At 66.8% G+C, this 57,671-nt stretch carries 51 protein-coding genes (2 of these 51 running past the window's edge); 29 read left to right on the top strand and 22 right to left on the bottom strand.

Annotated features, from left to right (window positions below; genetic code table 11):
• From MF607_RS11580 to MF607_RS11605, 6 genes are all read left to right on the top strand, one after another.
• Positions 1–1,934, top strand: partial view of a helicase-related protein gene (locus MF607_RS11580; protein ID WP_242118835.1) — the 3' portion only. Its footprint begins 574 nt before the window's first position; the window shows 1,934 of its 2,508 coding nt (coding positions 575–2,508); its start codon lies off the left edge, out of view; its stop codon occupies positions 1,932–1,934.
• On the top strand, positions 1,934–2,257 hold the full coding sequence (locus MF607_RS11585; RefSeq protein ID WP_242118837.1) for an RNA-binding S4 domain-containing protein: 324 nt from the start codon (positions 1,934–1,936) through the stop codon (positions 2,255–2,257). Before MF607_RS11580 ends, MF607_RS11585 begins: the two co-directional genes overlap by 1 nt.
• A 39-nt stretch (positions 2,258–2,296) precedes the next feature.
• The gene (gene fdxA / locus MF607_RS11590; protein ID WP_242118839.1) at positions 2,297–2,635 is read left to right on the top strand and encodes a ferredoxin FdxA; all 339 of its coding nucleotides are present in this window, start codon (positions 2,297–2,299) and stop codon (positions 2,633–2,635) included.
• Positions 2,636–2,896: 261 nt separating this feature from the next.
• The gene (locus tag MF607_RS11595) at positions 2,897–3,430 is read left to right on the top strand and encodes a CarD family transcriptional regulator (protein WP_055757298.1); all 534 of its coding nucleotides are present in this window, start codon (positions 2,897–2,899) and stop codon (positions 3,428–3,430) included.
• A 114-nt stretch (positions 3,431–3,544) separates the two neighbouring features.
• Positions 3,545–4,243 (top strand): head GIN domain-containing protein, encoded by a 699-nt coding sequence (locus MF607_RS11600; RefSeq protein ID WP_242118842.1) that lies wholly within the window; start codon positions 3,545–3,547, stop codon positions 4,241–4,243.
• 40 nt (positions 4,244–4,283) lie between these two features.
• Positions 4,284–4,961, top strand: coding sequence for a GIN domain-containing protein (locus MF607_RS11605; RefSeq protein ID WP_242118844.1), 678 nt, complete (start codon positions 4,284–4,286; stop codon positions 4,959–4,961).
• Between the two features lies 1 nt (position 4,962).
• Here the strand turns inward: MF607_RS11605 and MF607_RS11610 are convergent, their stop codons facing one another.
• Complete coding sequence (locus MF607_RS11610; RefSeq protein WP_242118846.1) at positions 4,963–6,051, bottom strand: alkene reductase; 1,089 nt, start codon at positions 6,049–6,051, stop codon at positions 4,963–4,965.
• Positions 6,052–6,145: 94 nt separating this feature from the next.
• Between MF607_RS11610 and MF607_RS11615 the strand changes: the two genes are divergently transcribed.
• A complete protein-coding gene (locus MF607_RS11615; RefSeq protein WP_242118847.1) occupies positions 6,146–7,018 on the top strand; it encodes a DMT family transporter in 873 nt (290 codons plus the stop codon).
• Between the two features lie 190 nt (positions 7,019–7,208).
• Here MF607_RS11615 and MF607_RS11620 read toward each other — a convergent pair whose 3' ends face one another.
• From MF607_RS11620 to MF607_RS11640, 5 genes are all read right to left on the bottom strand, one after another.
• On the bottom strand, positions 7,209–7,814 hold the full coding sequence (locus MF607_RS11620) for a hypothetical protein (RefSeq protein ID WP_242118849.1): 606 nt from the start codon (positions 7,812–7,814) through the stop codon (positions 7,209–7,211).
• A complete protein-coding gene (locus MF607_RS11625; protein WP_242118852.1) occupies positions 7,811–9,013 on the bottom strand; it encodes a M48 family metallopeptidase in 1,203 nt (400 codons plus the stop codon). The genes MF607_RS11620 and MF607_RS11625 overlap by 4 nt, the downstream gene beginning before the upstream one ends.
• Entirely contained in the window at positions 9,010–9,774 is a 765-nt protein-coding gene (locus MF607_RS11630; RefSeq protein ID WP_242118853.1) for a hypothetical protein, read from the bottom strand. The genes MF607_RS11625 and MF607_RS11630 overlap by 4 nt, the downstream gene beginning before the upstream one ends.
• Positions 9,775–9,887: 113 nt before the next feature.
• The gene (locus tag MF607_RS11635) at positions 9,888–11,078 is read right to left on the bottom strand and encodes an aromatic amino acid transaminase (RefSeq protein ID WP_242118856.1); all 1,191 of its coding nucleotides are present in this window, start codon (positions 11,076–11,078) and stop codon (positions 9,888–9,890) included.
• Positions 11,079–11,167: 89 nt separating this feature from the next.
• A complete protein-coding gene (locus MF607_RS11640; RefSeq protein ID WP_242118858.1) occupies positions 11,168–11,422 on the bottom strand; it encodes a glutaredoxin domain-containing protein in 255 nt (84 codons plus the stop codon).
• 102 nt (positions 11,423–11,524) lie between these two features.
• Here MF607_RS11640 and MF607_RS11645 point away from each other — a divergent pair, with 102 nt between their 5' ends.
• The 3 genes from MF607_RS11645 to feoB are packed head-to-tail and all read left to right on the top strand — an operon-like array spanning position 11,525 to position 14,382.
• On the top strand, positions 11,525–12,208 hold the full coding sequence (locus MF607_RS11645) for a COQ9 family protein (RefSeq protein ID WP_242118968.1): 684 nt from the start codon (positions 11,525–11,527) through the stop codon (positions 12,206–12,208).
• 51 nt (positions 12,209–12,259) lie between these two features.
• Entirely contained in the window at positions 12,260–12,517 is a 258-nt protein-coding gene (locus MF607_RS11650) for a FeoA family protein (protein WP_055998842.1), read from the top strand.
• Positions 12,518–12,528: 11 nt separating this feature from the next.
• Positions 12,529–14,382, top strand: a complete 1,854-nt coding sequence (gene feoB / locus MF607_RS11655) for a ferrous iron transporter B (RefSeq protein ID WP_242118861.1) — start codon at positions 12,529–12,531, stop codon at positions 14,380–14,382.
• Positions 14,383–14,531: 149 nt separating this feature from the next.
• Here the strand turns inward: feoB and MF607_RS11660 are convergent, their stop codons facing one another.
• Positions 14,532–14,708: a DUF4169 family protein gene (locus MF607_RS11660; RefSeq protein WP_242118862.1), complete on the bottom strand. Its 177-nt coding sequence runs from the start codon at positions 14,706–14,708 to the stop codon at positions 14,532–14,534.
• A gap of 119 nt (positions 14,709–14,827) precedes the next feature.
• Between MF607_RS11660 and MF607_RS11665 the strand changes: the two genes are divergently transcribed.
• Positions 14,828–15,745 (top strand): endo alpha-1,4 polygalactosaminidase, encoded by a 918-nt coding sequence (locus tag MF607_RS11665; RefSeq protein WP_242118864.1) that lies wholly within the window; start codon positions 14,828–14,830, stop codon positions 15,743–15,745.
• Positions 15,746–15,812: 67 nt separating this feature from the next.
• On the top strand, positions 15,813–16,379 hold the full coding sequence (gene ssb, locus MF607_RS11670; RefSeq protein ID WP_242118866.1) for a single-stranded DNA-binding protein: 567 nt from the start codon (positions 15,813–15,815) through the stop codon (positions 16,377–16,379).
• 139 nt (positions 16,380–16,518) lie between these two features.
• On the opposite strand, the gene MF607_RS11675 is transcribed toward ssb, so the two are convergent.
• On the bottom strand, positions 16,519–18,015 hold the full coding sequence (locus tag MF607_RS11675; protein WP_242118868.1) for a glycoside hydrolase: 1,497 nt from the start codon (positions 18,013–18,015) through the stop codon (positions 16,519–16,521).
• Positions 18,016–18,071: 56 nt separating this feature from the next.
• Complete coding sequence (locus tag MF607_RS11680; RefSeq protein ID WP_242118871.1) at positions 18,072–18,776, bottom strand: FadR/GntR family transcriptional regulator; 705 nt, start codon at positions 18,774–18,776, stop codon at positions 18,072–18,074.
• 159 nt (positions 18,777–18,935) lie between these two features.
• On the opposite strand from MF607_RS11680, the gene MF607_RS11685 reads away from it, so the two are divergent.
• From MF607_RS11685 to MF607_RS11730, 10 genes are all read left to right on the top strand, one after another.
• Positions 18,936–21,779, top strand: a complete 2,844-nt coding sequence (locus tag MF607_RS11685) for a TonB-dependent receptor (RefSeq protein ID WP_242118873.1) — start codon at positions 18,936–18,938, stop codon at positions 21,777–21,779.
• Between the two features lie 61 nt (positions 21,780–21,840).
• Complete coding sequence (locus MF607_RS11690) at positions 21,841–22,542, top strand: DUF6445 family protein (RefSeq protein ID WP_242118875.1); 702 nt, start codon at positions 21,841–21,843, stop codon at positions 22,540–22,542.
• Positions 22,539–24,056 (top strand): tryptophan halogenase family protein, encoded by a 1,518-nt coding sequence (locus MF607_RS11695; RefSeq protein ID WP_242118877.1) that lies wholly within the window; start codon positions 22,539–22,541, stop codon positions 24,054–24,056. Before MF607_RS11690 ends, MF607_RS11695 begins: the two co-directional genes overlap by 4 nt.
• A 56-nt stretch (positions 24,057–24,112) precedes the next feature.
• The gene (locus MF607_RS11700; protein ID WP_242118970.1) at positions 24,113–27,313 is read left to right on the top strand and encodes a glycoside hydrolase family 2 TIM barrel-domain containing protein; all 3,201 of its coding nucleotides are present in this window, start codon (positions 24,113–24,115) and stop codon (positions 27,311–27,313) included.
• Positions 27,313–28,668, top strand: a complete 1,356-nt coding sequence (locus tag MF607_RS11705) for a family 43 glycosylhydrolase (protein ID WP_242118880.1) — start codon at positions 27,313–27,315, stop codon at positions 28,666–28,668. The genes MF607_RS11700 and MF607_RS11705 overlap by 1 nt, the downstream gene beginning before the upstream one ends.
• A gap of 276 nt (positions 28,669–28,944) precedes the next feature.
• Positions 28,945–30,156 carry an alpha/beta hydrolase gene (locus MF607_RS11710; RefSeq protein ID WP_242118883.1) on the top strand — a complete coding sequence of 404 codons (1,212 nt, stop codon included), beginning with the start codon at positions 28,945–28,947 and terminating at the stop codon, positions 30,154–30,156.
• 69 nt (positions 30,157–30,225) lie between these two features.
• Positions 30,226–30,414, top strand: a complete 189-nt coding sequence (locus MF607_RS11715) for a hypothetical protein (RefSeq protein WP_242118885.1) — start codon at positions 30,226–30,228, stop codon at positions 30,412–30,414.
• Between the two features lie 115 nt (positions 30,415–30,529).
• A complete protein-coding gene (locus tag MF607_RS11720; RefSeq protein ID WP_242118889.1) occupies positions 30,530–31,426 on the top strand; it encodes an amidohydrolase family protein in 897 nt (298 codons plus the stop codon).
• A 9-nt stretch (positions 31,427–31,435) separates the two neighbouring features.
• On the top strand, positions 31,436–33,121 hold the full coding sequence (locus MF607_RS11725) for an alpha-L-fucosidase (protein ID WP_431311945.1): 1,686 nt from the start codon (positions 31,436–31,438) through the stop codon (positions 33,119–33,121).
• A complete protein-coding gene (locus MF607_RS11730) occupies positions 33,118–34,131 on the top strand; it encodes a zinc-binding alcohol dehydrogenase family protein (RefSeq protein ID WP_242118893.1) in 1,014 nt (337 codons plus the stop codon). Before MF607_RS11725 ends, MF607_RS11730 begins: the two co-directional genes overlap by 4 nt.
• Here MF607_RS11730 and MF607_RS11735 read toward each other — a convergent pair.
• Together MF607_RS11735 and MF607_RS11740 are read right to left on the bottom strand one after the other, a co-directional pair.
• Positions 34,121–35,167 (bottom strand): serine hydrolase domain-containing protein, encoded by a 1,047-nt coding sequence (locus tag MF607_RS11735; RefSeq protein WP_242118896.1) that lies wholly within the window; start codon positions 35,165–35,167, stop codon positions 34,121–34,123. The genes MF607_RS11730 and MF607_RS11735 overlap by 11 nt on opposite strands.
• A 93-nt stretch (positions 35,168–35,260) precedes the next feature.
• Positions 35,261–36,562, bottom strand: coding sequence for an MFS transporter (locus MF607_RS11740; protein ID WP_242118972.1), 1,302 nt, complete (start codon positions 36,560–36,562; stop codon positions 35,261–35,263).
• A gap of 216 nt (positions 36,563–36,778) precedes the next feature.
• Here MF607_RS11740 and MF607_RS11745 point away from each other — a divergent pair, with 216 nt between their 5' ends.
• The 4 genes from MF607_RS11745 to MF607_RS11760 all read left to right on the top strand — a co-directional run bounded on the left by MF607_RS11745 (position 36,779) and on the right by MF607_RS11760 (position 42,536).
• The gene (locus tag MF607_RS11745; protein ID WP_242118898.1) at positions 36,779–38,551 is read left to right on the top strand and encodes a sensor histidine kinase; all 1,773 of its coding nucleotides are present in this window, start codon (positions 36,779–36,781) and stop codon (positions 38,549–38,551) included.
• Complete coding sequence (locus tag MF607_RS11750; RefSeq protein ID WP_242118900.1) at positions 38,532–39,836, top strand: sigma-54-dependent transcriptional regulator; 1,305 nt, start codon at positions 38,532–38,534, stop codon at positions 39,834–39,836. The genes MF607_RS11745 and MF607_RS11750 overlap by 20 nt, the downstream gene beginning before the upstream one ends.
• Positions 39,833–41,173, top strand: coding sequence for an FAD/NAD(P)-binding protein (locus MF607_RS11755; protein WP_242118902.1), 1,341 nt, complete (start codon positions 39,833–39,835; stop codon positions 41,171–41,173). Before MF607_RS11750 ends, MF607_RS11755 begins: the two co-directional genes overlap by 4 nt.
• Positions 41,174–41,240: 67 nt before the next feature.
• The gene (locus MF607_RS11760; protein ID WP_242118904.1) at positions 41,241–42,536 is read left to right on the top strand and encodes a dicarboxylate/amino acid:cation symporter; all 1,296 of its coding nucleotides are present in this window, start codon (positions 41,241–41,243) and stop codon (positions 42,534–42,536) included.
• Positions 42,537–42,538: 2 nt separating this feature from the next.
• Here the strand turns inward: MF607_RS11760 and MF607_RS11765 are convergent, their stop codons facing one another.
• The gene (locus tag MF607_RS11765; RefSeq protein WP_242118906.1) at positions 42,539–43,135 is read right to left on the bottom strand and encodes an ankyrin repeat domain-containing protein; all 597 of its coding nucleotides are present in this window, start codon (positions 43,133–43,135) and stop codon (positions 42,539–42,541) included.
• Between the two features lie 54 nt (positions 43,136–43,189).
• On the opposite strand from MF607_RS11765, the gene MF607_RS11770 reads away from it, so the two are divergent.
• Genes MF607_RS11770 through MF607_RS11780 form a run of 3 tightly spaced genes read left to right on the top strand, consistent with a single transcriptional unit; the run spans position 43,190 to position 45,083 of the window.
• On the top strand, positions 43,190–43,798 hold the full coding sequence (locus MF607_RS11770) for an SCO family protein (protein WP_242118908.1): 609 nt from the start codon (positions 43,190–43,192) through the stop codon (positions 43,796–43,798).
• Entirely contained in the window at positions 43,795–44,229 is a 435-nt protein-coding gene (locus MF607_RS11775; protein WP_431311942.1) for a YcgN family cysteine cluster protein, read from the top strand. The genes MF607_RS11770 and MF607_RS11775 overlap by 4 nt, the downstream gene beginning before the upstream one ends.
• Positions 44,226–45,083: a M48 family metallopeptidase gene (locus MF607_RS11780; protein WP_347340884.1), complete on the top strand. Its 858-nt coding sequence runs from the start codon at positions 44,226–44,228 to the stop codon at positions 45,081–45,083. Before MF607_RS11775 ends, MF607_RS11780 begins: the two co-directional genes overlap by 4 nt.
• Here the strand turns inward: MF607_RS11780 and MF607_RS11785 are convergent.
• The 10 genes from MF607_RS11785 to nusA all read right to left on the bottom strand — a co-directional run.
• Positions 45,050–47,200 carry a transglycosylase domain-containing protein gene (locus MF607_RS11785; RefSeq protein ID WP_431311943.1) on the bottom strand — a complete coding sequence of 717 codons (2,151 nt, stop codon included), beginning with the start codon at positions 47,198–47,200 and terminating at the stop codon, positions 45,050–45,052. The two genes, MF607_RS11780 and MF607_RS11785, sit on opposite strands and share 34 nt — an antisense overlap.
• Positions 47,201–47,336: 136 nt before the next feature.
• Positions 47,337–49,688, bottom strand: coding sequence for a polyribonucleotide nucleotidyltransferase (gene pnp, locus MF607_RS11790; RefSeq protein ID WP_242118913.1), 2,352 nt, complete (start codon positions 49,686–49,688; stop codon positions 47,337–47,339).
• A gap of 230 nt (positions 49,689–49,918) precedes the next feature.
• A complete protein-coding gene (rpsO, locus tag MF607_RS11795) occupies positions 49,919–50,188 on the bottom strand; it encodes a 30S ribosomal protein S15 (RefSeq protein WP_242118915.1) in 270 nt (89 codons plus the stop codon).
• 11 nt (positions 50,189–50,199) lie between these two features.
• Complete coding sequence (gene truB / locus MF607_RS11800; RefSeq protein ID WP_242118917.1) at positions 50,200–51,201, bottom strand: tRNA pseudouridine(55) synthase TruB; 1,002 nt, start codon at positions 51,199–51,201, stop codon at positions 50,200–50,202.
• Entirely contained in the window at positions 51,201–51,764 is a 564-nt protein-coding gene (locus tag MF607_RS11805) for a thymidine kinase (RefSeq protein ID WP_242118920.1), read from the bottom strand. The genes truB and MF607_RS11805 overlap by 1 nt, the downstream gene beginning before the upstream one ends.
• Positions 51,765–52,166: a 30S ribosome-binding factor RbfA gene (rbfA, locus tag MF607_RS11810; RefSeq protein ID WP_242118923.1), complete on the bottom strand. Its 402-nt coding sequence runs from the start codon at positions 52,164–52,166 to the stop codon at positions 51,765–51,767. It lies immediately after the preceding gene.
• Between the two features lie 3 nt (positions 52,167–52,169).
• Positions 52,170–52,775: a hypothetical protein gene (locus tag MF607_RS11815; protein ID WP_242118925.1), complete on the bottom strand. Its 606-nt coding sequence runs from the start codon at positions 52,773–52,775 to the stop codon at positions 52,170–52,172.
• Positions 52,772–55,624 (bottom strand): translation initiation factor IF-2, encoded by a 2,853-nt coding sequence (gene infB / locus MF607_RS11820; protein ID WP_242118927.1) that lies wholly within the window; start codon positions 55,622–55,624, stop codon positions 52,772–52,774. The genes MF607_RS11815 and infB overlap by 4 nt, the downstream gene beginning before the upstream one ends.
• A 4-nt stretch (positions 55,625–55,628) precedes the next feature.
• Positions 55,629–56,384: a DUF448 domain-containing protein gene (locus MF607_RS11825; protein WP_242118929.1), complete on the bottom strand. Its 756-nt coding sequence runs from the start codon at positions 56,382–56,384 to the stop codon at positions 55,629–55,631.
• Positions 56,365–57,671, bottom strand: the 3' portion of a protein-coding gene (nusA, locus tag MF607_RS11830) for a transcription termination factor NusA (protein WP_242118931.1). The gene runs 316 nt beyond the window's last position; the window shows 1,307 of its 1,623 coding nt (coding positions 317–1,623); its start codon lies beyond the right edge, outside the window — the gene reads right to left on this strand; the stop codon is at positions 56,365–56,367. The genes MF607_RS11825 and nusA overlap by 20 nt, the downstream gene beginning before the upstream one ends.

Raw genomic sequence — 57,671 nt, forward strand, 5'->3', positions numbered from 1 at the left:
CAGCGGTGGTGATGGGCGCGCTGTCGCCACGGACCCGCAATGCGCAGGTCGAGATGTTCCAGTCGGGCGAGGTCGATTACCTCGTGGCGACCGATGCGATCGGTATGGGGCTGAACCTCGATGTCGCGCATGTCGCCTTTGCCTCGCTGCGCAAGTTCGACGGGCGGCGGCAGCGGCGGCTGACCATCGCCGAAATGGCGCAGATCGCCGGCCGGGCGGGGCGCCACCATCGCGACGGGACGTTCGGCGCGCTGGTCGAGGAAGGGCCGAATGCCTTTACCCCCGAAGAAGTGATCGCGATCGAGGGGCATCACGTCCCCCCGCTCGAACGCCTGTACTGGCGGCGCGGCGAGCCCGATTTCTCCAGCATCGACGCACTGATCGACAGTCTGTCCGAACGGCCGACCGATCCGGTGCTGACCGCCGCGCCGGAGGCGATCGATCTGATCGTGCTGAAGCGGCTTGCAGAGGAAGATTGGGTCCGGTCGCGGACCCGCTCGCCGGTCATGGTCCGCCGGCTCTGGGCGGCGTGCGGCGTGCCCGATTTCCGCAAGCTTGGGTCCGACCCGCATAGCCGCTTCGTCGGGCGCATCTTCGGCCATCTGAGCGAGGGGGCGGGGCATATCCCGCACCAATGGTTCGCCGACGAATTGCAGCGGCTCGATCAGATGAATGGCGACGTCGAGACGATCGCCGGACGAATCGCGGCGGCGCGCAGCTGGGCCTATATCGCCCACCGCGCCGACTGGCTGCTCGACCCCGAACATTGGGCAGCCCGCACCCGGGGTGTCGAAGAGAAGCTGTCGGATGCGCTGCACGACCGGTTGCGCCAACGCTTCGTCGATCAGCGGACGACCTTGCTGCTTCGGCGGATCGGGGCGGGGGCGGCCGACCTGCCGGTCGATGTCGCCGTCGATGGTGCGGTCAGCGTCGATGGTCACCTTCTCGGCCGGCTGACCGGGTTCCGGTTCGAGGTGTCGCCCGACACAAGGGTCGCCGACAAACGCCTGTTGATCGCCGCCGCCGAAAAGGGGCTGGCCGCCGAATTGCGCAAGCGGGGTGCCGAACTGGCGGTCGCGGGCGACGCCGAACTGGCGCTGCTTGCCGAGCCCGGTACGGCGCCGGTGCTGACATGGAACGGGCTGGAGGTGGCGACGCTGACCGGCGGGACGACGCTCGACCGACCGGTCGTGACGCTCGACCGCAGCCTGCAGGTACTTGATCGCGCGGCGCAGGGGCAGGTGCGTGATCGGCTGGCGGCGTGGATACAGGGCGAACTGACGAAGCGCGCCCCGACGCTGGGCGCGCTTGCCGCGCTGGCACGCGATCCGGCGGCGGGCGGGGCGTTGCGCGCGGTGGCGGCGGCGCTGACCGAAGTCGGCGGCATCGCGCCCCGCGACGGGTTCGAGGCGATGTTGGTCCCCCTGACCGGTGACGACCGGCGACGCTTGCGCAAGGCGGGGGTGGCGATCGGGACGCTCGACCTGTTCGACGCACGTCTGTTCAAACCGGCGGCGGCGCGGTGGCGGGCGGCATTGCTGGCCGCTCGCGATGGCCACGCGATCGAACCGCTCGCCCCCAATGCGGCGACGGTGCTGCCGGCGGGGCAGGGGGCGTGGGGCTATCGCCGGTTCGGTCCGCAGGCGGTGCGCGTCGATCTGGTCGAACGGCTTGCGCGCGCCGCGCATGATGCGCGACAGGGCAATGCGCCGTTCGCGCCCGATCCGGCGCTGGCGACCTCGATCGGACTGAAGGCGGAGACGATCGCCCGGATGATGGCGCATCTCGGCTTTCGGCCGATCACCGGCGAAGGCGACGCGCCGCAATGGCGCTGGCATCCGCCGCGCCGGCGTGGTCCGCCGCCGGTCCAGCCACCCCGTCCGCGTCCCGGCAACGCCTTCGCTGCGCTGGCCGAAATTGAGTTTCGCCGTTGATGGCGACGCAGGCGGTCGAGCACGCCCCCCAGATGCGGCTCGACATGTTCCTGTGGTATGCCCGCTTCGCCAAGACCCGCAGCGCGGCACAGGCGATCGCGGTCAAGGGCCTGTTGCGGATCGACGGGCGTCGCATCGATCGCGCTCACTGCCCGGTCCGGGTCGGCATGGTCATCGCCTTTCCGCTCAACGGCCGGGTGCAGATCCTGCGCGTCGACGCGCTGCCGCATCGACGCGGACCACCCGCCGAAGCGGCGACACTCTACACCCGGCTGGAACCGACGGGTGCCGCCCCCGTTGACGGAGGCGAAGACCCGGCATAACGCGGGTTCGATTCGATTTTCCCGGAGCTTGTTCGACCCATGACCTACGTCGTCACCGACGCCTGCATCCGCTGCAAATATATGGACTGCGTCGAAGTGTGCCCGGTCGACTGCTTCTATGAGGGCGAGAACATGCTCGTCATCAATCCCAGCGAATGCATCGACTGCGGCGTCTGCGAACCCGAATGTCCGGCCGAAGCGATTCTGCCCGACACCGAAAGCGGGCTGGAACAGTGGCTGGAGTTGAACAATACCTATTCGGCGCAGTGGCCTAACGTCACCCGCAACGCCAACCAGACCCCGCCCGACGCCGACAAGTGGAAGGGCGTCGAGAACAAGATCGAGCATTTCTCGCCCGAACCCGGCGCGGGCGACTGATCGATCGGCCGGTTGAACCGGCTGTCCCAAATCGTTTCACGTGGAACCACGGCCGGTCCGCACATGCGGTTCCGGCCGCGCGGCTTTGCACTGGTAATTTTCTTACCAAGATGTTATAGACTGACGAGACGGAGGCAAAAATTCATGCCCCGCCCGGAGATCACCTTTAGCAACGTTCCCTGACCACTCCGCCATCCGCCGTTCGAACAGCGATTGGCGGAGGACGATGGCACCGGAACGACGACCACGGAAAGGTTACCAATGGCTGCCAAGGCATTGTCCTTCGATGTCGGCGATTATGTCGTTTACCCCAAGCACGGCGTCGGCCGTGTGATCGAACTCCAGCGTAGCGAAATCGCTGGCATGCAACTCGAACTCTATGTGCTGCGCTTTGAAAAGGAGCGGATGACCCTGCGCGTTCCGACCAACAAGGCGGAAAGCGTCGGCATGCGCAAGCTGTCGTCGGACAAGACGATGCGCGAGGCGATGGAAACGCTGAAGGGCAAGCCCAAGGTTAAGCGGACCATGTGGTCGCGCCGCGCGCAGGAATATGAAGCGAAGATCAATTCGGGCGACCTGGTGTCGATCGCCGAAGTGGTCCGCGACCTGTTCCGTGCCGACGACCAGCCTGAGCAGAGCTATTCCGAACGCCAGATCTTCGAAGCGGCGGCCAGCCGCCTCGCCCGTGAACTCGCGGCGATGGAACAGGTCGACGAGCCGAAGGCACTGGAGCGGATTATCGAGATCCTGCGCGATGCGGCGGCGATCTATAACAAGGAAAAGACTGCGGCCTGAACGGCCGATCGGTCCGATCGAACGGGGGCGGCCGGCAACGGCCGCCCTTTTTCGTTGGTCATGCTGGCACTTTGAGCCGCCTTGGTGTATCGTATCACCAATACACGGGAGGCGATGATGCGGTGGATGCTGGCAGCGACATTGGGATTGGCGGCCTGTAGCGCGGGCGATAGCGGCGAGCGCGCCGCCCCGCCCCGCAACGATGCTGCCCTCCGCGACTTCACCGGCGTGACCTTGGCGAGCAGCGACCGGGTCGAAATCGTTCAGGGACCAGCCTTCGCCGTACGGGTGGAGGGGACCCGGGCCGCACAGGATGTCTTGGAGATTCGTCGCGACGGCGACATGCTGAAGATCGGCCGAAAGAGCGGCACTTTCTGGAGCAAAGGCGATGACGGCGCACGCATCCGCGTCACCATGCCGACCATCGCTGCGGCGGCGCTGGCGGGATCGGGCGATATCAGCATCGACCGGACCGGTGAAAACTTTGCCGCGACCCTGAGCGGATCGGGCGACATGACGATCGGCCAGTTGCGCGGCGACCGCGCCGCCTTGACCGTGACCGGCACCGGTACGATCGCAGCGGCAGGCGCGGTGCGTCACCTGACGCTATCGGTCGCAGGCACCGGAGACATTGACGCGAAACAGGTCAAGGCCGGCGAAGCGACCGTCTCGATCGCAGGAACGGGCGATATCGGCGCCGATATCAACGGCCCGGCCGACGTGTCGCTGGTCGGCACCGGATCGGCGACGCTCGGCCCCGATGCGCGCTGTGTGGTGAACCGGGTGGGTATGGGGACCGTCGATTGCGGCTGACCGGCTTGCCCGCCCGGCGACAGTGCTGAATATTGGTGCCATGTTCGTCCCGTTGATAGCATCGCTGCTGGCGTTGCCGGTCATCCCGCCTGCCGAGACCCGCCTGATGCTGACCGGATATGATCGCGTCCGCGTCGACGGTCCTTTCACCGTCCGGGTCGTGGCAGAGCCGTCCGCGACCAACCGTATCGTCGGAGAGCCGGCAGCGATCGCGACGGTCGAGGTTCGGGTCGAGGGGCAGACGCTGGTCGTTGTGCCGGCACGCGACGATCGGGGGCGACCGATTGAATCTACCGGCGCCGCGCCGGTGATCGAGTTACGCAACGACCGACTTGCTGCCGTGGCGCTGCGTGGGGCGGGAAGGATCGAGGTCGAACGGACCACCGCACCCCGCGTCGATCTGACGCTGACCGGCGACGGCACGATCCGGATCGGATCGCTGGACAGCGGATCGGTCCAGGCGACGCTGATCGGTGCCGGATCGATGAGCCTCGCCGGCAAGGGCGGGCAGGGCCGGTTCACGATCAACGGCCCCGGTACGATCGATGCCGATGCCCTGACGATCGATGCGCTGCAGGTTCGCAGCGAAGGAAGCGGCGGCGGGCGCTATCGTGCGCGCTACACCGCCGACGTGACTGCAACCGGGGCCGGCGCCGTCACCGTCGCGGGATCGCCGCAATGCCGCACGCGCGGCACCGCGACGATCCGTTGCGGCTGAGTTACGCCGCTTCGCGCGCCAGCGTCGGATAGTCGGTATAGCCTTCCGGCCCGCGCGAATACCACGTCGCCATATTGTCGGCATTGAGCTTGGCCCCGGCCTGCAACCGCTGCGGCAGATCGGGATTGGCAAGGAACGGCCGGCCGAAGGCGATCGCGTCGGCAATGCCGGCATCGAGTTCGGCCTGCGCATTGTCGCCGCGATAATCCTGGTTCAGCACCAGCGGACCGGCAAAGACCTTGCGGATCTCGGGCGACACGCGCGGCTGGGTGGCGCTGCCGAAGGTACCATTGGGGCCAGGTTCGCGCAGTTCGAGAAAGGCAATGCCCTTGTCCGACAGCAGCTTCGCGGCGGGGACGAACACCGCTGCCGGATCGCTGTCGATGACCCCCTGCGTATCGCCATTGGGCGAGAAGCGCACCGACGTCCGCCCGGCACCGACTTCGGCGATCAACCGGTCGACGACTTCGTCGAGCAGGCGGATGCGGTTCTCGGGCGATCCGCCATAGGCATCGTCGCGGTGGTTGGCCCCGTCGCGCAGGAACTGGTCGATCAGATAGCCATTGGCGGCATGCAGCTGCACCCCATCGAACCCGGCGGCCTTGGCATTGCGCGCGGCGCGCGAATAATCGTCGAGCACCCGGGCGATATCGTCGAGCGTCGCGGCGCGCGCGGCCTCGTACGGCTTCTTCCCGTCATAGGTATGCGCCTGTCCCGGTGCGGTCGTCGCCGACGACGACAGCGGGGCGGCACCGCCCAGAAAGTCGGGATGCACCACCCGGCCCATATGCCATAGCTGGGTGACGATCCGGCCGCCGACGCGGTGAACGGCGTCGGTGACGGGCTTCCACGCCTCGACCTGCTCGTCGGTCCACAGCCCCGGCGCGAACGGCCAGCCCAGCCCTTCGCGGCTGATGCCGGTCCCTTCCGAAATCAGCAGCCCCGCCGAGGCGCGCTGCGCATAATAATCGGCCATGATCGCGGTCGGCACATGCTCACGCGTAGCCCGGCCACGGGTCAGCGGCGCCATCAGCACGCGGTTGGGCGCTTCGATATCGCCCAGCGTGATCGGATCGAACAGAGTCGGCATAGGGTAAACTCCACAAAACTTGGAAATCAGGCGACGCCGCAAAAATAGGGCAGTAGGGGGCGGCATGCAGCCGGTAACGCCTGAAACAAAAATTATGCCGCACCCAAGATCACCGCGTCGCGCAATTGCCGCCGTCATTGCCGCCAATGTCGCGCTGGCATTCGGGCCGTGGTTCGTGCGGCTTGCCGATACCGGGCCGGTGGCCGCCGCCTTCTGGCGGATCGCGCTGGCGTTGCCGGTGCTGCTGGTCGCCGCCTTATGGAATGATCGCCGTGCGTTGGAGCGGGCGGGATCGATATTGGTGCCGCTGCTGATCGGCGGCATCGCCTTCGCCGTCGATCTCGGCGCATGGCATATCGGCATCCTGCGCACCACTCTCGCCAACGCGACGCTGTTCGGCAATTGCGCGGTGCTGATCTTCCCGATCTACGGCTTCTTCGCGATGCGCCGCTGGCCGACGCGGGCGCAGGGCGGGGCGCTGCTGCTGGCGGCGGTCGGTGGGGTGCTGCTGCTCGGCCGTTCGGCCGAATTGTCGTCGCGCCATCTGGCCGGCGACCTGTTCTGCGTGCTCGCCGGCGTGCTGTACGCGGTCTATTTCATCGCGATGCGCCGTGTACGCCAGAGCATGGCACCGGTGCCCGCACTGGCGCTGTCGAGCATCGCGAGCGTGCTGCCGCTGCTGCTTCTGGCGATGGCGCTGGGCGAAACGATCCTGCCGACCAAATGGGGGCCGCTGCTGGCGCTGGCCCTGGTCAGCCAGATCGCCGGGCAGGGGCTGATGATCTATGCGCTCGGCCATCTCAGCCCGCTGGTCGTCGGCCTCGCGCTGCTGGTCCAGCCACTGGTCGGCGCGACGATCGGCTGGGCCGCCTATGGCGAGCGGCTGACGATGCTCGACGCGGTCGGTGCGGTGCTGGTTGCCGCCGCGCTGGCGATGGTCAGCGCGCGGCGGGCACCGACGCCCTAGAGCGGTTTTCGACCAGCTTGAACCACCGTCATCGCCCTATGGGCGACCGCTGACGCGGCGGGGTGATTTCGGCTCGGGGCAGCGTTGCTTCGTCGGTCACGATGCTTCGGCATCGCTCCCTCCTTGCGCCTCGCCCCGAACCGAAATCACCTCCGTGCCGGTGATCCAACCTGATCGGAAACCGCTCTGATCAGGACAAAGTCGCCGTATCGGTCAGCGCGCGGAAATCGCTTAGCGACCGGTCGAAGAAATGCGTCCGCGGCGCGTCGAAGGTCGCCATATACAGCTTGCCACCGATCAGCGTCGCGCGTGCCTCGCCCCGGCGGGGAAGATGATCGCTGTCGACATAGCTGTAGCTGAAGCGGATACCCGGCTGGCCGAGAAACGGGTCGGGTGCCGAACCGGTGACCTGGAAATCGCCGATCTGCCGTTCGGTGCGATAGGTGGTCTCGAGCAGTTCGGGGATTTCGACCAGCAGCGTCGATTGCTTCAGTTTCGGCAGCGGTTTCTGCTTGCGGCTAATTTCGCGGACCAGCGGCTCGTCGGCCGCGATGCCAGCATACCAGGTGACGTCGTTGAGTTGTTCGCCGTCCAGCGTCCACGTCTCCGCCTTCTTGCCCGGGCGGATCGACAACAGGTTCCAGTCGCGCGGCGGCGTCACCCGCAGCGTCGATCCGGCGATCACGACCTGCTTTCCCTTCTCGCGATAGCCATTGGCGGCGACCGGGGTCGCGATCATCGTGACGGCGGCGAACAGCAGCGCGCTACGGCGCAGGCGGCGGACGGACATGGTCATGGCTCCACGGGTTCGGCCGGGGCAAGCATGGCAATCATGCCCGCATCCGGCGCATCGGGTTTCAGGTGCAGATAGCGACGCAGCGCGGTGCGCCCCTCGCTCGGCCGGCCGGTCTTCATCAGCGACAGACCCAGGCCGCGATAGGCATCGGCCAGCGTGGCGTCGGCCGCGATCGCATTGGCATAGAATTCGGCGGCGTTGACCAGGTCGCGCGGATTGCCACGCGTCCGGTACAAATCGCCCCGTGCCAGCCACAGCCGCGGGGTCCAGCCCGGTTCGGCCAGCATCGCGATCAGATAGTCGCTGGCGCCGAAATCGTTGAGCTTGATCTGATCGTCGAGAAAGGTCGGCAGCCATGGCGCCAGCGCCTTCGCATAGCGATCCGCGCCATCGTCGCGGCCATCTCCCTGCGGATCGGCGAGCGCTTCCATCGTTGCGGCCCGTTCGGCGCTCGGCGGATGCGACGCCGAAAAGGCGAACAGGTCGTAGCGCGGCTTGGACAGCCCGCGCGCACGCGACGAGGCCTCGACCTCGGCCATGACGTTGTGCCACACGCTGGCGGCAGCTTGCGGTCGAAGGGTGCCGCCGTTCAGATAGCCGAGCCCTAGCAGATCGGCCTCGCGCTCCTGATCGCGGCCATAGTGATAGAGTTGGCCGTACACCGACCAGCGCATGGTGTTGTACCCGGCGCGCGCCTGATAACCCGGTGCCATCGACGCCAGCACCGCTGCCCAGCTCAGCAGGTCGGTGCCGGTCCGCTGCGCCTTGAACCGTTCCAGCGAATGGCGGCGTTCGAAATGGCCGAACTCATGGCCGAGGATCGCGCCCAGTTCCGCCTCGTTACGAACGCGGAGCAACAGGCCGCTATACACTCGCATCGTGCCGTTCGGAGACATGCTGGCGTTGAAGACCGGCACTCGCAGGACGTAGATGCGGGTCGCGGCGCAGCGGTCCTTGCCGACCGTCGCGCACAGCACTCCGCGCACATAACCGTTCAGCGCCTCGTCGCGGATCACCTCGGGGGCGTTGGCCAGCGCGCGTTCGTCCTCATCGGCCTCGCGCCACGCGCCGATCTCGTCAACGCCCTGCGGCTGGTAGATGCCGGCATAGGGGGGCGGGGGCGGCGCCTTGCCGATCGGGGCTGCCGCGATGGCGAGCAGCGCGACCAGCGCCGCGGCGCCGCGCGCGAACGCAATCATCGCGCCGCGGTCTTGACCGGTGTCGCTGCTGCGGCCGGTGCCGCCGTGCTGCCCGGAATTCCTTCGAGCAACTGGCTGATCCGCTTCTGCGCACCCTCCGGTGTCCGCACGTCGCCGCCCATCGCATTGTCGGCGTTCAGCCAGACCAGCTCGCCGGTCTTCAGGTCGACCAGCCCGGCATAGCCGGCATGTTCGCCGGACTTGACGTTGATGCCAGGCCCGAGCAGCGCCATGACCTGCAGGATCTTGCGCCCGGTCGATCCGTACGCGTCCTTGTTGTACAGGAACAGCGCATAGTCGGCGTCCTTGGCGCCGGGCAGCGCGGCGATGCCGCTGCCCAGCGTCCAGTCGAACACGCTCGACTTGTTGTCGCGCTTCTTGGTCGGCAGGCGGTTGCCGGGGAAGAACTGGTAGTTGATGACCGACTGCGACACCGCCGCGAACAGGCCGGCATATTCCGCAACCAGCTGCGCATCGGCGCCATAGCTTTCAGGGGCGGAAATCACCTTGTTGCCCAGCCGCTGCTGCTGTTCGGCAAGTGCGGCTTCGAGGTTCTTGCGCGCCTGTTCGGTCCAGTCGCCATTGGGTTCGAACATGCCGCCGGTCGACTGCGCACCGACCGATACGGTCGGGCGGAAGACGAGGATCGTCTTGCCGCTGCCGGCGGGCAGTTCGAACCCGGCCTTTGCCGCGGTGCGTTCCTGCGCACGCGCGTCCACGACCGCCAACGACAACACCGCCGCAACCGCGACGGCCAGCATTCGACCAACGTACATGAAGCCCCCCAGCTCGATATACGGTCGACGATATCGCCGCGACCGGCGCTCCGCAAGCCGGTGGCGGCGGGCAGACCGCTCCGTTTCGGTGCGGTCGGTCAGACGATACCGGCGCGCCCCAGATCGACCAGCGCTTCGCCGAAGCGGGCGATGTCGCCCGGTGCGAAGCCGGCGATATTGATCCGGCCCGATCCCGCCATGTAGATGCCGTGCGTCGCGCGCAGCCATTCGATCTGCGACGGCGACAGCGGCAGCGTGGCGAACATGCCCTTGCCCCGGCCAAGCGGCGCCAGATCGATCGATCCCGCCCGTCCGATCGCGGCCAGTTCGGCGCGCAGCCCCTGCAACCGGCTGCGCAACGCATCGAGTTCGCGGCGCCAGTCGGCGGCGAGCTGTTCGTCCTCCAGCACGATCCGCACCGCCGCCGCGCCATGATCGGGCGGCATCGACCAGTTGGCACGTGCCAGCGCCAGCAGGTTCGACAGGACGATATTGCGCGCTTCCGCATCGGGCACGGTCGCCCACAATGCGCCGGTGCGTTCGCGATACAGCCCGAAATTCTTGTCGCAGGAATAGGCGACCAGCGCGAACGGCACGGCGTCCAGCACCGCGCGCGTCCCCGCCGCGTCGGTCGTCATGTCGTCGCTTAGCCCCTGATAGGCGAGGTCGATGAACGGCACGAGCCGGCTGTCGGCGATGGCGGCGGCGATCGCCCGCCAATCGTCGGGCGTCGGATCGATGCCGGTCGGATTGTGGCAGCAACCGTGCAGCAGGATCGCGTCGCCTGCCTCCGCCTGTCCGATCGCGGCCTGCACGGCGGGCAGGTCGACCGACTGCGCATCCATGTCGAACATGGCGTGGGGAACGACGACGATCCCGGCGGCGGCAAATACCGGCGCATGATTGGCCCAGCTCGGCTGCCCGATCAGGATGCGGCGCACCCCCGCCTTGGCCAGCAGTTCCGCGCCCAGCCGCAGCGCACCGGTGCCGCCCGGCGTCTGCAATCCGCAGCGGCGATCGGCCGTCGGGGCGGGGCCGAACACCAGCGGTTCGAGCAGCGCGACAAAACCCTTGTCGCCCTCCGGCCCCAGATACGCCTTGCTGTCCTGCGTCGCGATCAGCCGCATTTCGGCCTGCTTCACCGCCTGCATCACCGGGGTATGGCCGTGATCGTCGCGAAACACGCCGACGCCCAGGTCGATCTTGTGGGCACGCGGATCGGCCCGGAACGCGCCGATCAGGCGCAACAGGGAATCGGCGGGCTGGGCGACGAGCGAACGAAACGGCATGAACATCCCCGAAATGGCGGTAACGCCGCGCCTATAGGCCGATCGATGCGGCGAAGGCAGGAAAAAGCGGCGTTACACCTTTCGGACGATTACCCTTCTTGCCCGGCCAGATAGCGTTCGAGATCGTCGCTGCCGCCGATGCGTTCGCCATCGATGAATATCTGCGGGGTCGTATCGACGCCCTGTTCGGCCTTGAACGCGTCGACCTCCTCGCGCGATCGCAGGATCCGGTCGTCGACGCTATAGCCGGCCGATTGCAGCAACTGCTTGGCATGGACGCCGAACGGACAGATGTGATCGGGCAGGACCATGCGATAGAGGGTGGCGTTCAACGTCTCGGCCATGGTGAAATCCTTCTGGAACAGACAGTCACCGGCACAGCGTCCGGACCGTCCCCCGGTTCCGCCGTTGCCGTTTCCGGCGCCACGCCCTAGCTAGGAGTGATGATGGAGGATGCGATGGCCCCGCTGGCACCTGCCGATTTGACGCTCGACGAACTGCGCGCCGCGCTCGCGCCGCTGGTCGCGGCCAATGCTGCGTTCGACGGCTGGAACGACAAGGCGGTCGCGGCGGCGGCGCAGACCTTCGGCGCCGATGGCGACGTCGCGCGCCTCGCCTATGCCGGTGGCGCCGTCGACATGATCGACGCATGGTTCGGCGAGATCGACCGGCGGATGATCGAGGCGCTGCCCGCCGACCGTCTGTCGGCGATGAAGATCCGCCAACGCATCACCGCGCTGGTCGAGGCGCGGCTGGCGGCGGTAGCGGGCGAGCGCGAGGCGCTGCGCCGGGCGATGGCGATCCTCGCCATGCCACAGAATGTCGCACGCGCCGCGAGGCTCGGCTGGCGGACGGTCGACCTGATGTGGCGGCTGGCCGGCGACAGCGCGACCGACTACAACCATTATACCAAGCGGGCGATGCTCGGTGCGGTCTATGCCGCGACCGTCACCGTCTTCCTCGACGATGAAAGCGGCGGCCATGCCGATACCCGCGCCTTCCTCGCGCGGCGGATCGACGGCATCATGCGCTTCGAGAAGTTCAAGGGGCGCATGCTGGCATCGCGCGATCCCGAACGGCGGCTGAGCTTGTCGCGGTTCGTCGGGCGATTGCGCTATCCCGCTGTGTGACGGCGAAAGAATCCGCTTTCCTTGGGCGGCGCTTATTGCTAATTAGTCGCAATGCTTGCTCCCAACCTCAATCTCGCCCAGTTGCCGCGCACCCAGCAGGCGACGGTCGCGTCGATCGAATGGGAGCGGATGTCGCCGACCGAGGCGCGACGCCTGCGCGAATTCGGTCTGGATGAGGGCGTCGATATCGAACTGCTCCACCGTGCGATGTTGGCCGGCGGACCGCTTGCCTGCCGGATCGGGCGGATGACCGTTGCGTTGCGTGCCCATGTCGCCGGCGCGATCCGCGTCGCACCGTTGGCAGGCTGACCGGACCCGACGTGAACCCCGCACCTCTGGTAGCACTTGTCGGCAATCCCAATGCCGGCAAGACCGCGCTGTTCAACGCGCTGACCGGTGCCCGGCAAAAGGTCGGCAACTATCCCGGCGTTACCGTCGAACGCCATTCGGGTCGCCTCGCGCTCGACGACGGGCGACCGGTCGAGTTGGTCGACCTGCCTGGTACCTACAGCCTCGATCCCTCCAGCCCCGATGAAGCGGTCACGCGCGACGTCGTGCTCGGGCGGCAGGCGGGCGAGCGGGTGCCCGATGCGATGATCGTCGTCGCCGATGCGACCAATCTCGACAATCACCTCCGCTTCGTCCTCCAGCTGAAGTCGCTCGGGCGGCCGATGGTGCTGGCGCTCAACATGATCGACATGGCGGCGCGCGACGGGTTGAAGATCGACCTGGCCGTGCTGTCCGCCGAACTCGACCTGCCGGTCGTGGCGACCGTGGCCGTGCGCAAGCGCGGGCTCGACGAATTGCGCGCAGCGCTGGCTGCCGCGCTGTCGGGGGGTGCGCGATCGGCACCGATCGACGAGGTCGACGCCGATATCCGCCATTTCCAGCGCGAGGCGCGCCGCATCGCCCGCACCGCGGTGGTCGAACAGCCCCGCTCGCGCGCGGTGACCCGCGGCGTCGACCGCATCGCGCTGCACCCGGTCGCCGGCCCGATCCTGCTGCTCGCCATCCTGTTCGTCATGTTCCAGGCGGTGTTCAGCTGGTCCGAAGCGCCGATCGGCTGGATCGAGGGCGCGCAGGGCTGGTTGGCCGACACCACAGTGGCGACGCTGCCCGACAATTTCCTGCGTGACCTGCTGGTCGAAGGGGTCATCAACGGCGTCGGATCGGTCGTTGTGTTCCTGCCGCAGATCCTGATCCTGTTCGTGTTCATCCTGCTGCTCGAGGCATCGGGATATATGGTCCGCGCCGCCTTCCTGATGGACCGATTGATGAGCGGGGTCGGCCTGTCGGGCCGCGCCTTCATCCCGCTGCTGTCGTCCTTCGCCTGCGCGATTCCCGGCATCATGGCGACGCGCTCGATCGACGATCCGAAGGAACGGCTGACCACGATCCTGATCGCGCCGCTGATGACCTGTTCGGCGCGGCTGCCGGTCTATGCGGTGATCATCGGCGCGTTCATCCCGGCGCGGCAGGTGCTGCCGGGCGTGGGGTTGCAGGGGCTGGTGCTGCTGGTGCTGTACCTGACCGGCATATTGGGCGCGGTCATCGCGGCCTTCGTCCTGCGCCGGACCGCGACCAAGGGCGTGGGCGGCGGTTTCCTGATGGAAATGCCGCGCTATCAGCTGCCCTCGATCCGCGACATCGCGATCGGGCTGTGGCAGCGTGCCTATGTCTTCCTGCGCCGCGCCGGCACGATCATCCTGCAGGTCACGGTCGCCTTGTGGCTGCTCACCTCCTACCCGGTCGCACCGGCGGGGGTGAAGCAGTCCGAATATTCGATCGCCGGGCGGATCGCGTCGGGGCTGGAGGTCGTGCTGCGGCCGATCGGCTTCAACCATGAAATGTCGCTGGCGGTGATCCCTGCGATGGCCGCGCGCGAAGTCGCGGTGTCGGCGCTCCAGACCGTCTACGCCATCGACGCGGCGGATGAAGAACAGGGTGCGCAGGAACTGGGCGGGCGGCTGGCCGGGCGCTGGAGCCTTGCCACCGCGCTCGCCTTCCTCGCGTGGTTCGTGTTCGCGCCGCAATGCCTGTCGACCATCGCGGTCGCGCGGCGCGAGACCAATGGCTGGAAATGGCCGCTGGTGATGATCGGCTATCTCTTCGCGCTGGCCTATATCGCGGCGGGCGCGACCTATTGGACGGCGGTCGCCTTCGGGTTGGGGTGATTGATGCAATCAAGCCCGTTCGTGCTGAGTAGGGGCTGAGCGCAGTCGAAGACCCGTATCGAAGCACTTGGCCGCAGACGGTCCTTCGATACGCCGTTTCGACAGGCTCAACGGCTACTCAGGACGAACGGCGTCGTTGATGATCGGGATTACTCTTCCCGCTTCACCCCATCCAGCAACGCCTTACGCCGCGCGGCATCGGCGTCGTCGCGTGCCTTCTCGACGGCGGTCCGTCCGAACTTTGCGCGGTTGGCGTCGGCTTCATGGGCACGTTCCGCCTTGGCGGGGGCCTTGCGGAAACGGTTGAGGTTGATGACGTCGCCCATCGCGGTTCCTTTCGACGTGAAATCTGCCGCGCGACCGCCGGATTGACCAGTCCGAAACGCATGTTGCCGCAAATGATGCCACGGCGTAGCGGGCGCAGCCGGGGAAGGGCGATAGGCGGATGGGAACAGGCAGGACGGCAGCACTGGCGCTCGCGCTTTTGGCGACCGCATGTGGTGGCGGCGGCACGGCGGAGGGCGGCACGGTGATCGCCCCGAATCCGACACCGACGCCCGCACCTTCGCCAACCCCGACGCCGACGCCGACGCCGACGCCGACGCCGACGCCCGGCCCGGCCGCGACCGGCTGGTGGCGGCCGACGGTGGCCACGACCTGGCAATGGCAGCTGAGCGGAACGATCGATACCCGCTACGCCGTCGACGCCTATGACATCGACCTGTTCGACACGCCGCCCGCGACGATCGCCGCGCTGCACGCCGCGGGACGCCGCGTGATCTGTTACTTCTCCGCCGGATCGTCCGAAAACTGGCGCAGCGACGATGGCGAGTTCACCGCTGCCGATCGCGGCGCGGCGCTCGACGGCTGGGCGGGGGAGCGCTGGCTGGCGGTCACTTCGACCAATGTCCGCAGGGTGATGGCGCTGCGGCTCGACCTGGCGAAGGCCAAGGGCTGTGACGCGGTCGAGCCGGACAATGTCGATGCCTATGCCAATCGCAACGGCCTCGACATCACCGCCGACCAGCAGCTCGACTATAACCGTTTCCTCGCCACCGAAGCGCATCGGCGCGGCCTGTCGATCGCCCTGAAGAACGATCTCGATCAGGTGGCGGTGCTCGCCCCGGCGTTCGACTTCGCCATCAACGAACAATGCCATGAATATGCCGAATGCGACCGGCTGGCCCCGTTCCTGACCGCCGGCAAGGCGGTGTTGGTGGCGGAGTATAAGGACGCCTATCGCACCAACAGCGGCGGGGCGCGCGACACGCTATGCGCATCGTCGCGGGCGCAGGGGTTGCGCACGCTGGTGCTGCCGGTCGAACTCGACAATCGGTTCCGGTTCAGCTGCGACGGTGACTGACGCTCTGGCAATGCGCGGCGCACTCGCATAACAGCGACGATCAGGTTTCGAACGAGGAATTTCAGCGATGGCTGGTAGCGTCAACAAGGTCATTCTGGTGGGCAATCTGGGCCGCGACCCCGAGTCGCGCTCGTTCCAGAATGGCGGCAAGGTGGTGAACCTGCGCATTGCCACGTCGGAATCGTGGAAGGACCGCAATTCCGGCGAGCGCAAGGAAAAGACCGAATGGCATTCGGTCGCGATCTTCAACGAAGGGCTGGCCAACGTCGCCGAACGCTTCCTGCGCAAGGGCTCGAAAGTCTATATCGAAGGCCAGCTCCAGACGCGGAAGTGGCAGGACCAGAACGGTCAGGACAAGTACAGCACCGAAATCGTGTTGCAGGGCTTCAACAGCGTGCTGACGATGCTCGACGGTCCCGGCGGTGGTCAGGGCGGCGGCGGTGCGCGCAGTGGCGGTGGCGACTTTGGCGGCGGTGACGATTTCGGCGGCGGCGCAGGCGGCGGCTATGGCGGTGGCCAGAGCGGCGGATCGCGTGGCGGTGGCAGCGGGGGCGGTTACAACTCGGGCGGTAACAAGGGCGGCAATTTCGGCGGCGGCTTCGGCGACGATCTCGACGACGACGTTCCGTTCTGATCGGGCAATGGCTCGGCTCCGTTCGTGCTGCGTAGCAGCCGAGCTTGTCGAAGATCCGTATCGAAGCATCCGTCGTTGAACGGTCCTTCGATACGCTGTTTCGGCAAGCTCAACCGCTACGGAGGACGAACGGCATCGATCAGCGGCGCAGGACGAAGGTCGTGACCGACCGGGGTTGCGCGACCATCATGCTCCCCGCGACCGGCGCGGCATTATGCGTCGCGTCAGTCACCACCGTTTCCGACAGGCGATAACCGGCAGTGGCCAGCGACAGGTCGCGGCGGACGACACCGGCGTTCACATGCACTACCACCAGTGTCGCGCCATCGGGCGACAGCGCGGCGATGCTGTCGATATCGTCGATCGGCACCAGCCGGTAACCGGGCCGGACATAGCGGCTGAAATTGGCCATCGCCCAATATTTGCGGGTGATGTGGATCGCCTGCGGACCCGGCGCGGATGCGGCCAGGTCCATCTTGATCAATCCCCAGTTCGATCCCGGCTTGCCGTTGCGCCCGCTCAGCGTCTCGACCGCCTGCCAGAACACCCAGGCCGCCGGTTCCAGCCGCCGGAAATCACCGACCAGATGCTCGGCGAAGGCGAGCGGCGTCGTCATGCTCTCGAAATTTTCGAGGTCCTTGTCGGCGCTCATGTCGTGCTCGCTCATCCACAACCGGATGTTGGCGGCACGCGCGATGTCGCGGACGGCGCTCTGGTGCGTGTTGCCATAGCTATGGACGTTCAACTGCCCGACCCGCGCCCGCGTCGCCGCGCTCCAGCCCGCCCAGTCGGCGACGAACAGCGTCGAATTGGTTTCGTCGGGGGCGGCGATCACCGTCTTCAGCCCACGTGCCTTCAGCGCCACGTCGGCGGCGTCGATCATTTGTCCCTGTCGCGCCGGGCTCCAATGCGCGCCTTCCTGCGTATTGGCGGCGAACCAGTAATCGGTATTCGGCTCGTTGACCGGCGATAGCGTGCGGAAGGTGATGCGGTGGCGGCGCTGCAATTCGTCGACCACGCGCGCCAGATAGGCCGCGAACTGTGGCTCGGCACCGGGGCGCAGATTGTCGTCGGTCCCCTTGGTCGCGCCCGATACCCGCCCGCTGACGGTCATGAACCAGGGCGGTGAGTTGGAGAATGCCTCGAAGATCGGCTGGCGGACGCGGCTGCGGATCGCATCCAGCCACCAGCGCTGACGGGCATCGGCCGACCAGCCCCACATCGCCGGATCGTCGGGACGCCACCAATCGGTACCCGTAGCGCCGGCCGGTCGCCGCCAGAACCCTGGCACGGCGGCACCGGTGCGCAGATAGGGCGGCGTATCGGCGGCATTGCCCCCGCCGATATTGTAGCGCGCGATCGTCCAGCCGAGCCCGTCCGGTCCATAGAACAGATCGGCCAGCCGCTCGCGCGTCGCATCGGGATAACCGCCGGTGACGTTCGCGAACCAGGCAAGCGCCGTGCCCCAGCCTTCGAAGGTCGTGCCGGGCCGGTCGGTTGCGACATGCAACCTGATCGCGACCGTTGCCGGTGCCGCCTTGGTCGGCGCCTGCGCCGCTGCCGGCACGGTCATGCCGGCCAGAAGCAGCGCCGCCGCCAGTTTTCGCATCGTCCGCTGCCGTACCGCCATCATCATTCCTCTATTGTCGGACAAGTATCACATGGTGGACGGCCGGTCCATTTACTGAAACGTCATCCGATCGATGACTGCGTATCCTCGCGCGCCTGTTGCAACAGCGCGACCGTCGCTTCGCGCGCGCCCGCCGCATCCCCGCCGGCGATCGCCCCGAACAGCTGCCGATGCTGCGGGATCGAATCGCGCGGCTGCCGGCTCTTGCGGTGCTTGAACATCGTCGTCCACCGCACTGCCGCCCCAATACTCCCCGCCAGACTGACCAGCAGTTCGTTCGCGGTCGCCTCGAGGATGATGTGGTGGAAACGTTGATCGGCGGCCTGTCCGGTCGCGCTGGCAAGGCCATGGCGCGCCATTTCCTCCAGCGCATGGCCCATTTGTGACAATTGCTCGCCGGTACGCAGTTGCGCCGCCAGTTCTGCAGCGGCGGGTTCGACGATCATCCGCAATTGGAAGAGATTGTCGACGAAACCGGCGGGCGGCTCCCCTTCGAACATCCATGCCAGCACGTCGGGATCGAGCAGGTTCCACCGCGCGCGGTCGCATATGCGGGTGCCGGTCTTCGGCTTGCTGACGATCAGTCCCTTGCCCGACAACATCCGCAGCGCTTCGCGCACCACACCGCGCGAAATGCCGCGCTGTTCGGCTAGATCATATTCGCCGGGCAGGATCGACCCAGGCGGATAGCGCCCGGTGACGATGGCGATGCCGATATCGCGTGCCGTCTGCGCGTGCGCCGATGCCGTGTTCCGGTCGTTCGTCAATGCTGTGCCTCGCTCATGCACCGCTACCCTGAAGCAATCCGAAAAATCGTCAACACGGTATATTGTTTAACAAATAGGATACGGTTATTAAGTCGGACAACTGGACGGCGTCACGACGCGATCATGCGCGGCGACCGCCCGGTAAAGGGGAGGATGACGATGGCTTCTTTGCGTAGTTCGTTCCGTTTCGGCGCATCGCTGACCGCGATGGGGATCGCCGGACTGGCGCAGGTCGCGGTGGCGCAGAACGCACCGACGCGCGGTTCGCTGAATGCTGCACAGGCCGCCGAACAGGGTGTCGATGGCGACGATATCGTCGTGACCGGCGTGCGCGAGAGCCTTCGCACCGCCCAGGCGATCAAGCGTAACTCCGACCAGATCGTCGATTCGGTCAGCGCGCAGGACATCGGCAAGCTGCCCGACGTCAACACCACCGAAGCGTTGCAGCGAATCACCGGTGTGCAGATCCAGCGCCGCTATGGCGAAGGCGCCACCGATTTCGACCACCGGACCCAGCCGGCGATCACCGTCCGCGGCCTGACCCAGGTGCAGAATTTCCTCGATGGCCGCGCGGTCTATTCGGCGTCGGGCGGTCGCGCCTTCGACCTCGAAGGGATTCCGCCCGAACTGCTCTCGGGCATCGACGTGTACAAGAACGCGCCCGCCAACATCATCGAAGGCGGCGTCGGCGGCGCGGTCAATCTGCGCACACGTCGGCCGTTCGATTCGAACAAGGAAGTCATCAGCGTCACGGCACGCGGCAATTATTACGACCGCGTCGACAAGCCGGGCTATGCCTTTTCCGGCCTCTATTCCAACCGCTACGACACCAGCATCGGCGAGATCGGCCTGTTGGTGAACGCGGTCTATTCGAAGAGCCAATATCGTCAGGACGGCCTGCTCGCCGGCCCGTTCGGCGAAGCGCGCCCCGGATCGATCGCCAATGCGCCGTCCAACGCGCAGATCCCCTATGGTTTCGAAGTGTATGACGATACCGGCGACCGCAAGCGCTTCGGCATCGCCGCCGCCGTCCAGTGGCAGGCGAGCGACGACCTGCTGCTGACCGCGCAATATCAGGGGACCAAATACTGGTTCAACCGCACCGGCGCCTATTACTACGACTTCAACAATCTGCCCGGTAACCAGTATGATTCGCAGGGTCGGGTGACGCAGTACAACACGCTGCCGACGCCGGGTGCCGCCTTCACCTTCAACGACGATGGCTATGCGACCAGCGGTTCGCTGTCGCCGCAGACCTTCGAGACCGGTCGCTTCGATCAGGAATTGTGGAGCGCGTCGCAGAACCTGACCTTCAACGCCGCATGGCAGGCGACCGACCGCGCAAAGGTCAGCTTCGACGTCCAGTATCTGACGTCCTATTACAATGCCGATCGCAACGGCCACGTCCTGTCGCTCTACAGCCGCACCGGACAGAATGCGACCGGCCAATATGGCAGCACGCTCGCGCCGCACCCCTCGACCGTCATCTTCGACCTGCGCGGCAAATATCCGCGCTGGGACGTGACCGATCCGTCGGTGCTCAACAATCCCGCGAACTACTCGTTGCCGTTCATCGCCGATTCGCTCCAGCGCAACGACGCCGATACGCTCGCGCTCGCCTATGACCTCGAATATGAGGTCGAGGGCGGCTTCCTGAAGAAGCTGCGCGGCGGTGCGCGCTATGCCGACAATTCGATCGAGCTGCGCGGTACCTGGAACGGCGTCTGTCTGTATCAGGGGATCGCGCCGGGCTGTCGCGACGTGCCGCAGGGTACGCCGCTGATCCCGCTCACCAATTTCCCGCAGCTGGCGATGAAGGGTCCGTCGAAGAACTGGTTTGACGGCAATACCGTGACCGGCGGCATCCTCTATCCCGCCTTCCCCGCCGGCGATGGTGTTTGGGAACAGACCAAGGCACTCTACGCGCTGTTCGGGGCGCAGACCAAAGACGCGTTCACGCCGGGTGACCTCAATACCCAGACCGAAAAGACCTACACCGCGTGGGGCATCGCCGATTACGCGTTCGACGCCGGCGGCGTGCGGTTCGACGGCGGTCTGGGCGTTCGCATCGTCAAGACCAAGACGACGTCGATCGGCACGCAGTTCAACAACGATGGCAGCGTCTCGCCGCTGTCGGTCGGCAACGACTATACCAACGTCCTGCCCAGCGTGAACATCCGCGCCCGCTTCACCGACCAGTTCCAGATGCGCTTCGCCTATTCGAAGGGGGTTGCGCGGCCGAACTTCGACGTGCTGTCGACCAACGTCACGCTGCAGAACCCGAACCAGGTCGATCCCAGCAACGGGCTGCCCTTCGCCAATTCGGGCAACCCGTATCTGCGCCCGATCAAATCGGACAATCTCGACCTGACCGCCGAATGGTATTTCGCGCCGACCGGATCGCTGACCGCCGGCCTGTTCTACAAGTCGGTCAATGGCTTCCTGTCGAGCGGCCGGTTCATCGGCACCTATGGCGGCCGGTCGTACAATGTGAATTCGTCGGTCAATTCGGGCGACGGCACGGTCAAGGGGCTGGAGGCCGGCTATCAGCAGTTCTTCGACTTCCTGCCGGGGCTGCTGAGCGGCCTCGGTGTGCAGGCCAACTACACCTATGTCGACTCGAACGTGGAAAACCCCTTCTCGTCGTCGGCCAACAACCTGCCCTCGTCGCTGCCGCTCGAGAAACTGTCGAAGCATAGCTACAATCTGATCGGGCTGTACGAAAAGGGTCCGATCACCGCCCGCGTCGCGTGGAACTGGCGGTCGAGCTATCTCGAACAGACCACCGGCAGCGGCGCAAACGGACAGGGCCAGTTCGCCAAGCCCTATGCCTCGCTCGACGCGTCGATCAGCTACAACCTGACCGACAAGATCGCGGTATCGGCCGATGTCGTGAACCTGAACAACCGCATGAACGTCCTCTATATCGGCACGCCGTCGGCACCGCTGCAATATCAGCTCAACGACCGTCGTTTCGGCCTGTCGGTCCGCGCGACCTATTGATCCCCACCTGCCGGCGTGGTGACGTCCGCCACGCCGGCAATTTTTTCGGGGACATGTTACCATGCGGATCGCACTGGATCGGGTGACCGTCCATCATGTCGGGAACGAACGCGAACCCGTTCTGGTGATCGATGTTGCGACCGGCGCGGCCGATGCGTTGGTCGATCATGCCGCGACCCGCGCCACCTTCGCGCCGGCGGCCAGCGTCGGCAGCCACTATCCCGGCCTGCTCGGCACCGCACCGACCGCCTATATCGACGGGCTGGTCCGCGACGTCCTGCCCCTGCTTTCCCGCCATTTCGGCGGACAGGCACTGCGCCCGGTCCGGGCACGCGGCAATTTCTCGCTGGTGACGACCGATCCGGGCGATTTGTCGGTCGAACAGCGCGCACCGCATGTCGATGCCGCCGACCGGCTGCAATTCGCGGCGGTCCATTATCTGTGCGCCGGTGATCAGGGCGGCACCGGCTTCTTCCGCCACAATGCGACCGGTTTCGAAACCATCGATCCCGATCGTCTCCCCGCCTATGACGCCGCCCGGCGCGTGGAGGAGGGACGCTCCGGCAATGGCTATCCCGGACAGGGCGACGATCCAGCCTTCGCCCCGATCGCCCAGTGCCGGGCGGTACGCGACCGGATCGTGCTGTACCGCGCGGCGCTGCTTCATTCGGGGCTGATCGCGCGGGTACCCGACCATGCCGACGATCCGCGTCGCGGGCGGCTGACCGGCAATCTCTTCCTGCAGTGTGCGGTCGCGGCATGAACGCGCCGCTGACCAGTATCGCCATCATCGGCGGCGGTACCGCCGGCTGGATGGCCGCCGCCGCGCTGTCGCGGGTGCTCGGCCGATCGGTCGCGATCACCCTGGTCGAATCCGAAGCGATCGGCACGGTCGGGGTGGGGGAGGCGACGATCCCGCCGATCCAGGCGTTCAACGCACTGCTCGGCATCGACGAGGATGATTTCGTCCGCGCGACGCAGGGCAGCTTCAAGCTCGGCATCGAATTCGTCGATTGGGGGGCGAAGGGCGAACGCTATTTCCATCCGTTCGGCGTGTACGGCATCGATTTCGGACCGATCCCGTTCGAGGCGATGTGGCACCGGCTGCGCGCGGCCGGGGCGGCGGGGCCGCTCGATGCCTATTCGATCTGTGCGGCGGCGGCGCGGGGCAACCGGTTCCAGCGGCCGCTCGACCCGCCCGGCAACACCCCGCTCCATCATATCGGCTATGCGTTCCACTTCGACGCCGCGCTCTACGCCGCCTATCTGCGCCGGCTGGCCGAGGCGGCGGGCGTGGTCCGGCGCGAGGGGCAGGTGGTCGATGTGGTGCAGGGCGTCGGCGACGGCCGGATCGAGTACGTCAAGCTCGCCGATGGCGGGGAGGTCGCCGCCGATTTCTTCATCGACTGTTCGGGCTTCCGCTCGCTGCTGCTCGGCGAAACGCTGGGCAGTGTGTTTCAGGACTGGTCGCACTGGCTGCCCAACGACCGGGCGGTCGCCGTACCCAGCGCCAATGTCGGACCGCCGACCCCCTATACCCGATCGACCGCGCGCGTCGCCGGCTGGCAATGGCGCATCCCGCTCCAGCATCGCACCGGCAATGGCTATGTCTTTTCGAGCGCGCATTGTTCGGAGGACGAAGCGACCGCGACGCTGCTGGCCAATCTCGACGGCGCGCCGCTCGCCGATCCGCGCATGCTGCGTTTCCGCACCGGGCGGCGGCAGCAATGCTGGATCGGCAATTGCGTCGGGCTGGGGCTGTCGACCGGCTTTCTCGAACCGCTCGAGTCGACCAGCATCCATCTGATCCAGGCGGGGATCGCGCGGCTGCTCGAAATGCTGCCGGGGCGCGATCCCGATCCGGCGATGGTGCGGCGCTACAACCGGTTGATGGCGGCCGAGTTCGACGGCATCCGCGACTTCATCATCCTGCATTTTCACGCCACCGCGCGCGACGATACGCCCTATTGGAACCAGGTCCGGACGATGACCGTGCCTGACACGCTGGCGGACCGCATCGCCGAATATCGCGCGACCGGGCGCGTGTATCGCGAGGCGGACGATCTGTTCACCCGGACCAGTTGGCTGGCGGTACTCGATGGACAGGGGGTGCGCACGGCTGGGCATGATCCACTGGCCATGGCGATGCCGATCGACGAGGCGCGCGAACGGCTGGCACGGATCGCGGCGGTGACGGCGGCGGCGGCGGGACGGATGTCGCCGCATGGCGCTTTCATCGCCGCGCATTGCGCTGCGCCAATTGCATCGCCGGCCTGATTGTATATTGTCAGACAAAACTAGCGTTCGGGGAGAGTAACGTGAAGCTGAGCAGGATGCTGGTCGGGGCCGGCGTGATGGCAATGGCGATGCCGGCAATGGCACAGGCGCCGCGGGTCGATCCGGTGCAGGTCGATCCCGGCCGGCCCGACTGGGAAAATCCGGCGGTCTATGCTCGGGGCAAGATGCCGGCCCATGCGACCGGCTTCGCGTACGAGACCCGCGAACAGGCAGTGGCCGGCGATCGCGCCCGGTCGAGCCGTTTCCTGTCGCTGAACGGCGACTGGCGCTTCAACTTCAGCCCGTCGGTCGACGGCGCACCCAAGGGGTTTCAGGCGCCGAACTACGACGTGTCGGGGTGGAAGACGATTCCCGTGCCGGCGATGTGGCAGGCGCAGGGCTATGGCCAGCCCAAATACAACAACATCACCTATCCGTTTCCCGCCAACCGCCCGCTCGTGCCGCACGACACCAACGAAACCGGCTCCTACCGCCGCGATTTTGACATGCCCGCGACGTGGAGCGGCGACGATGTGATCCTGCATATCGGGGCGGCGGGATCGGCCTATCGCGTCTGGGTCAACGGACAGGAAGTCGGCTATTCGGAGGACAGCAAGCTGCCGTCCGAATTCGACGTGACCCGCGTCGTGAAGCCCGGCCGCAACACCGTGGCGGTACAGGTCATCCGCTGGTCCGACGGGTCGTATCTGGAGGATCAGGATTTCTGGCGCGTGTCGGGGATCGAACGCGAAGTCTATGTCGCGGCGGTGCCGAAAACGCGGATTGCCGATTTCTTCGTGCATGCCGGGCTGGACCCGCAATTTCGCGACGGTCGGCTGGCGGTCGACGTCGCGGTGAAGGGGACGGGTGCGGCCAGGGCGCGCATCGTCCTGCTCGACGGCACGCGCGAAGTCCTGTCGCGCGAGGCGGCGGTCGGCGGGCGCAGTGATGCGCGTGCGGTCACGCTGAAGGCCGATGTGCCGGGGGTGCGGCAGTGGAGCGCGGAGACGCCCAATCTCTACACGCTGCTGGTCGAACTGGTCGATGCGCAGGGCCGCGTGATCCAGTCGACCCCGCAGCGGATCGGGTTCCGCGACGTGCGGATGCTGAACGGCAAGGTGACGGTCAATGGCCGCCCGATCGTGATCCGCGGCATCAACCGCCACGAGCACGACCCGGTGACGTTCCACGTCATTTCCGACGAATCGATGCGCCGCGACATGGAGTTGATGAAGCGCAACAACTTCAACGCGATCCGCACCTCGCACTATCCCAATGACCCGCGCTGGTATGCGTTGGCCGACGAGATGGGCATGTATGTGATGGACGAGGCCAATATCGAGAGCCACGCGTACATGGACTATGCGAACAAGCATCCGGAATTGCGCCCGAAGCTCCAGATCGGCTTCGATCCCGCATGGGAAGGGGCGCATGTCAGCCGCGTGATGAATATGGTCGAGCGCGACAAGAACCACCCGTCGGTCATCTTCTGGTCGCTCGGCAACGAGGCTGGCATCGGCCCCAATTTCGAGAAGGCGGCGGCGGCGATCCGCAAGCGCGACAGTGGCCGGCTGGTCTCGTATCTCGGCTGGGGCACGCTCGACTGGAACCACGCGCCCAACCCTTACGTCGATATCTATGCGCCGATGTACGACGACGTCGAAAAGATGGTCGACTGGGCCAAGGATCCGACGCGCAAGCAGCCGATGATCCAGTGCGAATATGCCCATATGCAGGGCAATTCGGGCGGCAACTTCAAGGAATATTGGGACACCATCTACCGCTATCCCGACAAGCTGCAGGGCGGCTTCATCTGGGACTGGGTCGACCAGTCGATGGTTCGCACCAACAAGGACGGCAAGCGCTACTGGGGTGACGGCGGCGAATATGGCCCCAATCCCGGCGGCGATATCGAGTTCGGCGACGGGCTGAACCAGCCCGACCGCACCCCCAATCCGCAGCTTTACGAGGTGCAGAAGGTCCTCTCGCCGATCCAGTTCGAGGGGTTCGATCCCGCGACGGGTCGCTTGACCGTGCGCAACCGCCATGATTTCCGCGACCTGTCGGGCTTCGCCTTCGACTGGGTGATCGAGGAGGACGGGGTGGCCGTAGCGACCGGGCAATTGCCGCCGCTGACCACCGTCGCCCATGGTACCGAGGCGGTCACCGTGCCGATGACCGCGCTACAGCGCAAACCCGGTGCCGAATATTTCGTGACGGTCCGCGCCCGCGCCAAGCAGGGCGCGGTGCCGATGGTCCCGGCCAACTACATCGTCGGCTGGGAACAGTTCGCGCTCGGCAAGTCGGTGGCGCCGGTCGCGGTGCGCAAGGGGAATGTGACGGTTGCCGACAGCGCCGAAGCGGTCCGGCTGTCGGCGAACGGCGCATCGCTGTCGATCGATCGCAAGACCGGCTTGCTCGAAGGCTATCGCAGCGGCGGCACCACCCTGATCGAAGGGGGCGCACCGAACTTCCACCGCGCACCGACCGACAATGATCTCGCCAACGGCAACCTCGCCGATACGGCCGCATGGGACCCGATCGCCGCCAACCGCCAGCTGCGGTCGGTGACGACGCAGCGCGGCGCGGACGGGACAGCCAGCGTGCGCGTCGATTACGAAATGGGCGCGGGCGCGGCGTCGTTCGTCACCACCTACACCATGGCTGGCGACGGTTCGGTGGCGGTGGTGGGCGACTTCGTGCCGCTGAAAAGCGATCTGACCGCGCCGATCCGCATCAGCATGGCCTATACGCTGCCAACGTCGCTGAAGACCGTCGAATGGTATGGCCGCGGCCCGCACGAAAGCTATGTCGATCGCAAGACCAGCGCCGCGATCGGGCTGTGGCGGGGCGCCATCGCCGACCAGAATCACGATTACATGCGGCCACAGGATACCGGCAACAAGGTCGATGTCCGCTGGATGGAGTTGAGCGGGGCGGGGCGCGGAGTCCGCGTTGTCGGCGACACGCCGTTGATGATGCAGGCGCTGGCCTTTCCCTATAGCGACCTCGACCGGCGCGAGCCGGGTACGTGGAAGTCGAGCGATATCGTGCCGCACGATCAGGTGTCGCTGAACATCGACGCCGCCCAATGGGGTGTGGGCGGCGATACGACGTGGAGCCATGTCGGCCAGCCGCACATGGAATATCGCACGAAGCTGGTGCCGACCCGCATCGCCTTCCGTCTCGAACCGTTCAGCGGCGAGGGGACGACGCCCGACAAGGCACGTCCGGCCCGCGCGACCGAGGCGCAGTGATGCGCGGCGCCGGTGTCGCCATCGTAGTGACGGCGGGGCTGCTGGTCGCCGCCGCCGCCCCTGCGCCGCGCTGGGATAGTTCCGGGGCGGCCAACCCGCTGCTGCTGGGCTATTTCGCCGATCCCTCGATCGTGCGCGACGGCAACCGCTGGTATATCTTCGCGACCATCGATCCATGGGGCGACGACCGGCTGGGGCTGTGGACGTCGGACAATGGCCGCGACTGGCGCTTCTCGCTGCCCAACTGGCCGACCAAGGCGGCGGCGACCAGCCCGACCTCGGGCGATTCGAAGGTCTGGGCACCGTCGGTGGTGAAGGCCGCCAATGGTCGCTGGTACATGTATGTCTCGGTCGGCAGCGAAGTGTGGGTCGGCAGTGCCACGTCGCCCGCCGGCCCCTGGGCCGATGCAAATGGCGGCAAGCCGCTGATCAACAAGAATTTCGACCTGCGCTATCACATGATCGATGCCGAAGCGTTCATCGACGAGGACGGGCAGGCCTATCTCTATTGGGGATCGGGGCTGAACTGGGTCAACGGTCATTGCTTCGTCGTGAAGCTGAAGCCCGACATGGTGACGTTCGACGGCACCCCGCGCGACGTGACCCCGCCCAATTATTTCGAAGGGCCGTTCATGGTCCGGCAGGGGAAACACTATCTGCTGACCTATAGCGACGGGAAGACGACGACCGACACCTACAAGGTCCGCTATGCGATCGGCGACACGCCGTTCGGACCGTTCCGCGAAGGACCGGACAGCCCGATCCTGTCGACCGATGCCGCGCGGTCGGTCATCAGCCCCGGCCACCATGCCGTGTTCCGTTCGGGGGGGCAGCCCTATATCCTCTATCACCGCCACGGCCTGCCCTTTCCGCCGCCCGGTGACGCCGTCCTGCGGCAGATCGCGGTCGATCCGCTCACGATCCGTGCCGATGGCAGTATCGCGAAGGTGGTGCCGAGCCATGGCAGCATGGTAAGCGGCTTCGCCGCACGGCGCGACGCCGGCTTGCGCTGGCGGGCGAGCGGGCAGGGCAGCGACAAGCTGCACGGACCCGAGCGCGCGGCCGACGATAATTATGCGACGTGGTGGGCACCGGCCAAGGGGGCGGCCCCGCAACTGACCGCCGACCTTGGCGCCGTACGGCCGGTCAAGGGTAGCGCGCTGCGCATGCGTTTCCCGACGCAGCGCTACACGCTGTCGGTGGAAGGATCGCGCGACGGGCGGATCTGGCAAAAGCTGGCGACGGTGGACCAGGCGACCGGATCACCGATCGACCTCAGCCACCCGGCCCAAGTCCGCTATCTGCGCTTGCAGGTGCCGGCCGATGCCGGCGTGTGGGAGTGGACGCTGCGGTAGTGTAGTACGCCGTGCTGCGGTGAACCACCGATGCCACCGCCGTGACGCGGCGAAAAGAGACGGCATGCCGCACGAAGATGCGCGTCTTTTCCCTCTGCCGACGGGAGAGGGAAGGAGCGGCGCAGCCGCGGAAGGGTGAGGGGGATCGCCGCCGGCCGCGTTCGCGCCCCTTCAGCATGAACCGTTCTGCCTGTCACCGTCCCCACCGCCAATTTCCCGTTGCGCGACCGCCGACTTTCCCCAACCATGGTCGCAACGAACAAGGGGGAGGGATCGATGAAGACACGGGTTTTGCTCGCGATATCGGCATCTGCGCTCTGGCCGGCGGTCGCGTCGGCCCAAACGTCGGCACCGACCGCGCCGGTTGCCAATTGCCTGCCGAAAAGCTGGCTCGACATGCAGCCGCCGTACAAGTCGGTCGAGGTCCTGCCCGACGGACGGGTAACGTTCCGGTTGTGCGCTCCGCTCGCGCGCGAGGCGAAGGTCATCAGCCCCGATCTGGGCGACCTGATCCCCGGCGGCGCGACCAATGGCGTCGCCAACGGGCTGGCGCTGACCCGCGATGCGACCGGGCTGTGGACCGGCACGACCGGCCGCCCGGTGCCGGCGTCTCCCTATCGCTTCAGCTTTCAGGTCGATGGCGCCCCGGTACCCGATCCGCAGGGGACGATGGTGTCGGAACGGCTGACCGGCGTGACCAGCGTGTTCGAGGTTCCCGGCCCGGCCGCCGCGTTTCAGGAATATCGCAAGGACGTCGCGCACGGCGTGGTCGGCACGATCGAATATTGGTCGAATGCCCTGGGACGGAAACGGCGGGCGCATGTCTATACGCCGCCGGGCTATACCGGCGATGCGCGGCGCTATCCGGTGCTGTATCTGGTGCATGGTGCCGGCGACAGCGACGATAGCTGGACCAGCATCGGCCATGCTCAGTACATCCTCGACAATCTGATCGCCGCCGGACAGGCGGTACCGATGATCGTCGTCATGCCCGCCGGCCATACGCCGATGCGGCCGAACCAGAATATGCTGGTCAACACCGATTTCGGCAGCGACCTGACCACCGATCTGATCCCGCTGATCGATCGCAGCTATCGTACCGTTGCGAAGCCCGAAATGCGCGCGATGGCGGGGTTGTCGATGGGTGGCGCGCATACGCTGAACTTCGGCCTGCCGCGCTCCGACCTGTTCCGCTATGCCGGCATCTTCTCGATGGGACTGGGATTCCAGGATCCGGCGAAGGAGATCGACGACTATGAAACGCGCAACGCTGCCGGGTTGCGTCGTTCGGCAAAGGACATGAAGCTCGTCTGGTACGGCATGGGCAAGACCGATTTCCTGTACGGCACGGTCGCGCCGACGCGGGCGATGCTCGACAAATATGGCATCCGCTACACCTATGTCGAAAGCGAAGGCGGGCATGAGTGGGGCAATTGGCGCAGCTATCTCAACCAGTTCGCGCCGAAGCTGTTTCGTGTCGGTAGCTGACGCAAATCTACCCGGCGGGCGGTAGTTCTGCACGATATGGCGGACCCGGTGGCGGCGGTAGGATCGGCCATGCCCAACCAGCCCCCGCCCCCGCCGCATGCCGTCCCCGAGCCCGAGGATCGCGACTATCTGCTCAAGCGCGCCGACCAGCATCGGCGGCAGGGCGAACGATGCGACGATGCCAGCAAGTCGCTTCACGCCCGGTTCCAGCGCCTATACGAAGATCGCGCCGCAGCGCTGCCGCCGACCGATCACTGATCGCTTGCCACCGGGCCGTTTCGCGAATTAGGATCGCACCCATAAAAAGGTCGCGCATCGGCAAGCGGCCTGTGGGTGAGGCGGCATCGATGCGTCGGCAGCGACAGGGACGGCGGTGACCGCAGGCGACGACCATCGCCCGCCGTTCGTCGACGCGCATTTCCACCTGTGGGACCATGACGTGCTGCGCTATCCGTGGCTTGACGATCCGGCGCAGGCGGCGATCGCGCCCGATTACCGGATCGACGACTATCGGCGTGAGACGGCGCCGTGGAACCTGGTCGGCGCGGTGCATGTCGATGCCGGAGCGCATCCCGGTCAGGGGCGGGCGGAGACCGACTGGCTCGCCGGGGTCGCGGCGGCGGATGGCCTCCCGAGTGCGATCGTCGCCCGCGTCGCGCTCGACCGGTCGGATGTCGAGGGCGAACTGGCATGGCAGACGGCGCAACCGGGCGTGCGCGGTATCCGCCACCTCATCAACTGGCATCCGCGCGATGCCGCGCGCCGCGCCTGTGACCGCGATCTGACCCGCGATCCGGACTGGGCACGAGGCTATGCGCTGCTCGGCAAATATGGGCTGAGCTTCGATTTTCACGGCTTTCCGCCGCAACTGGCGGGGCTGGTCGAACTGGCGCGCGCGCATCCCGACGTGCCGGTGGTGCTCAACCACCTCGCGCTGCCGATCCTGTCCGATGGGCTGGACGATTGGCGGCGCGGGCTGATCGCCTTTGCCGAACTGCCGCATGCCGCGATCAAGCTGTCGGGGGCGGGTTTCATCGACCCCGCGCTCGACCCTGCGGTGCTCGCGCCGATCGTCCGCGAGGTGATCGACCGCTTCGGCCCCGACCGAGTGATGATCGCGACCAATTTCCCGACCGACCGGCTGGCGGCGGGGCTCGATGCCACATTGTCGACCTATGCGGCGCTGTTGTCGGACCTGTCCGACGACGAACGGCGGGCGGTGTGGGGACGAAGTGCCGGTCGCTTCTATCGGCTGGACCTCGATCTGTAGGAGAGAATGATGAAGGCGACACGGCGCGAGATGATCGGCGGCAGCCTCGCTGCGACCGCGATGGCACCGGCGGTGGCGTCGGCGGTGACGACCCAGCCGACGCCGATGGGCGCGGGCCGTGCGCTGAAGGTGCCGCCGCCGGCACGCTTCACTCCCGACTGGCAATCGCTGACCTCTGGCTACAGCGTCCCCGACTGGTTCCGCGATGCGAAGTTCGGCATCTGGGCGCACTGGACCGCGCAATGCGTGCCGGAGGCGGGCGACTGGTATGCCCGCGATATGTATCTGCCGGGCAGCCGCGCCTATACGCATCACCTGAAAACCTATGGCCACCCCGCCGATCGCGGCTTCATGGAGATCCAGAATCTGTGGAAGGCCGACCGCTGGGACCCCGCCCGCTTACTCGACATCTACAAGAAAGCCGGCGCCCGCTATTTCATGGCCCTCGCCAATCACCACGACAATCTCGACGCCTATGCCTCGCGCCATCACCCATGGAACACGACGCGGGTCGGGCCGAAGCGCGATATCGTCGGCACCTGGGCGAAACTGGCGCGCGAACGCGGGCTTCGCTTCGGCGTGTCGAACCATTCGGCGCATGCGTGGCACTGGAACCAGCCGGCCTATGGCTATGACCCCGACGGACCGCGTGCCGGCCAGCGCTACGACGCCTACAAGCTGACCGCGGCACAGGGGCGCGGCAAATGGTGGGACGGGCTCGACCCGCAGCAACTCTATACCGGGCGGCACATGCCGATGCCCGACGGCATCCGCACCCCCGCGGAAGCCGATCTATGGCACGAGGCGACCGACCGGCTATGGACCGAGGGCGTGCCGGCCAACAGCGACTTCGCCCGCAACTGGGAACTGCGCTGCCGCGACCTGATCGAGCAGCACCGCCCGGACATGGTCTATTTCGACAATTTCGACCTGCCGCTCGAACAGCACGGGCTCGACCTGACCGCATGGTATTACAATCAGTCGATGGCGTGGAATGGCGGCCGGTTGGAAGCCGTGGTTACCGCCAAGACGACGCCGCCGCAGCGGCGTATGGGAATTGTCGATGACGTTGAACGTGGCGGCAAAAGCTATATCGAGCGTTTCCCTTGGCAGACAGATACTTGCCTGGGCAATTGGCACTATGACGCCGATCTGGCCGCGCGCGACGGATACAAGTCCGCGGCCACCGTCATCCATACTTTGTGCGATGTCGTGTCGAAAAACGGCAATCTGATGCTGTCGGTGCCGATGCGCGGCGACGGCACGATCGACGACAAGGAAGAGCGGATCGTCGGTGAGATCGGCGACTGGATGCAGCGCTTCGGCAGCGCGATCTATGCGACGCGACCGTGGAAGCGGTTCGGCGAGGGACCGACCCGGGCAGGCCAAGGGCTGTTTTCGGAAGGCGGCCCGAAGTCGCCCTATGGTGCCAGGGACATTCGCTATGCGACGCGCGGCGACGATCTCCACGCGCTGGTGCTCGGCTGGCCCGAGGATAATGTCGTGCGACTGACGCTGCTCGGCAGCGACGACCCGACGCTGACCGGCGAGGTGCGCCGCGTGACCCTGGCCGGCGACGCCGCGCCGCTGGCGTTCCGGCGCACCGGCGATGCGCTGGAGGTGACGCTGCCCGCCGCCGCGCGCCATCCCATCGGTATCGCGCTGATCCTGTCGGGCAGGGGACTGACCGTATGAAGGCGCTGGTCTGTGCCGAGCCGTTCGACCTGCGCCTCGAAACCCGCGAACCGCCGCGTCCGGCGGCGGGCGAAGTGCTGCTGCGCATGCGGCGGGTCGGCCTGTGCGGCACCGACTATCATATCTATGCCGGCAAGCATCCGTTCCTCGACTATCCCCGGCTGATCGGTCACGAACTGGCGGGCGAGGTCGTCGAGGCGCCGGCCGGCAGCCGCCTTGCAATCGGGCAGGTGGTGACGGTCAATCCCTATCTGCCGTGCGGCACCTGCCGCGCGTGCCGGCGCAGCAAACCCAATTGCTGCGCAGCAATTCGCGTGCTGGGCGTGCATGTCGATGGCGGACTGTGCGAATGGCTGACCGTGCCCGAGGCGGCGGTGGTCGATGCGACCGGCCTGACCCTCGAACAGGCGGCGATGGTCGAATTCCTCGCGATCGGGGCACATGCGGTCCGGCGGGCGGAGGTCGGCGCGGGCGACTGGGTGCTGGTGGTCGGCGCCGGGCCGATCGGCGTGGGCACAGCATTGTTCGCGCGCATCGCCGGAGCCGGGAGGATCGTGCTGGCCGATACGCGGCCGCAACGGCTCGACTATGCCCGCAGCCAATTCGGGTTCGAGGAGGCGGTGGTTGCCGACGCGGCGCTGGCCGAAACGCTGGCGGTGATGACCGATGGTGAAATGTTCGACCAGGTGTTCGACGCCACCGGCAATATCGCGGCGATGCGCGCCGGCCTCGCCTATGTCGCGCATGGCGGCGACTATACGCTGGTCGGGGTGTGCAAGGACGATCTGGTCTTCGCCGATCCCGAATTCCACAAGCGCGAGACGACGCTGCGCGCCAGCCGCAACGCGCTGTCGGTCGATTTCGACCATGTCATCGACAGCATCCGCAGCGGCCAAATCGCGACCGATCGCATCGCCACGCATCACCTGTCGATCGACGAGGCGCCCACGCGGGTGCCGCAGCTGATCGACGAGGCGGACAGCGTGCTGAAAGCGATCGTCAGCCTGTAGCCCCCGCCTCCGCCGCCGGGATCACCCCGTCCGCCACCAGCCGGTGCAGCGCATCGATATGGCCGTTGTCGCGTGCGGCATCGGCGACCGAGGTCATGACGATGGTCAGCCGCAGGTCGGGAACGACATAGACCATCTGCCCGCCATAGCCCCAGGCGAAGCGCACCGGGTGACCGCGCATCTCGGTCAGGAACCAGCCATAGCCATAGGCCTGCCCGCTCCATGGTGATACCGCGCGCGGCGTCCAGCTGGTCCGCACCCAGTCGGTCGGCAGGATGCGCTTGCCACCTACCACCCCGTCGAGCCGATAGAGTTCGCCGAACCGGGCCAGCGCGCGCGGCGACAGCCGCATCTCGTTGCCGCCGAAGTAAATGCCCTGCGGGTCGGCGGGCCAGACCGGAATGGTGATCCCGAGCGGTTCGCCCAGCCAGTCGCGCGCATTGGCGAGCGTGGTGCGCCCGCTCGCCCTAGTCAGCGCCGCCGACAACAAATGCGTTGATCCGGTCGAATAGAGCATCGCCGTCCCCGGATCGGCGACGAACGGTCGCGACAGCGCGAAGCGGACCCAATTGGGACTGGAAACCCAGCGGCCATAATATTCGCCCGAGGTCCGCTCCAGCCCGGCTTGCATCGACAACAAATTGCCGATCGTCACCCGCGCGAGCCGGGGATCGGGATCGGCGGGCGCGTCGCCGCGCAGGATTGGCAGCACCGGCTGGTCGACGCCGGTAAACACACCGCGTTCGATGGCGATACCGATCAGCGCCGACATCACCGACTTCGACGCCGACTTGATATTGACCGGCCGGTCGAGCGGCGGGCCGCCGTTGAACACGCGTTCGGTCAGCGGCTGGCCGTCGCGCAGCACCAGCAGCGACCGCAAGCGGGGAAGCCGTTCGGCGTCGGCGATGGTCGCCCGCATCGCGGCGGCATCCAGCCCGCGCGTCGCCGGCGTCGCGGCAGGTTGCGGCGGGGGCGTAGCACCGCCGTCACAGGCGGCGGTCAGTAGCAACAGGCAGGGGAGTAGCGCGCGCATGGTCCCCCATGTCGGCGGTCGGCGGCCACATACAAGTCGGGCGGCAGGTTGCCCTGCCGCTCGTCGAAGGTGGAAGGAGATCGGGAAAGCCGATCAATCCTCCTGGATAAGGCTGTTCTTTCCGGAGTCACGCATCCGCAGATAAACGACCAGCGAGATGCCGATCATCGCGGTGACATACCAGTAGAAGCCGCGTTCCCAGCCGGCATCCTTGAACTTCAGCGCGACGAATTCCGCCGTGCCGCCGAAGATGGTGTTGGCGAGTGCATAGGGCAGCGCCACGCCGAGCGCACGGATATGCGCCGGGAACAGTTCGGCCTTCACCACCGCGTTGATCGAGGTATAGCCGGTGACGATGATGAGCGCGGCCATTACCAGCAGCCCGGCGGTCGTGGCGTCGCGGGTCTGTTCGAGCGCGCTGAAGATCGGATAGGTGAACAGCACGCCGGCAATGCCAAAGGCAATCATCAACGGCTTGCGCCCGATCCGGTCCGACAGGCCGCCCGCGATCGGCTGCAACAGCATGAACACGAACAGGGTGATCGCGTTGATCTGGGTCGCGGTCTCCTTGGAAAAGCCCGAGGTGTTGACCAGGAACTTCTGCATGTAGATCGAATAGGCGTAGAAGGCGAGCGTACCGCCGGCGGTCAGCAGCATGACCAGCGCGGTTTCCTTCGGATGGTTGCGCAGCAGCATCAGGAAGCCCGACTTGGGCGCATCGGTCTTCTTGGCGTTCTTGTAGCTTTCGGTCTCGGCAAGGCCGCGCCGCAGATAGAAGACGACGACGGCGAGCACCGCACCGACGAAGAACGGAATGCGCCAGCCCCATGCTTCCAGTTCGGCCTTCGGCATTACCGATTGCAGCAGGAGCAGCAGGAGGATCGCCAGCAATTGGCCCGAGATCAGCGTGACATATTGGAAGGACGAGAAGAAGCCGCGCCGGTCCTTGCCCGCCATTTCCGACAGATAGGTCGCGCTGGCACCATATTCGCCGCCGACCGACAGCCCCTGCATCAGCCGCGCGAGCACCAGCAGCGCAGGCGCGATCAGGCCGATCGATTCATAGACCGGGGTACAGGCGATGATGAGCGAGCCGGCGCACATCAGCGTTACCGACAGCGTCAGCCCGGCCTTGCGGCCATGGCGGTCGGCATAGATGCCCATGATCCACGCGCCGATCGGGCGCATGACGAAACCGATCGCAAAGACGGCCGCGGCACTCAGCAACTGCGCGGTCTGGCTGCTCGCCGGAAAGAAGTGCGGTGCGAAATACAGGGTGAAGGCGGAATAGACATACCAGTCGAACCATTCGACCAGATTGCCGGTCGATCCGCCGATGATCGATTTCAGGCGCGAATTGGTCGACGGACCGGTCGCGACCGATGGATGGGGTATGGAGGCCACAGCATCTCTCCCAAGATTGCCCGTGCGGACATTGATGCCGCACTACGGACCAAACAATGGCCCATGCTGGGCATTCTATGAACCATTTTTCGTGCAGGCATAAGCTACTGTAAAATAACAATATATGGTCTTGGTAGCTGCGATGTACGCCGAATCCGCGCAAAAATCCGCATGGCGCCGCCCGGCGTCGTGCGGTAAACTGCACGCATGGGCTGGCTGTACCGCAGGACGACGCTGCTCGCGGGGATCATCGCGGCGATCGCCACGATCGGGATGATCTGGCTGGCGGCGTTCATCTGGTTCGAACGATCGGGCCTTGCCGAGCTACGGGACGATACCGCCCGGACGGCGCGGCAACAGGCGCGACTGTTCGCCAGCGACCTCGCCAAATTCCGGCTGCTGCCGATCGTGCTCGGCGAGTACACCGATCTGCTCGATACGCTGCGGCGGCGCGATCCGGGGGCGACCGACCGCATGAACGGCAAGCTGGCGATGCTGGCACAGCGGACCGGAGCGCCGGTCATCTACCTCTTGGATCGCGACGGGATGACGGTGTCGGCGTCGAATGCCGGCACGGCGGAAAGCTTTGTCGGGCGCGACTATCGCTTTCGACCCTATTTCGTCCGGGCGATGCGGCAGGGCGCGGCCGAATATTTCGCGGTCGGCAATGTCAGCGGCCGGCCGGGCCTGTTCCTCGCGCGCCGGATCGGCACTGCCGGCGACCCGGCGGGCGCGATCGTCGTCAAGGTCGAGTTCGACGACCTGACCCGGGCATGGTCGAGCGACCCGGGACAGACGCTGGTGAGCGACGGGCGGGGCATCGTGCTGTTCGCGACCGATGCCGAGGAACGATTCCGGATCACCCGACCGTTGTCCGCCGATATTCGGGCCGACATCGCCCGCAGCGGTCAGTTCGGCAATGCACCGCTGTCGCCCAGTCGCTATCGCTTCGGCGCCGATATGGCGCGGGGGCCGGGCGGCGACGACCTGCTGCTCGCGCGGGTCGCCATGCCGCTGAGCGGGTGGCAATTGCTGCATGTCGTGCCCACGCAGCGGACGCTGCGCGATGCGGCGGCGCTGGCGCGGTTGACGACGATCGCCGCGTCGCTGGCGATCGCCGCGCTGCTCGCGCTGTTCCTGTGGCGTTCGGCCCGGGCGGCGCAGGCGGCCCGCTATCGCGCGTCGCTGGAAAAGGCGGTGGCGGAGCGGACCGCCGCGTTACGCGCGGAGATTGCCGAGCGGACCGCGATCGACCGTCGCTTTCGCGAGGCGCGCGAGGAACTGGCGCAGGCCAATCGGTTGGGGTCGCTGGGGTCGATCACCGCCGGCCTCGTCCACGAGATCAACCAGCCGGTGGCGACGATCCGTACGCTGTCGGAGAATGCGCAACATCATCTGGCGAGCGGGCGGATCGACCGCGTCGCGGCGAACCTGGCGACGACCGTCGACCTGACCGCGCGGATCGGCGCGATCACGCAGGAGATGCGGCGCTTCGCCCGGCGGGGAAAGGGAACGGTCGGCCCGGTGCCGCTCGATGCCGTGATCGCGGGGGCATTGTTGCTGGTCGGCGACCGGTTTCGCATGGCCGGGGTGGCGCTCGACCTGCCGCCCGCCGGGCAGCCGATGGTGCGCGCCGGGCGGGTGCGGCTCGAACAGGTGCTGGTCAACCTGCTGATCAACGCGCTGGAGGCGGTGCAGGGGACGCCCGATCCGCGTGTCGCGGTGCAGGTCGAACCGGCCGGCGATCGGCTGTTGCTGACCGTTGCCGATAACGGCCCCGGAATCGATCCGGCGATCGCCGACGACATCTTCCAACCCTTCGTTACCGGCAAGGCCGATGGGCTGGGGCTGGGGCTGGGAATCGTGCGCGACATCGTCACCGAATTCGGCGGCGTGGTGACGGTGATGCCGTCGTCGTCGGGCGCGACGTTCCGGGTGACATTGCAGAAGGAGACGGGCGATGATCCTGCTGATCGATGACGACGATGCGCTGCGGACGGCGCTGGTCGATTCCTTCGCCATTGCCGGGCTGGAGGTGGCGGACTTTGCCGACGCGACCGCCGCGCTGGCGCGCGTCACGCCCGACTTTCCGGGCATCGTCGTCACCGACATCCGCATGCCGAAGATGGATGGCCATGCCGTGTTCGAGGCGGTCAGCGCGCGCGACGGCGAAATTCCGGTGTTGCTGATGACTGGCCATGGCGATGTCGCGATGGCGGTGGCGGCGATTCGCGACGGGGCGTTCGACTTCATCGCCAAGCCCTTTGCCGCCGACCACCTGATCGCCAGCGTCCGCCGCGCGTTGGAGGTCCGGCGGCTGGTGCTCGAAAACCGGCGGCTGCGCGCCTCGGTCGATGCGGCGGCGGAGGACGATTATCCGTTGATCGGGACGACGCCGGCGATGGATGCGCTGCGCGACAAGCTGCGGCAACTGGCGCAGATCGACGTCGACGTGCTGATCGAGGGGGAGACCGGCACCGGCAAGGAGCTGGCGGCGCGGCAACTGCATCGCTGGAGCAAGCGGCGCAACCACGGCTTCGTGTCGGTCGACTGCGCGGCGCTGCCAGACCCGCTGGTCGACGAGATATTGTTCGGCACGCGCGGCAGCGGCGGGCGAATTGCCGAGGCGGATCGCGGCACGCTGTTCCTCGACGAGATCGACAGCATGTCGAGCGCGGTACAGGGCAAGCTGCTGCGCGTGATCGAGGAGCGCGAACTGCCCGCCAATGGCCGCGAACCGCCGCGCGTCGTCAATCTGCGCGTGATCGCCGCCGCCAAGGCGAACCTGGCGCAAGAGGTCGCGAGCGGGCGGTTCCGCGAGGATCTGCTCTATCGGCTGGAGACGATCCGGCTGCGCATCCCGCCGCTTCGCGAACGCCGCGCCGACGTGCCGATGCTGTTCGCATGGTTCCTGCGCGACGTGGCCGCGCAATATGACCGGCCGGTGCCCGCGATCACCGCCGAGGTCGAGGCGCGGCTGATGACCGATCCGTGGCGCGGCAATGTCCGCGCGCTGCGCAACTTCGCGGTGCAGACCGTGCTTGCGCTGACCCGCGACGATCCGGGCGAGGCGGGGCTGTCGCTGACCGAACGCCTCGCCCGGCTCGAGGCGGCGATGATCGGGGAGGCGCTGCAACAGGCCGGTGGCGACGTGACCGCGACCGCCGAGGCGCTGGGCCTGCCGCGTCGCAGCCTGTACGACCGGTTGCAGCGCCACGGCATCGACGCCAGCAGCTTCCGCCGCCGCGAAGGCGATGCGGCATGATCGATCACGTCGCGATCGTCGGTGCGGGCTTTTCGGGAACGCTGCTCGCCATCAACCTGCTGCGCCATGACGGGCCGCGCGCGACGCTGATCGAGCGCGGCGGGGCGGCGGGGCAGGGGGTCGCGTACGGCATGGCGCAGCCCGACCATCTCCTCAACGTCCGCGCCGCCAATATGAGCGCCTTTCCCGACCGGCCCGACCATTTCGTCCGCTGGCTGGCCGAACGCGGCGACACGCAGGGCGCCGGCGATTTCGTGCCGCGCGCGACCTATGGCGCCTATCTGCGCGACCTGCTCGCCGACGCGCAGGCAGCGGCGCCCGATCGCCTGACGATCGTCGATGGCGAGGCGATCGACTGCGACGGCGGCCATGTGACGTTGCGCGACGGACGAAGCGTCGCCGCCAATGTCGCGGTGCTGGCGGTCGGCAATCTCGCGCCGCAGGTGCCGCCGGGGCTGGCGGCGGTGGCCGGATCGCCGGCCTATGTCGGCAATCCATGGGATGCGCGCGGGACGGCGGGACTGGGCGACGACGATGGCGTGCTGCTGGTCGGCACCGGGCTGACCATGGTCGATGTCGTGCTGACGCTGGAGGCGCGGGGGTTCGCCGGACGGATGGTCGCGCTGTCGCGGCGCGGGCTGTTGCCGCACCGCCATGCGCCCGCCATGCCCGGCGATCCGCCGCGGTCCGAACGCCCGCGTCCGCCGCTGTCGGCATTGGTGCGCGAGGTGCGCGCGCGCGGGGAAGCGATCGGCTGGCGCAGCGCGATCGACGAACTGCGCCCCTTTACCCAGGGCATCTGGGCGGCGGCGGATGGCGACGAACGTCGCCGGTTCCTGCGCCATTTGCGGCCGTGGTGGGACATTCATCGCCACCGGCTGGCCCCCGCCGTTGCCGACCGGATCGCGGCGTTGGTCGATAGCGGGCGGCTGACCGTGCTGGCGGGCAAGACCTGCGATGCGGTGCCGACCGGCGATGGCATCGACGTCCGGTGGCGACCGCGCGGTGCCGAAGCCTGCCAGACGCTGCACGTCGCCCGCATCATCTGCTGCACCGGGCCGCAAGGCGATCTGGCCCGGACCGACGATCCGTTGCTTCGCCGGCTGCATGCACGGGGCAGCATCCGCCCCGATCCGGAGCATCTGGGCGTCGAGGTCGAATCGACCGGCCGCGTGCGGCGCACCGATGGTGAAACTGACGATTCGCTGTTCGCGATCGGTCCGATGACCCGGGGTGCCTTTTGGGAGATCGTCGCCGTCCCCGACCTGCGTCGCCAAGTATGGGACGTTGCACGCTATTTATCGAATGCGCACTGGGTCGGTGGCGAAGGCTTGTAATGTTGCGTTGCGGCGATGCTAGAATTGCTTGGTTGTCGTCGACGAACCGGTTCCCAACATGCCCATCATGCAGAAATTCACAGTTCGGCCGTCCTTCGGAGTCCAGGTTGCGATCGGCATGGCCGTGGGTGTCGGTCTGGGGTTCCTCGCCGCGCAGGCCGGTGGCGCCGATGGCACGATCGGGACGACCCTGCACACGATCGGGCAGATTTTCGTACAATTGCTGAAGGTGCTGGTCCCGGCACTGGTGTTCACCGCGATCGTCGGATCGATCGCGGCGCTGCGCGACCTGCCCAATGCCGCGCGGCTGGTCGGGCAGACGCTGTTATGGTTCGCGATCACCGCGCTGATCGCGGTGTCGATCGGCATCGTGCTGGCATCGGTCATCCAGCCTGGCCTGCACAGCAGCGCGGCCGTCGCCACCGCCGCCGCGCCGACGACCGTGGGTAGCTGGCTCGATTTCCTGAAAGGGCTGGTGCCGGCCAATCTGCTCGGCCTGACCGCGACGACGAAGGTTGCCGACGGCGCGGCGACCACCGCCCTGGGTTTCAACGTCCTGCAGATCATCGTCGTCGCGATCGCGGTCGGCGCCGCCGCGGTCCGGGTCGGGGCGGCGGGTGAGCCGTTCCTCGCCTTCAACACCTCGGCGCTGATGATCCTGCGCCGGCTGCTGCGCTGGGTGATCGCACTGACCCCGATCGGATCGGCGGCGCTGATCGGCGATGCGATCGTCCGCTATGGCTGGAGCACGCTGTCGTCGCTCGGCGCGTTCGCAGGCACGGTCTATCTCGGCCTCGGCATTGTGCTGCTGGTCGTCTATCCGCTGTTGCTGGCGGTGCATCGCATCGACCCGCGCTGGTTCTTCCGCCGGGCATGGCCGGCGATCCAGCTTGGCTTCGTCACCCGCTCATCGGTGGGTACGCTGCCGGTGACGCAGGAACTGACCGAGCGTGCGCTGGGCGTGCCCACCGCTTATGCCGCCTTTGCCGTGCCGCTGGGATCGACGACCAAGATGGACGGGTGCGCCGCCATCTATCCGGCGGTGGCGGCGATCTTCGTCGCGCAATTCTTCGGACTGACGCTGCACGCCGCCGACTATGCGCTGATCGTGATGGTATCGGTGCTGGGATCGGCCGCGACCGCCGGGCTGACCGGCGCGACCGTGATGCTGACGCTGACCCTCACCACGCTCGGCCTGCCGCTCGAAGGGGCGGGGCTGTTGCTGGCGATCGACCCGATCCTCGACATGGGGCGCACCGCCGTCAATGTCGCCGGGCAGATGCTGGTGCCGACGATCGTCGCCAAGCGCGAAGGGCTGCTGGCCGAGCGGACCGCGCCCGTCGACGTCGCGCTGGCGGGCTGAGCTTACAACCGCGGACCGGCGACGGGGGCCTTTTCGACTGCGGCGGGCTTGTCGTCGATCGTCTTGAGCAGCACCGGCGTGCGCGTATCGCGCTTGGCATAGTCGCGCGCCGACATGCCGGCGATCACGTCGGGCTGGTCGGGATTGGCACCGGCGGCGATCAGCGTGCGGACCATGTCGACATTGCGCAGTTGTACCGCGCGGATCAGCGGGGTCTCGCCGCTGCTGTTGCCGAGGTTCAGATTCGCCTTGCGCGCTGCCAGCGCGTTGATCGCCTCGACCGATCCTGCCTCGACCGCCAGCAATGCGGGCGTATTGCCGCGATTGTCCTGAATATTCGGGTTGGCCCCCTTGGCGAGGAGGAAGCGGAGATAGGTCAGGTTGCCGTTCTTGGCGACGATGTGCAGCGCGCCTTCGCCGGTCGAGCGGTCCTTGGTATTGATGATCGTCTGGCCCGGCTGGCCGAGGATGTCGTTGACCTTGTTCCCGTCCTCTTCGCGGATCGCCTTCAGGAACACATAGCTTGGCGACATCTGCTGGGCCTGCGCGGCGGCGGGCAGCATCAGCGCGGCGGCGAGGAGAAGGCGGATGGCGGGCATGGAACAGGCTCCGAAAGGACGTTACGCGGCTTGCAAGGCGTCGCCTATCAGATCATGGCTGGCAACACCATGAACAGCATCGTCCGCATCCTCGCGCCAGCGCTCGCGCTGGCCCTTGCCGCCTGTGGCGGACAGGTCGAATCGCCGGGCACCCCGCCTTTGGCCGGGGCGCGTATCGGCGGGCCGTTCGTCCTGACCGATTCGTCCGGCAAGGTGGTGCGTGACACCGATTTCGCCGGAAAATGGCGGATCATGTATTTCGGCTATACCTATTGCCCCGATGTCTGCCCGGTCGATGTCCAGAATATCGCGGCGGGCGTGAAGGCGTTCGAGGACGAATCGCCCGAATTGGGGGCGAAGGTCGTGCCGATCTTCGTCACGGTCGATCCAGAACGCGATACGCCGGCGGTGGTCGGCAAGTTCGTCTCCGCCTTCCACCCGCGCATGGTCGGCCTGACCGGCAGTGCGCAGGCGATCGCCGACGCCGCGCGCGCCTATGGCGTCACCTATGCCAAGTCGCAGCCGCCCGGGGCCAGCGAATATCTGGTGGACCATAGCCGTACGGCGATCCTGATGGACCCGCAGGGCCGCCCGGTCGCGTTGCTGCCGCAGGACGAAGGCGGGCCGGCGGTCGCCGCCGAGCTCAAGAAGTGGGTCCGGTGAGCGGGCGTTTCTGGGACGAGCTGCCGCTCGCCGCGCTCGACCGCGCGCAATGGGAGGCGCTGTGCGACGGCTGCGGCAAATGCTGCCTGCACAAGCTGGAGGATGAGGATAGCGGTGAGATCCATGCGACCAATGTCGCGTGCAAGCTGCTCGACCGGCGCATGGGCCAGTGCAGCGACTATCGCCACCGCCATGCTTACGTTCCCGAATGCGTCAGATTGAACGCACGCAATGTCGGCGAGATCGAATGGCTGCCCTCGACCTGTGCCTATCGCTTGCGCAACGAGGGCAAGCCGCTCCCCGACTGGCATTATCTGAACAGCGGCGACCGGGAGAGCGTGCATGCCGCCGGTCAGTCGACCCGCGGCTGGACGGTGTCGGAGAATGACGTCGGCGACCTCGAACATCACCTGACCGACCGGACGCTGTGATCGAGGGCGTCGAGGTCGTCCGCCATCCGCGCGCGCGCGTCGCTCGGCTGTCGGTCGATCCGGCGACCGGGCGGGTGCGGCTGACCGTGCCGAAGCGGATGGCGCTGGCCAAGGCGGTGGCATGGGCGGGCGAGAAGGCCGACTGGATCGCGGCGCAGCGGGCGAAGTTGCCACAGGGCCGGCCGTTCGTCGACGGCGCGGCGGTGCCGGTCGCGGATCGGCAGGTGCGTCTGCGGTGGGAAGCAGGGGCATCGCGGACGGTGACCCTCGTAACGGATCGTCACCCCGGCGAAGGCCGGGGTCCATGGTCACGGCACGATGCAGATTCTTCGAGGCAACTTGCCACGACTACGTCACCCCAGCGCAGGCTGGGGTCTCCTGCGGCGAGGTGCGACGCTCCATTACCGGAAGACCCCAGCCTGCGCTGGGGTGACGATCAAGCGGACACCTTCATCCTCACCTGTGGCGGTCCGATCGAACAATTCCCCGTTCGCATCGAACGCTGGCTCAAGCGCGAGGCGCTGCGCGTACTGGCCGAGGATACCGCTTACTATGCCGCCAAGGCCGGTGTCACCGTCGCGCAGGTCGCGATCGGCGATCCCAAGGCGCGCTGGGGCAGTTGCAGTTCGACCGGGACGATCCGCTACAGCTGGCGGCTGTTGCTCGCCCCCGGCCATGTCCGCCGCGCGACCGTCGCGCATGAGGTCGCGCACCGGGTGCATATGCATCACGGCCCTGCCTTTCACGCGCTGGTCGCCGAGCTGTTCGAAGGCGATCCCGACGCCGCCCGCCGCTGGTTGCGGGCGGAAGGGGCGGGGCTTCACTGGTTCGGGCGGGCGTCCTCGTCCGGATAACCCGGCTGCGGCACCGGCTGGCGGCGATCGGGCAGCGGCCGGCGCTGGACCGGGGCCGGCTGATCGGAGCGCGGCCCGCGGCCGAGCGCGCGGTCGATCCAGTCTTGATCGAGCTGTTCGTCGGGCACGCGCGGCTGTAATGGCGCATCGTCGCCCTGGTCGACATCGCCCTGATCGTCGCCGGAGCGCGGCTGCTCGATCGGATTGCCGTCGGGATCGACATAGACCCGGTCGTCGGGCGCGCCGTAATAGCTCTCCGCGTCAGGCTCCTCCTGCCATTCGGGCAGCGTCACCTTGGTATTGAACTCCTCGACCGGCCGGCTGGCTACCGCCTGGCGCATGAACGCGGCGAAGGCGCGCGCGGGCGCGGTGCCGCCCTGTAGTCCCGCCACCGCCTTCGCATCGTCGCGGCCCATCCACACGCCGGTGGTGATGCCGGACGAGAAGCCCATGAACCAGCCGTCCTTGTACGACGTGGTCGTGCCGGTCTTGCCCGCGACCGGGCGGCCGATCTGTGCCGCGCGACCGGTGCCGGTGTTGACGGCGGTCTGCAGCAGATCGGTCATCTGCTGCGCGACATAGGGGGCGACCAGCACCCGCGAGCTGTCGACCTGATGCTGGTAGATGACCGATCCGTTGGCGGTGACCCGGGTAATGCCATAGGGGACGACCGCCGTCCCACCGCTCGCCACCGACGCATAGGCGCGCGTCAGGTCGATCAGCCGCACGTCGGAGGTGCCGAGCACCATGGCGGGCCGGGTATTGATCGGGGTGGTGATGCCGAAGCGTCGCGCCATGTCGGCGACGGTCGCGAAGCCGACCTCCTGCCCCAGCCGCGCTGACACGGTGTTGAGCGAATAGGCGAAGGCGGTGCGCAGCGATACCTGCCCGCTATAGCGGCGCGAGGCGTTGCGCGGCGTCCAACCGTCGATCGTGATCGGCGCGTCGTTGACCTGGCTGTCGGGGTTCATGCCGGCTTCGAGCGCGGCGAGATAGACGAACAGCTTCCATGCCGAACCGGGCTGGCGCGTCGCCTGCGTCGCGCGATTGTAGATCGACGACACATAATCCTTGCCGCCGACCATCGCCCGCACCGCGCCGTCGCGGTCGAGCGCGACCAGCGCGCCCTGCACCCCCGCCGGGGCGTTGGCGCGGATCGCAGTATCGGCGCTTTGCTGCATCGCCGGGTCGAGCGTGGTCCACACGTCGAGCGGGGCCTCGGTCTCGTCGATCAGCGTTTCGAGCTGCGGCAGCGCCCAGTCGGTGAAATAGCGGACGCTGTTCTGTTGCGGCTCGGGGGCCAGCTTGATCGCCTGCGGATCGGCGTCCATCGCCTGCGCCGCGGTGATCGCGCCGGTTTCCTGCATCAGCTTCAGCACCACCCCCGCGCGGCCGACCGCCGCCTCGGCATCGGCGGTGGGGGAATAGCGTGACGGCGCCTTGACCAGCCCCGCTATGACCGCCGCTTCGGACAGCGACAGGCTGGTGCCGGGATGGTTGAAGAACCGCCGCGACGCCGCGTCGATGCCGTACGCGCCACCGCCGAAATAGACCTTGTTCAGATACAGTTCGAGGATCTGGTTCTTGGTAAACTTTCGCTCCAACGCAAGGGCCAGGATGATCTCGCGGAACTTGCGCCCGACCGTGTAGCTGTTCGACAGGAAGATGGTGCGCGCGACCTGCTGCGTGATCGTCGATGCACCCTGCAACCGCCGGCCGGTACCGCGCGTCTCGATCGCGAATTTGGTGATTCGCGCCAGTGCCACCGGATCGACGCCCCAGTGCGACCGGAACCGGCGATCCTCGACCGCGACCATCGCCTCGCGCATCGGCGCCGGGATCTGCGAATAGGGGATCCACTCGCCATAGCTCGGCCCGAGCGACACGAGGATCGATCCGTCGGCGGCACGCACGCGAATCATCTGCCCATTGGGTGACGATTTCAGCTGGTTGAACGACGGGATGTTCGATTTCGCGTTATAGACCGCGACGACCAGCGCGATCGCCGCCATCAGCGCGAGGCCGAACCCGATCCCCAGCGTCCAGCGCAGGATGCGCCGCCAGCGGGAGGGAGCGGCGGCGGGCCGCTTCTGCGGACGTTGGGAAGAGCGTGCCATGAAGATGCGCCGGATACCGCTTCCGGGCGGGGGGGCACAAGCCCCGTGCGGTGATGCGCGCCGGATGCGCCGCGTTCCGCCCAACGAAAAAGGGCCCGCGTCACCGCGAGCCCTTCCTCAACCCAATCGCGAACGATCAGTTGTCGGTGATGAACGACGGCAGGCCGGCATTGCCGCCTTCGTCCTTCGATTCCTCGCGACGCGGACGATCGCCACGGTCGCGGCGGGGGCCACGGTCGCCACCGTCACGGCGGGGTCCACGATCGCCACCTTCGCCGCGGGGACCGCGATCGCCGCCATCCCGACCGGACCCGTCACGACGCGGACCACGCGGGCCACGGTCGCCGCCTTCGCGCGGTTCGCGGGCCGGGCGGGTGTCTTCCAGCTCGGCACCGGTTTCCTGATCGACGACGCGCATCGACAGGCGCACCTTGCCGCGCGGATCGACTTCGAGAACCTTGACCTTCACTTCCTGCCCTTCGGACAGGACGTCGGCGACCTTCTCGACCCGCTCGTTGCGGATTTCGCTGACGTGGACGAGGCCGTCCTTGCCGCCCATGAAGTTCACGAACGCGCCGAAATCGACGAGGTTGACGACCTTGCCGTTGTAGATCTTGCCGACCTCGGCCTCTTCGACCAGCCCCTTGATCCAGTTGACGGCGGCTTCGATCTGCGCCGGATCGGACGACGACACCTTGATGACGCCCTCGTCGTCGATGTCGACCTTGGCGCCGGTGGTGGCGACGATCTCGCGGATCACCTTGCCGCCGGTGCCGATCACTTCGCGGATCTTCGACTTGTCGATCGAGAAGGTCTCGATGCGCGGCGCGTGGGCCGACAGCTCGGTGCGGGTTTCGCCCAGCGCCTTCGCCATTTCGCCGAGGATGTGGGCGCGGCCTTCATTGGCCTGGGCCAGTGCGACCTTCATGATCTCTTCGGTGATGCCGGCGATCTTGATGTCCATCTGGAGCGAGGTGATGCCGGCGCTGGTGCCCGCCACCTTGAAATCCATGTCGCCGAGGTGATCCTCGTCGCCGAGGATGTCGCTGATGACCGCATAATCCTTGCCTTCGAGGATCAGGCCCATGGCGATGCCCGACACCGGACGCTTGAGCGGAACGCCCGCGTCCATCATCGACAGCGACCCGCCGCACACCGTCGCCATCGACGACGAGCCGTTCGACTCGGTGATGTCCGACAGGACGCGGATCGTGTAGGGGAATTCCTCCTTCGACGGCAGCACCGGGTTCAGCGCACGCCATGCCAGCTTGCCGTGACCGACTTCGCGGCGGCCCGGCGCACCGAAGCGGCCGACTTCACCGACCGAATAGGGCGGGAAGTTATAGTGCAGCATGAAGCGTTCATAATGCAGGCCGTTCAGGCCGTCGATCATCTGCTCGGCGTCCTTGGTGCCGAGCGTGGTGGTGCAGATCGCCTGCGTCTCGCCACGGGTGAACAGCGCCGAACCGTGCGCGCGCGGCAGGAAGTGGACCATCGCCTCGATCGGGCGGACCGTCTTCGTGTCGCGACCGTCGATGCGGCGGCCGTCCTTCAGGATGGCGGTGCGGACGATCTCGGCTTCCAGCTTCTTCACGAGCTTCAGCGTGCCGAGATACTGGGCCGGATCGCTTTCCTTGAGGTCGGCGAACGCCTCGCGCGCCTTCGTACGGGCGTCGTTGATCGCGTTCTGGCGCGCCTGCTTGTCGGTCAGCTTATAGGCCGCGGTCAGGTCCTTGCCGATCAGCGACTTCAGCTTCTTCTTCGCGGCCGACTGGTCGGCGACCGGGGCCAGTTCCCACGGGTCCTTGGCAGCCTGTTCGGCGAGGTCGATGATGCAGTCGACGATCTTCTTCGACGCGTCGTGCGCGAACACGACGGCGCCGAGCATGACCTCTTCCGACAGCTCCTTGGCTTCGGATTCGACCATCATCACCGCATCGCCGGTGGCGGCGACGACCAGGTCGAGATCGCCTTCCTTCACCTGATCCAGCGTCGGGTTCAGGACGTACGCGCCATCGACATAGCCGACGCGCGCCGCGCCGATCGGGCCCATGAACGGCACGCCCGAAATCGTCAGCGCCGCCGACGCCGCGATCATCGCGAGGATGTCGGGCTCGTTCTCGCCGTCATAGCTCAGCACCTGAGCGATAACGTTGATTTCGTTGTAGAAGCCTTCGGGGAACAGCGGGCGGATCGGACGGTCGATCAGACGGCTGACCAGCGTTTCCTTTTCGGTGGCACCGCGTTCGCGCTTGAAGAAGCCGCCGGGGATGCGGCCCGCCGCCGAATATTTTTCCTGATAGTGAACCGTCAGCGGGAAGAAGTCCTGCCCCTCCTTGACCGAGCGTGCGGCGGTGACCGCGCACAGCACCACCGTCTCGCCCAACGTCGCGATGACCGCGCCGTCGGCCTGGCGCGCCACGCGGCCCGTTTCGAGGGTCAGCGTCTTGCCGCCCAGGTCCATGGTGCTTTTCTTGATATCGAACATTGCGTTTCCTTTACACCGGCGGCCCTATGCGCGCCGGGGCAGCTTGGATGGAGGTCCATCCCGAGTATCGGACCGTTTCGGCCCGGTGTCCCGTATCGCCGGATTGCGACGGGACGGCTTGGCCGGAAATCCGGTCGCCAAGCCTATACCCCGTTTTGCGGGGAATTTCGTGGGCGGAGTTGGCCGCCCCCCATGGAAAAAGGGCGGCCCGTCGGACCGCCCTTTCTTCGTTACTTCCGAAGGCCGAGCTTCGCGATCAGCGCGCTGTAGCGCTCCGCGTCCTTCTTCTTCAGATAGTCGAGCAACGAACGCCGCTTGTTAACCAGCATCAGCAGACCGCGACGCGAATGATTGTCCTTCGCATGGGTCTTGAAATGCTCGGTCAGGTTCTGGATGCGGGTGGTCAGGATCGCGACCTGCACTTCCGGGCTGCCGGTGTCGCCTTCGGCGCGGGCATGTTCCTGGATGAGGGCCTGACGGTTTTCAGCAGTGATCGACATCGTCGTCCTTTCTATTCGAGGTTGAAGCCGCGGACGACACGGGTTTCCCCGCCTTGGGTCTCGACCAGCGCCACCGGCACATCGTCCAGTGTCGCAAAGCCCAGACCATCGTCCGCTGCAAACCCGATCAGTCGAAGCCCCTTGCGGAGCCGCCCTGCCTGATCGGGGTCGAGGGACAGAGCCGGGATGTCGTCCAGCCCCGCCCCCAGTGGCAGGAGCGTTTCTTCAAGCGCGTGGCCCTTACCCAATTCCGTCAGTTTGTCCAGCGAAATGGCCAGGGCGAGGGTGAAGGGGCCGGCCTTGGTGCGGCGGAGCATGGTGACATGACCCACTGTGCCGAGCGCCAGCGCGATGTCGCGGGCGAGGCTGCGGATATAGGTGCCCTTCGAGACGAAGGCCGAAAGGGTGATTTCCTCAAGCTCCTCCCCGGGACGGGGAGGGGGACCAGCGAAGCTGGTGGAGGGGGATTGCGCCGAAACGCAACCGTTGTGGATGTCGCCACCCCCCTCCACCACGCTTCGCGCGGTCCCCCTCCCCGTGCCGGGGAGGATTTGAAGTTCGAACACCGTCACCTTGCGAGTCGCGAGCACCACCTCCTCGCCCTTGCGGGCGAGGTCATAGGCACGCTCGCCATCGACCTTGAGCGCTGAATAGGCCGGCGGCACCTGCTCGATCGGTCCGGTAAATTGCGCCAGCACCGATTCGACACCGGCCAGCGTCGGCCGCACGGGCGACTCGGCGATCACCTTCCCCTCGAGGTCCAGCGTATCGGTCTGCGCCCCGAACCGGATGGTGAAATCGTAGCGCTTCGACGCATCGAGCATCCGCCCGGCGAGCTTGGTCGCCTCGCCGATCGCGACCGGCAGCACGCCGGTCGCCAGCGGGTCGAGCGTGCCGCCATGGCCGACCTTGTGCTTGCCATAGCCGCCCTCGCGCAGCGCGCGCTTGACCGCCGACACGATCTGGGTCGAGCCGGGGCCGAGTGGCTTGTCGATGATGATCCAGCCGTGCATCAGCGCATCGCCTCGCAGAAATGGCGGCGGCACAGCGCGACATAGCGGTCATTGCCGCCGATTTCGGTCTGCTGCCCGTCGCGCACGGCATTGCCTTCGGCATCGACACGCAGGTTCATCGTCGCCTTGCGCCCGCAAGTGCAAACCGACTTCAACTCGATCAGCGCGTCGGCGATCGCCAGCAGCCGCGCCGATCCGGGGAACAGGTGTCCGAGGAAATCGGTGCGCAGGCCATAGGCCAGCACCGGCACGCCGAGTTCGTCGGCGATGCGTGCGAGCTGGTCGACTTGGCCCTCGGTCAGGAACTGCGCTTCGTCGACCAGCACGCATCCGACCGGTTCGGCGGCGATACAGGCGTACAGGTCGCTGCTCTCATCGAACGGGATCGCGGGCGCCGACAGGCCGATGCGCGATCCGATCACTCCCATGCCCTCACGCGTGTCGATCGCGGCGGTGAACAGTTTCGTGGTCAGCCCGCGCTCGCGATAGTTGAAATCGGCCTGGAGCAGCGTCGTCGATTTGCCTGCGTTCATCGACGCATAATAGAAATAGAGCTTGGCCACTCAGTCCTCGGTGTCGCCCGGCTCCAGATCGCGCGCGACCTTGGGATCGCGCAGCAGCTGGTCGATACGGGTGCCTTCGTCGAAGCTTTCGTCGATCAGGAATTTGAGCTTGGCGGCATATTTCAGGTTCACCCGCCGCGCGACCTCCGACTGGAGATAGGCGGTGTTGGTGCGCAGCGCCTTCAGCACCACCTCCTCGTCCTTGCCGAGGAACGGTTTCACAAACACCGTCGCGTGGCGCAGGTCGGGCGACATGCGGACTTCGGTGACCGAGACGAAATGGCTGGCCAGCACGTCGTCATGCACGTCGCTGCGCGCGAGAATGTCCGAGAGGATGTGGCGGACCTGCTCGCCGACACGGAGCAGGCGGACCGAGCGGGTTTCTTGCGTGGAGTCTGACATGATCTAACCGAATTGACAGTGGAACCAGTGGCTGTCGAGTCGCTGGCACCAGATGGTGTGGTTGCCGAACACCCGTGCGATGTCGGCGGCGACCGGTCCGCCGTTCCAGCCGCGCGCAGCGGCCATGCGGTCGGTCGGGTCGTGGACGATGGCGGCCCAAGTGCCGGTCGCAGCCATTACGGTGGGAAAGGCGATACGCGATCCCGATCGTTCGATACCGGCGACGCCGCCTGGCACCGGGCCACCGACAATCGCTCGATCGAACGCGCTACGCTCCGATCGCAACCGCCACCATGACGGCGCGACATGCGACCAATAGAGCGCGTGGCTTGCGAGGAACGCGGCGAAGGGGAGAGCGAAGATCGGGATGAAGGTCGGCAACAGTGCCGGCATTCCTGCCGCGCGCCACCGCCAACTCCGCACCAATCCGTCGACGAACAGTCCCAGCCAGCACAGCGCCAGCAGCACTACGACAACCGGTATCGCCCAATAGGAAAGAAGGTTGGCGACGAACAACGCCGCCGCCCCGCCGATCACCCATGCAGCGGCGAACCGCAGCCGGGGGCGGAGGGTGGCGGCAAGGGTTGCCCCCTGCCGCCCTTCACTCACAGCGTGCGGTCGCGCAGTTCGACTTCGTAGGTTTCAAGGAAGTCGCCCGCCTTGATGTCGGTGAAGTTCTGCGTGAACGTCACACCGCATTCCAGACCGGCACGCACTTCGGGGACATCGTCCTTGAAGCGACGCAGCGACGCGATCTCACCCTGGTAGATGATGACGTCGTTGCGGGTGATGCGGGCCTTGAGCGCCTTGCGGATGACGCCTTCGACAACCAGCAGACCGGCGGCCCGGCCATGCTTGCCCGCCGAGAAGACCTCGCGGATTTCGGCACGACCGACGACGGTTTCGAACGCTTCCGGCCCGAGCGTACCCGCCATGCCCGCACGGATATCGTCGGTCAGCGTGTAGATGACGTCATAATATTTGAGCGCCACCTTGTTCCGCTCGGCGATCTCGCGCGCCTTGGCATTGGGACGGGTGTTGAAGCCGATGATCGGCGCTCCCGATGCCGCGGCCAGCGTCACGTCGCTCTCGGTGATGCCGCCGACGCCCGAATGCAGGATGCGCACCCGGATATCGTCGGTCGAGATCTTGTTGAGCGACCCGACAATGGCTTCGACCGATCCTTGGGTATCGGCCTTGACCACCAGCGGATATTCGATCGCCTGCTTCGACTTCAAGGCCGAGAACATGCTCTCGAGGCTGGCCGGCGCCTGGGTCGTGCGCTTCTGGAGCAGCACGCCCTGACGATATTCGGCGACCTCGCGGGCACGCGCCTCGCTCTCGACGACCTGCAGCGGATCGCCCGCCATCGGCACGCCCGACAGGCCCAGGACCTCGACCGGAGTCGACGGACCGGCTTCCTTCACCTGACGCCCCTTGTCGTCGATCAGCGCGCGGACCTTGCCGCTTTCCGCGCCGACGACGAACACATCGCCGACCTTCAACGTACCACGACGGACCAGCACGGTCGCGACCGGACCACGACCCTTGTCGAGCTTCGCCTCGATCACGCTGGCTTCGGCCGGGCGATCGGGATTGGCCTGCAGTTCGAGCAGTTCGGCCTGCAGCTGGATCTTCTCGATCAGCTGGTCGAGACCGGTCTTCTTGAGCGCCGACACTTCGACGTCCTGGGTCTCGCCGCCCATTTCCTCGACCTGCACGTCATGTTCGAGCAGGCGTTCGCGGATACGCTGCGGGTTCGCCTCGTGCTTGTCGACCTTGTTGATCGCCACGATCATCGGCTTGCCCGCGGCGCGGGTGTGATGGATCGCCTCGATCGTCTGCGGCATCAGCCCGTCATCGGCCGCCACCGCGAGGATGACGATGTCGGTGACGTCGGCACCGCGCGCGCGCATTTCGCTGAACGCTTCGTGGCCGGGCGTGTCGAGGAAGGTGATCCGCGACTTGTCCTTCAGCGTGACCTGATAGGCGCCGATATGCTGGGTGATGCCGCCGGCCTCGCCGCGCACCACGTCGGTACCGCGCAACGCGTCGAGCAGCGACGTCTTGCCGTGATCGACGTGACCCATGATCGTGACGACCGGCGGACGCGGCTGCAGCGCCTCGGCCGAATCCTCGGCGGTATCGAGCGCCAGATCGACGTCCGAATCGCTGACGCGCACGATGTTGTGGCCGAATTCGGTCACCAGCAATTCGGCGGTGTCCTGATCGATCGTCTGGGTCATCGTGACGGGCATGCCCATCTTGAAGAGCGTCTTGACCAGATCGGCACCCTTTTCCGCCATGCGGTTGGCGAGTTCCTGCACCGTGATCGCCTCAGGCACCTGCACGTCGCGGACCTGCTTGATCTGCGGTTCGCGCGGGCCGCCGAAGCCACGCTTTTCCTTTTCGCGCGCACGCTTCAGCGCGGCGAGGCTGCGCGAACGCGCACCATCGTCACCGAGCGCACGAGTTACGGTCAGCTTGCCCGACTGACGACGATCGTCGCCCTTGCGGTCGCGCGACGGCGCGGGACGTGCCGGCTCATTGCGACGCGGGGTCGCCTGGCCGGTACCCGACGGCGTCGGACGGGCGGTCTGGCCGCCGGCGGCGGGACGTGCGGCCGGCGTCGCGGCTGCCGTCGGCGCAGGCGCGGGGGCCGGCTCGGGCTTGGGCTGCGGCTTCGGGATTTCCGGACGCTGCACCGGGGTGAAGCGACGCGGTGCCGGCCGGTTGGGGTCGGCGGTGAGGACGATGGGCTGCGGTGCCGGCGCGGGCGCAGGAGCCGGGCGCGGCGCAGGCTTGGCCTGAACCGGCGCAGGCTTCGGCGCGACCGGTGCGGGCGCAGGAGCGGGCGTCGGCGTCGGTGCCGGGGTCTGGGCGACCGGTTCCGGAGCGGGCGCAGGTGCCGGGGCGGGCGCGGGCGCTGCCTCGACCGGTGCGGGCGTCGGCTCGGGCGCCGGCGTCGGTGCGGCGACCGGTTCGGGAGCGGGCGGAGGCGTCGGTTCCGGCGCGGGCGTCGGCTCGGCGGCGGCGCGGGCCTTTTCCTCGACACGGGCGCGCTCTGCTTCCGCTGCTTCACGGGCGAGGCGTTCGTCGCGACGACGATGTTCCTCGGCCGCGTTCATCCGCGCTTCCTCGGCTTCGCGCAGCAGCTTGGCCTGCAGTTCGTGCCGCGACAGGCCGGCATTGCTGCTGGCTGCCGGACGCGGGGCGGGGGCCGCCGGCGCGGGCGCCGGACGCTGCGGCGCAGGCGCCGCTTCGGGTGCTGCCTGTTCTACAGGCTGCTGTTCTTCGCCGGGACGGCCAAGCACACGGCGGCGCTTCACCTCCACGACCACCGTGTTGGAGCGGCCATGGCTGAAGCTCTGCTTCACCTTGCCGGTTTCCACGGTGCGCTTGAGGCCGAGCGGCGCGCGGGTGCCCAGCTTCGGCTTGTCGTTGTCGATGTCGCTCATCCGGTTACTCAGGTTCCTGCTTCAATTGGTCGACGCCAATGTGTCCGACAACGTCCGTGCCGGAAAATTGCGCCGTCGATGCGCCCTGCGAAGACGTTTCGCAAGCCGCAGGGATAGGTTCGGGTCCGATAAAGTGCAGCCAGCGGGACAGCGCGTCATTGGCTCGCTGTGCCGCCCGTGCGTCGGTCAGGCCGACATGTACCACATTTTCGCGCCCAAGCGCCAACGACAATATGGTGCGTGGGACCGGCAATGCCAATCCCTTCAAACCCGAACCTTCTTCGTCATTGCCGACGCGCCATGCCTGCGCGAGTTTCGCCGCGCCGTCGGGAGCGGCATCGGACGCATGGTACAGGCCGTACAGCTTGCCGCTGCGCGCCGCCTTGTCGATCGCGGTACCGCCGATCACGACGAAGCCCGACTTCGTCTCCAGCCCCAACCGGTCGAGCGCATGACGCCGCAGCGCCTCCTCGACCAGTTGCGGCAGGTCGGCGGGGATCGTCAGCGCCGCACCCTTGAACGCGCGCGCCAGTGCGCCACGCAACCGCCCCTTGGCGATCGCGACTTCCAGCTCGGCGCGCGTCACCCCGATCCATGCGCCACGGCCGGGAGCCTTGGCACGAACATCGGGCAGCACGTCGCCATCGGGCGAGAGCGCGAGTCGCACCAGCCCGTCACGCGAGCCATGCTCACGCGACAGGATGCAGCTGCGCTCGGGGCTGTCGGTTAGCCGCGCGGTGTCATTGTTCGGATTCCGCAACTGCGTCCTCCGACTCTTCGACCACGGCGTCCTCATCGGCGAACCAATGGGCGCGGGCGGCCATGATGATCTCGTTGCCCTGTTCGTCGGTCAGGCCATATTCGGCGAGAATGCCGCCCTTGGGCGCTTCGCGCTTCGGGGCATCGTCGCCACGACGACGCGGTTCGGCCTTCTTCTTTTCGACCAGTTCGTCGGTGGCGAGGTCGGCGAGGTCGTCGAGCGTCTTGATGCCCGCCTTGCCCAGCGTGACCAGCATCGCTTCGGTCAAATAGGGCAGTTCAGCCAGATCGTCCTCGACGCCCAGCGCGGTGCGCTCCTCGCGGGCGGCCTGTTCGCGGCGCTCGATCGCTTCCTGCGCACGGCTTTGCAGCTCCTGCGCGAGGTCCTCGTCAAAGCCTTCGATGCTCGCCAGTTCCTCGATCTCGACATAGGCGACTTCTTCGAGTTCGCCAAAGCCTTCGGCGACCAGCAGCTGCGCCAGCGTCTCGTCGACGTCGAGTTCCTTCTCGAACATGCCCGAGCGTTCGATGAATTCCTTCTGCCGCTTTTCCGACGCATCGGCTTCGGTCAGGATGTCGATCGCCTTGCCGGTCAGCTGGCTGGCGAGGCGGACATTCTGGCCGCGACGGCCGATGGCGAGGCTGAGCTGATCGTCAGGAACGACGACCTCGATGCGGTCCTCTTCCTCGTCGAGCACGACGCGGGCGACGTTGGCCGGCTGCAGCGCGTTGACGACGAAGGTCGCGGTGTCGGGCGACCACGGAATGATGTCGATCTTCTCACCCTGCATTTCCTGCACGACGGCCTGCACGCGGCTGCCCTTCATGCCGACGCACGCGCCGACCGGATCGATCGAGCCGTCATGGCTGATGACGCCGATCTTGGCGCGCGAGCCGGGGTCACGGGCCGCGGCCTTGATCTCGATGATGCCGTCGTAGATTTCGGGCACTTCCTGCGCGAACAGTTTCTTCATGAAGTCGGGATGCGCGCGGCTGAGGAAGATCTGAGGCCCGCGATTCTCGCGACGCACGTTCAGGATCAGCGAGCGGACGCGGTCGCCGACGCGAACCGCCTCGCGCGGGATCTGCTGGTCGCGGCGGATGACGCCCTCGGCGCGGCCGAGATCGACCACGACGTGACCGAATTCGACGCGCTTGACGACGCCGGTGATGATCTCACCCTGGCGATCCTTGAATTCCTCGAACTGGCGCTCGCGCTCGGCGTCGCGGACCTTTTGCAGGATGACCTGCTTCGATGCCTGCGCCTGGATGCGACCGAATTCGATCG

The organism is Sphingomonas lacusdianchii, assembly GCF_022664395.1.
Taxonomy (GTDB): Bacteria; Pseudomonadota; Alphaproteobacteria; order Sphingomonadales; family Sphingomonadaceae; genus Sphingomonas; species Sphingomonas lacusdianchii.

What these genes read in the sequence shown, in the direction of transcription:
- MF607_RS11745 (WP_242118898.1), top strand. Translation starts at nt 36,779, where the DNA reads ATGGGCTGGCTGTACCGCAGGACGACGCTGCTCGCGGGGATCATCGCG.
- MF607_RS11660 (WP_242118862.1), bottom strand. Translation starts at nt 14,708, where the DNA reads ATGGGCGACGTCATCAACCTCAACCGTTTCCGCAAGGCCCCCGCCAAG.
- infB (WP_242118927.1), bottom strand. Translation starts at nt 55,624, where the DNA reads ATGAGCGACATCGACAACGACAAGCCGAAGCTGGGCACCCGCGCGCCG.
- MF607_RS11620 (WP_242118849.1), bottom strand. Translation starts at nt 7,814, where the DNA reads ATGACCATGTCCGTCCGCCGCCTGCGCCGTAGCGCGCTGCTGTTCGCC.
- MF607_RS11690 (WP_242118875.1), top strand. Translation starts at nt 21,841, where the DNA reads ATGCGGATCGCACTGGATCGGGTGACCGTCCATCATGTCGGGAACGAA.
- MF607_RS11675 (WP_242118868.1), bottom strand. Translation starts at nt 18,015, where the DNA reads ATGATGATGGCGGTACGGCAGCGGACGATGCGAAAACTGGCGGCGGCG.
- pnp (WP_242118913.1), bottom strand. Translation starts at nt 49,688, where the DNA reads ATGTTCGATATCAAGAAAAGCACCATGGACCTGGGCGGCAAGACGCTG.
- MF607_RS11725 (WP_431311945.1), top strand. Translation starts at nt 31,436, where the DNA reads ATGAAGGCGACACGGCGCGAGATGATCGGCGGCAGCCTCGCTGCGACC.
- MF607_RS11685 (WP_242118873.1), top strand. Translation starts at nt 18,936, where the DNA reads ATGGCTTCTTTGCGTAGTTCGTTCCGTTTCGGCGCATCGCTGACCGCG.
- MF607_RS11710 (WP_242118883.1), top strand. Translation starts at nt 28,945, where the DNA reads ATGAAGACACGGGTTTTGCTCGCGATATCGGCATCTGCGCTCTGGCCG.
- MF607_RS11645 (WP_242118968.1), top strand. Translation starts at nt 11,525, where the DNA reads ATGGAGGATGCGATGGCCCCGCTGGCACCTGCCGATTTGACGCTCGAC.
- MF607_RS11625 (WP_242118852.1), bottom strand. Translation starts at nt 9,013, where the DNA reads ATGATTGCGTTCGCGCGCGGCGCCGCGGCGCTGGTCGCGCTGCTCGCC.
- MF607_RS11640 (WP_242118858.1), bottom strand. Translation starts at nt 11,422, where the DNA reads ATGGCCGAGACGTTGAACGCCACCCTCTATCGCATGGTCCTGCCCGAT.
- MF607_RS11765 (WP_242118906.1), bottom strand. Translation starts at nt 43,135, where the DNA reads ATGCCCGCCATCCGCCTTCTCCTCGCCGCCGCGCTGATGCTGCCCGCC.
- rbfA (WP_242118923.1), bottom strand. Translation starts at nt 52,166, where the DNA reads ATGTCAGACTCCACGCAAGAAACCCGCTCGGTCCGCCTGCTCCGTGTC.
- MF607_RS11695 (WP_242118877.1), top strand. Translation starts at nt 22,539, where the DNA reads ATGAACGCGCCGCTGACCAGTATCGCCATCATCGGCGGCGGTACCGCC.
- rpsO (WP_242118915.1), bottom strand. Translation starts at nt 50,188, where the DNA reads ATGTCGATCACTGCTGAAAACCGTCAGGCCCTCATCCAGGAACATGCC.
- MF607_RS11755 (WP_242118902.1), top strand. Translation starts at nt 39,833, where the DNA reads ATGATCGATCACGTCGCGATCGTCGGTGCGGGCTTTTCGGGAACGCTG.
- MF607_RS11615 (WP_242118847.1), top strand. Translation starts at nt 6,146, where the DNA reads ATGCCGCACCCAAGATCACCGCGTCGCGCAATTGCCGCCGTCATTGCC.
- MF607_RS11595 (WP_055757298.1), top strand. Translation starts at nt 2,897, where the DNA reads ATGGCTGCCAAGGCATTGTCCTTCGATGTCGGCGATTATGTCGTTTAC.
- MF607_RS11665 (WP_242118864.1), top strand. Translation starts at nt 14,828, where the DNA reads ATGGGAACAGGCAGGACGGCAGCACTGGCGCTCGCGCTTTTGGCGACC.
- MF607_RS11700 (WP_242118970.1), top strand. Translation starts at nt 24,113, where the DNA reads ATGCTGGTCGGGGCCGGCGTGATGGCAATGGCGATGCCGGCAATGGCA.
- MF607_RS11715 (WP_242118885.1), top strand. Translation starts at nt 30,226, where the DNA reads ATGCCCAACCAGCCCCCGCCCCCGCCGCATGCCGTCCCCGAGCCCGAG.
- MF607_RS11630 (WP_242118853.1), bottom strand. Translation starts at nt 9,774, where the DNA reads ATGCTGGCCGTCGCGGTTGCGGCGGTGTTGTCGTTGGCGGTCGTGGAC.
- MF607_RS11735 (WP_242118896.1), bottom strand. Translation starts at nt 35,167, where the DNA reads ATGCGCGCGCTACTCCCCTGCCTGTTGCTACTGACCGCCGCCTGTGAC.
- fdxA (WP_242118839.1), top strand. Translation starts at nt 2,297, where the DNA reads ATGACCTACGTCGTCACCGACGCCTGCATCCGCTGCAAATATATGGAC.
- MF607_RS11605 (WP_242118844.1), top strand. Translation starts at nt 4,284, where the DNA reads ATGTTCGTCCCGTTGATAGCATCGCTGCTGGCGTTGCCGGTCATCCCG.
- MF607_RS11785 (WP_431311943.1), bottom strand. Translation starts at nt 47,200, where the DNA reads ATGGCACGCTCTTCCCAACGTCCGCAGAAGCGGCCCGCCGCCGCTCCC.
- truB (WP_242118917.1), bottom strand. Translation starts at nt 51,201, where the DNA reads ATGCACGGCTGGATCATCATCGACAAGCCACTCGGCCCCGGCTCGACC.
- MF607_RS11750 (WP_242118900.1), top strand. Translation starts at nt 38,532, where the DNA reads ATGATCCTGCTGATCGATGACGACGATGCGCTGCGGACGGCGCTGGTC.
- MF607_RS11770 (WP_242118908.1), top strand. Translation starts at nt 43,190, where the DNA reads ATGGCTGGCAACACCATGAACAGCATCGTCCGCATCCTCGCGCCAGCG.
- MF607_RS11650 (WP_055998842.1), top strand. Translation starts at nt 12,260, where the DNA reads ATGCTTGCTCCCAACCTCAATCTCGCCCAGTTGCCGCGCACCCAGCAG.
- MF607_RS11635 (WP_242118856.1), bottom strand. Translation starts at nt 11,078, where the DNA reads ATGCCGTTTCGTTCGCTCGTCGCCCAGCCCGCCGATTCCCTGTTGCGC.
- MF607_RS11600 (WP_242118842.1), top strand. Translation starts at nt 3,545, where the DNA reads ATGATGCGGTGGATGCTGGCAGCGACATTGGGATTGGCGGCCTGTAGC.
- ssb (WP_242118866.1), top strand. Translation starts at nt 15,813, where the DNA reads ATGGCTGGTAGCGTCAACAAGGTCATTCTGGTGGGCAATCTGGGCCGC.
- MF607_RS11760 (WP_242118904.1), top strand. Translation starts at nt 41,241, where the DNA reads ATGCAGAAATTCACAGTTCGGCCGTCCTTCGGAGTCCAGGTTGCGATC.
- MF607_RS11730 (WP_242118893.1), top strand. Translation starts at nt 33,118, where the DNA reads ATGAAGGCGCTGGTCTGTGCCGAGCCGTTCGACCTGCGCCTCGAAACC.
- MF607_RS11585 (WP_242118837.1), top strand. Translation starts at nt 1,934, where the DNA reads ATGGCGACGCAGGCGGTCGAGCACGCCCCCCAGATGCGGCTCGACATG.
- MF607_RS11610 (WP_242118846.1), bottom strand. Translation starts at nt 6,051, where the DNA reads ATGCCGACTCTGTTCGATCCGATCACGCTGGGCGATATCGAAGCGCCC.
- MF607_RS11705 (WP_242118880.1), top strand. Translation starts at nt 27,313, where the DNA reads ATGCGCGGCGCCGGTGTCGCCATCGTAGTGACGGCGGGGCTGCTGGTC.